The following is a 57,671-nucleotide window of genomic DNA, read 5'->3' as shown; positions in this document are numbered from 1 at the left end:
ATGTTACTTTAATATAATTGTTTTGAGGTGCAGAAATTGAAATACTAGAATTGGCTTCAAATTCTTCAATATTTAAGGTTTGATTGGTATAACGCAATATAAATCTATCGTCGAATACTCCAACTGAAGATGTAAATAGGTATGGAGCTATTCTTAAATCGTGAGTAATTCCATTATAGGTGTCTTCTAAATAAATATCTTGAGTCGTTGTTTCAAAAAGGCCATCAAGGGAATTAATAGCAATTGTGTATGTTGTGTATTGGGGAATTTCTACACCCAAAGAAACGGTGTCGTTTTCGTTAAAAGGGAGCTCTTTTCCTTGGATAGCCATTTTTTCTTCACTAATAAGTGAATAAAAACGGGTGTTTGTATCACTTAAATCATGCCCATCAAACAATCTGTCTTGTTCATTTGTAGCACCTTCCACATAGCCTACTAAAATAGAAGTAGCCAGGTTATTAGAGTCAATAAGGTCTAGCCAAATACGGTGGTGTTCAACATCTTCTACCGTTTTATAAAACTGATCGTTTCTATAGGTTTCATTCCTCATGGTGTTATTGAAGATAACAGATTCAGACGAAGACGATGTATTATGATCCATTAAAACAAAGAAGGATTGACCAGCTGCTATGTAGCCCGAAAAACCAGCAGGTGCAGAGCCTGTATGATTGTATTTAATATAATCGTTTGGATTGTAATTATAGCCAAAATCGCCATAAAAGGGATCTCCCACTGTATTACTTGGTGCAGATAAATGTCTCCATAAATATATGGTTCCAGCAATGGAAGCACTTGCATCATCTATAATATCTGATGCATTTACAGTTATAAATTCACGAGCTGATATGGATGAAGGATATGGATTGCCAATTAAATTCCAATTGTCGTCTAGAGCTGTAGCCATTGTAGAACCTGCTCCAGGATAGTTTACCCCAGAGTACATACCACGTTGGATTGGGACATTAATAATGCCATTATTTGGTGTTCCAGTAAATTCTGTCGTAGTTAAAGAAACAGGAGGTGTAGGAGTCGTGCCAGACAAGCCTCGAATAATATATCCTTTACCAATTTGCATCGTTTCGTTCGTAAATTGCCATTCGCCATAATTACCTATGCCATTTCCAGAAACTGTTGGAATCCATTTATAAATTAAATATGGATTCGAACCTGGTGAAATATTTGTTACATTAAATACTTCGACTGGAGAAGACCAATAAATATAATCAAGATTCGTAACACTAGCTACCGAACGTTGCATGTTTATTTTGCCTGTATTATTATTGCTAGCTACATCAGTCACTTGTATTAAATTGGCATTATTTCGAATAAGGCATGATGCTGTGTTATCTATATCTATCCAATCTGTAACTGTCATTGCGGTTCCTGATTCTAACTCTAACGTTGCATTTTCACCAATACTTAAGTTTTTAGCATACCCAGGAGTAGGAGGCGTTGGAGGACCTGGTAAAGTTAATTTGGGTTGATAGAGAGCGCTTCCAATATAAACACAATCAGTAGATCTTGGTTTTCCTAGAGGTTTCCAATTGTTGGGGTTGTTCCAATTCGAATCAACAGCACCTTCCCAGATCTTACCAATAGTGAATTCTGCTTTTATTCTAGGTGCTGTGCTGCCAGGGCAGTTTACCCAAAAGATATAATTACCTGGTGTGCTCGTATCAGGTAAATTAGAGCCGCTAAGGCCAACAGGGTTTAATGTAGCTCCTGTAGCGATAGGTGTACCACCAGTTTCATTCGAGTACCATTCTACTTCCCCGCTTGGTCCTAACACATTCCATCGGTAACGCCCAACGTGAGAGGTGTTCCCAAAGGCAAATTTTGTAGTAATAAGTGTGTATGGTACTCCTTCAGTTAGTATTGCAGTTATTTGTGGGTTTAATGATGAGCCAGAATCATCATCTCCGGCTATATATGTACCACTGCCACATGATCCAGGCACAAAATTGCCGTCATTGACTATAATATAGCCCATGGCATCAAAATATGGAGACGGATTGGACATGTTAAAAATATATCTTCCAGTTAAGGTCACAGTAAAATTAATTGATGAATAATTGGAAGTGTCACTTAAATCAAACTCACAAGGATCCGTACTAATAATTCGAATTACTGGCCTTCGAGCAACTGGATCTGAAGTTCTTAAAATTCCATTTAAAGTATTTCCTAAACTTGTTGTGCCACTGCAACTGAAAGTAGCAAATATAGATTCGCTAGGGTCACCAGGACATTCTAAATGAGCACTCACCGTTTCAGACGTAATTGGTGAGGTTGCACAAATTCCAAAAGTGCCATTGTTGTTGTTGCCTTCTTCCCAAAATCTAATATAAATGACATCTCCTTCTGATAGTCCTAAAACAGTTATTGACGGCATGAGCCCATTAGCACTATTGTTACTATCACAATCTAATAATGTTAAATTGTTACAATCAGTACCACTATAGACAGCCATGGCGCCATCATTCATATCAAGATTTTGTGTATCTATGGTAATCTCACCTGTTTCATCAGCAATTGCATAAAACCAAACATCTCCACCGGCATAATCTCCACAATTTGGGCTAGCAATTCCACTTGTTGTTGCGCCTGCATTTGTGTACGTTTCATAATTACAAATTGGTAACACAGGTATAAGAATTGCGTTCGCGCATAAATCATTAGTTGGTGGGTCTGGTATTGTATTAACGCAAATGTTAAAATTTACTTGTGCTGAATTTGGACTTGGATCAAAGCCGTAAACTCTTACATAATATGTATTCCCTACATTTAGACCATTTAAAGTCAGTACTTCAGCATTGATACTAGTTATTAAGTTGAGTGTTGAACAGTTGGTAGAGGGGCTGTTGTATACGCCAATACCTAAATTAGTGTTTGACCCTACTACAGGAATTACATTTAAAAGAGAGATTTGATGATTGATATTAGTTGCAACAAATGAAAACCAAACATCATTGTCTGGGTTTCCAACTACATTATCTGGTTGTGATGATGGAGTTGCAAATGCTGTTGATCCAAATGTAACGTTATTACAAGTTAGTGATGGATTGACAGTGAGGTTAATGGCACTGGAACATTCATCGTTGTTTGGCGGTGGTGGCGTTGGTGTGACGCAAATACCAAAAGAACCAAAAGCGTTATTTCCGTTTTCCCAAAACCTTATGTAAATAGTTTCACCAGGAGTTAAATTGGTTTGAACTATTTGTGGCATAGAACCATTGTTACTGGAATTGTCATCACAAGCAATAAGCGTTAAGCCATTACAACTGCCTCTATATATAGCCATGGCACCATCAGTCAAGTTGCCTATTTGAGTGTCTACTATAATTCCTCCGATAGCTGGAACTGTCGTTCTGAACCATACATCACCTCCTAAATAATTTCCACATCCAGGGTTGGGTACCGTAGTGGTTGGTCTAGCACCTATGGTTGTATAAGTACTGTAATTACAATTTAAATTTGAATTAATATTTATAGCATTACAGGGGTCGTTATTTGTTGGAGGTGGTGGTAGATCAGAAATTATAGATATATCATCAATTGCAGCTGGGGGATCATTAACTGTAGCATCATCGTTAACCCATTCAATTACAAATTTGAACGTTGTACCTGCATAGCTGGAGGGTATGGTAAGCGTTGGAGAGGCTGTCCATGTTCCGCTTTCACTGTAATCACTACCTAACCGAATTCTGTCTACTGCTGGTGTAATTTCGATACCATAAACTGGCGTATAGGTTGTAGGTACAATCCAAATTCGCATAAGGTCCTTGATGTTCTGTCCTTGAGCAGCCCAAATAAAATCAACAGAAATTTCAGTTTCAAATGCTGGTACCGTTATTGTTCTAAAAAGGTGAGTAGCTCTAGCAGGATTTTCAGTATATCTATGTGGAGGGATGGCAAGTGCAGTGTTATCTGTAATGTAAGCACAGTTTCGACTAGTAAAACCACGAATTGCTCCTCTATTGCTAACCCATTGGTTTCTATTGGGGTTGGTACTACTTGTTACTTCCCAGTTCATTTCAGCAAAATCATTACTATCATCAAAACCACCATCACCTAAAGGATCCAGTAATATGGTTTGGCTAAAGGAGCTTGTATAAGTTAAACCAAATATCAAGAGCATCCATACTTTTATAAAAAGCATAGATATGGTCTTTAATTTATTCGTGTTGAGGGTTTTGTTTAAAATGATTGCTATAGTTTTAATTTGTTCTTAATTTTAACTGAATTACTAAAAATATCATAAATTTATAAACTTTATAAGTATCTGTTTTTAAATTCGTTAAAATGATTGAAATTATAGACCAAAGCAATGTTTTTGTTGCAGAACATGTATATTTAAAACCTGATTATTTAAACCATCACTTCATTTCCGGAAATAAATACAGAAAACTTAAGTACAATCTTCTTGAAGCCGAACAGTTAAATAAAAACGTCTTACTGACATTTGGAGGCGCATTTTCTAATCATATTGCTGCTGTTGCAGCTGCAGGACATGAATTTGGTTTTAAGACCATTGGTATTATTCGAGGGGAAGAGTTAGCTAATAAAATTACAGACAATCCAACCTTAGCTTTTGCTAGAAAACAAGGTATGCACTTTCACTTTATTTCCAGAGAAGTTTATAGAGATAAAACCTCTGAAGATTTTATTGATAAATTAAAAGCAAAATATGGAGATTTTTATTTAATTCCTGAAGGTGGTACTAATAATTTAGCAGTAAAAGGATGTGAAGCCATTTTAACGGAAACAGATACAGCCTTCGATTTTATATGTTGCCCTGTTGGGACAGGAGGCACGATTAGTGGTCTAATAAATGCCAGTTTGCCTGAGCAGAAAATTCTAGGATTTCCTGCCTTAAAAGGTGATTTTTTAAAAGAAGAAATTAGTAAGTTTGCAAATAAATCTAATTGGGATTTAATTACAGATTATCATTTTGGAGGTTATGCCAAAATAAATACTGAATTAGTCAGTTTTATTAATAGGTTTAAAGCAACCAATCGGATTCCTTTAGATCCAATTTACACTGGAAAAATGATGTTTGGAATTTATGATTTAATGGGAAAAGGATTTTTTCCAAAAGATTCTAAAATTCTAGCAATCCATACTGGTGGATTACAAGGAATAGAAGGAATGAATGCAAAATTATTAAGTAAAAATTTACCAATAATTAATTGAAATTAATGAAAAAACTCATCTTACTTTTTGTTTTAAGTGTCTTTGTTTTTAGTTGTGGTTCTAGCAAAAAAACGAGTTCTAAACGTAATAAAAGTAAAGCAAAAACTGAAAGGGTTGTTATAGATCCTAGAACGAAACCAGCACCAACAAAAGAAGAAACAGTAGAAGTGATTGTTGTTGAAGAAGTTCCGGTAAAAGTTCCAAATTCAACCGAAGAATATATTGCTTTATTTAGTGGAATAGCCCAAGAAGAAATGCGTTTGTATCATATTCCTGCAAGTATTACTTTGGCTCAAGGGATTTTAGAATCGGCTTCAGGAAAAGGACGTTTAGCTGTTGAAGCTAATAATCATTTTGGAATTAAATGTCACGAATGGAATGGAGCTAAAATTTATCATGACGATGATGCTTCACAAGAATGTTTTAGAAAATACAATGATGCTAAATATTCTTATCGAGACCATTCATTATTTTTAACTGGTAGATCTCGTTATCAGAAACTATTTCAATTAGATATAGACGATTATCAATCTTGGGCAAAAGAGTTAAGAGCAGCAGGTTATGCAACTGATAAAAAATATCCGGAAAAATTAATTAGTCTGATAGAGCGATACCAACTTTATACATATGATGAAGCTGTTTTAGGTAATAAAAAGACTAGAAAAGCACCTGTTAAAGCTGAAGACACACATTTGATTGCTAAAGGTGATACGTTGTATTCTTTATCTAAAAGATACAACACGACTGTTGATGAATTAAAAAAAATGAATAATTTAACTTCAAACGATTTGACTATAGGAAATGTTCTGATAGTAAAATCTAATTAAATACTAGAAATTTTCATGTTACATCAAAGAAGTAGTGCTTTGTTTGCTGAAGCTGAAACCGTTATTCCTGGTGGCGTTAATTCGCCAGTAAGAGCATTTAAAGCTGTTGGAGGAACACCTGTTTTTATAAAAAAAGCTAAAGGAGCTTATTTAATAGATGAAGATAACAATCAATACATCGATTATATAAATTCTTGGGGACCCATGATACTTGGTCATGCATACAAACCAGTGGTTGATGCCATTATAGAAAAAACGAAACTAGGGACTTCTTTTGGAACGCCAACTGAAATTGAAACAAAAATTGCACAATTAGCAGTTTCTATGGTTCCAAATATAGATAAAATACGGTTTGTAAATTCTGGTACAGAAGCCTGTATGAGTGCTGTTAGACTAGCAAGAGGTTATACTGGAAAAGACAAGATCATCAAATTTGCTGGCTGTTATCATGGGCATAGCGATTCGTTTTTAATACAAGCAGGAAGTGGAGCCGTTACTTTTGGAAGTCCGAATAGTCCAGGAGTGACTAAAGGCACAGCACAAGATACCTTGTTAGCTAGATACAATGATATCTCGAATGTTCAAGACCTTATAGAAGCAAATAAGGGCGAGATTGCCTGTATTATTTTAGAGCCTGTAGCAGGAAATATGGGTTGTATTCCACCTAAAGATGATTTTCTGCAAAAGTTGAGAATTTTATGTGATGCTAATGATATATTATTAGTTTTCGATGAGGTTATGACAGGCTTTAGACTTGCCAAAGGAGGTGCACAAGAATTATATGGTGTTGAAGCAGACTTGGTTTGTTTTGGAAAAGTAATAGGAGGAGGTTTGCCAGTAGGAGCATTTGCTGGTCGCGCAGAAATAATGAACCATTTAGCTCCACTTGGACCAGTTTACCAAGCAGGCACTTTAAGTGGTAATCCGTTAGCTATGGCAGCAGGATTAGCAATGCTTACAGAATTAAATGAGGATAAAGATATCTATAAACGTTTGGCTGAAAAAACAGCTTATTTACATAAAGGAATGTCTGAAGTGTTAGAAAAATTAAAAATTGAACATACCATAAATCGTGTAGGTTCTATGATATCTGTTCATTTTTCTGAAACAGCAGTTAAAGATATTGAGACTGCAGCTACAGGAAATAACGATAGTTTTAAAGCCTTCTTTCATGGCATGTTAGATGAAGGCGTTTATATTGCTCCAAGTGCTTTTGAAACGTGGTTTATTTCGGATGCTTTAAGCTATGAAGATTTAGATAAAACCATTGCAGCTTGTTATAAAGTTTGCAGTTTGTTGTAAAAGAAAGTGGCTATTTAAAAAGATTTAATCTGTCGTTCCCTTTGCTTGAGAGAAACTGAAACAAGTTCAGGTTGAAGAACAGATGAAAACCTGAAATACTTGTCTGCCGATAAGGCAGGAATACAGAATGACGCTTATTCTCTTTTTAAACAGCCACTTTTAAAATAAATTATTTATTTTCAGAATGATGCATTTTCTTTTTTTGATGCATCTGAGCTTTTTGTTTTTCTCTTTTATCTTTAGTTATCTCTTCCCATTTTTTATACTGATCTTCATTTAAAATGTTTTTCATTTTTTTCTTCATTTCAATTTGACGATCAAGATGTTCGTTTTTCATTTTAAGTCGTTCATCTTTAGAAGGCTTTTCTTTATCTGAATTTTTAGAAGCTTTCTCTTTGGCTTCATATTTCGCTTTTCTTTCTTGAGCGTTTTTTAGATTTATTTGCTGAACTTGTTTTTGTTGCGTTTCAGTTAAATCTAAATCTAAGGTCATTTGTTTGGTTTGAACTTGAGCCATTTCTTCAGGAATGTAGTCCTGCATTTTATTTGCTCTTTCTTTTTTTTCTTGTGCATTCGCAATTAAGCAAAATGAAAAGAATAGGATTGCCATTACTTTTTTCATCTTTTAATTTTTTAAGAATTATATCTATAAGACCTATTAAAAGTAGAAAGGTTTAATCAAAAAAAAATCCTCAAGGCAAAAACCCAGAGGATTAATTTTTTTAACATTGTTAATTTTTTAAAGTGTGTCTAGATACTGACTTATTAAATCGTATCCTTCAGGATGCATCATGGTTGTTCCAATTAAAGGCATGCTTACGCCTTGGTAATAGAATGACATTCTGGTGTCAATGTTTAACCTGTCTTCAAAAATATAAGATTCAGACAATGGCGTGTTGTAAGATAGTCTTAAATAAGATTGGTCTCCACAGAAACCACCTTCAGAGTGGCAATGAGCGCAATTCATATCAAAATAGGCTCTGGCACGTTGTTCTAAAGAATAATTTACAGCATCTTCCCAATCTGGTAATACGGTTACTTGAGACGGATCTGATAAACCAGTTAAGCTATTATTCGAAATCCATTCTTCTAGTTGATTGTTTCCATTTAAAGCTCTTAATCTTGGTCCTATTGGTGAAATTACATTACTGCTATTATGGCAATCAATACATTGTTGAGCAGAAGGAATTTCATAATTTATACTTACCGTTGTTCCATTGATGTCTTCATAGCTAATTGGAACTGTGCTAGTCGTGTTGTCTAAAACAGCATCTGTTTGAGCTGCATTCCACTTATAGTTACCTAGTTCCCAGAGGCCATTTTTTTTAATTAAAAGTCTAGTTTCAATAAGTATTTTTCCTTCAGATTCGTCTCTTTCATTATTAAAATAGTAAAAGGTTTTTGCCATAACCGTATTATCTGGGAATATTGGAAAACCATCATCTACATACTCCATAGACGTGCCTTCTGGCAAAGCTAGAATACGTTGTTTATGTGCGTAATCTGTAAAAAGTGTTGTATTTAAATTATAAATAAAGGCTCGATCGCTAGGTATTAAATCGTTTAAGTTTTCTGTAAATAAATTAAGATCTGATAAGTTAGGCAAAAACTCAGGAATTACTAACGGAGAGGCTGTTGTAAAAGTTGTTACTTCTGTTTGCATACTTACATTGTCGAGACATACAGATTGTATATATACATCGTAACTTGTGTTAGCTTCTAAACCTATTAAAATTGCCGTGGTTTCTGAAGTTTCTAATATTTCACCAAAACCTAATTCAAAACCGGATAGGCCATATTCTAAAGCATAGGTAGCTGTGGTATTGTTATCTTCCCAAGTAATGGTAGCTGTTTCTGAATTAATCTCGCTAATTTGAATATTTGTTGGCGTTGTACATTGTTCAATTAATTTATCATCTGGATCCTCAGAACAAGAAATAAATAGCAAGCAAAGTGCAGCTACCGAATAGATTAAATTTTTCATTTTAAGATTTGATATTTGAAAAAGTGAAAGTAATAAAAATGTTTTATGATTGCTTAAAATTTCTATAAAAATCTGATTTTTACTTTAAAATCCACCACAAATTAATGTGATATTAGTTAATTTTCAATGCACAAAATGTTTCAATTAAAATTAAATAAAAGTCTATTTTTGCAATATGCAGCAAACCTTAAAACCATTTATTTCTGAAAAAGCTTTAACACAAGTAATGACACTTTTGCAACACGATTATTTAACTGTTAAAGTGAAACATGAACGGAAAACAAGACATGGTGATTATAAGCGATTGCCCAATGGAAAGCACCAAATAACCGTTAATTCAAACTTAAATACATATCGCTTTTTAATTACATTAATTCATGAAATTGCTCATTTTGAAGCTTATAATACTTTTGGTAAATTTATAAAACCACATGGAAAGGAATGGAAATTTACCTTTCAAAGATTGATGTTGCCTTTTTTAAATCCTGACATATTTCCAAGCGATTTATTACCACTTTTAGCAAAACATTTTAAAAACCCGAAAGCGAGTAGCGATACAGATGCTAAATTATCACTGGCTTTAAAACAATTTGATGCACCAAATAATAAAACTTTTGTTTTTGAAATTCCTTTAGGAACAAAATTTAAACTTTACAATGGAAAAATTTTTAAAAAAGGGAACACAAGGACAAAACGTATAGAATGTGTTGAAATAAGTACAGGAAAATTGTATCTTTTCAACCCAAACGCAGAAGTAGAGTTGTTGGAACATTAAAATGGAATCTGATTAAACAATATTCATTTTAATGGAACAGATTGCCACGACCTAAAGGTCTTGCAATGACAAATACAATAGATTGCCAGTGATGCACTTCGACCCTTCGACTACGCTCAGGGCAGGCTAAGTGTGACATCTAGCAATAACGGATAGGAATTTTAATAGATTTCCGTTTTCACGGAAACAAAACAAGTTTTGATGAACAAAAATTATTACGCTATTCTAATGGCTGGAGGTGTTGGCTCTAGATTTTGGCCTGTAAGTACACGAGATTTTCCAAAACAATTTCACGACATGCTTGGAACTGGAGAGACTTTAATTCAAAAAACATTTTATCGGTTAGCTAAACTAATTCCTAAAGAAAACATCTTTATTTTAACTAATGAGAGATATAACGATCTAGTATTCGAGCAATTACCAGAAGTTACAATGCGTCAAGTGGTTCTGGAACCTGCTATGCGAAATACGGCTCCATGTATTTTGTATGCGTCCTTAAAAATTCAGAAAGAAAACCCAGATGCTGTTATGATTGTTGCGCCTAGCGACCATTGGATTGAAGATGAACAGGCATTTACAGATAACGTGCAACAAGCTTTTGACTTTTGTTCAAAAAATGATGCTTTGATGACTTTGGGGATTAAACCAACATTTCCAAATACTGGTTATGGTTATATAGAATATAATCTCAGTTTTGAGAAAGACATCAAGCAGGTTATTCAATTTCGTGAAAAACCAAGTTATGAAACAGCCAATCAGTTTTTAGAGCAAGGGAATTTTTTGTGGAATGCAGGTATTTTTATGTGGCATGTAACACATGTAGTTGAAGCGTTTAAAAAGAATCAACAGAATTTATATCGACTTTTTGAAAAAGGCATTTCAGTTTATAATACTGAAGGAGAAAGCGATTTTATAAATGAATACTATGAAAAAGCAGAAAACATATCGGTAGATTATGCAATTATGGAAACTTCTAAAAATGTCTATGTTATTCCAGCAACTTTCGATTGGAACGATTTAGGTACTTGGGGAAGTTTATATGATAAATTAGAAAAAGACCCAAATCAAAATGCTGTGGTTCATGCTAGAACTTTATTAGAAGATGCTTCTGGTAATATGATTCGAACCAAAGCAGACAAAGTTGTTGTTATAGATGGTTTGAAAGATTATATTATAGTCGATAAAGATGAGGTATTGTTAATCTACCCAAAATCAAAAGAACAAGACATTAAAATAGTATTAAATAAAGTAAAAGACACCTATGGTGATGACTTAGGTTAAGAGATTAAATTATATTTTACAAGAAAAAATTACAATAAAATAATCAATCGTTTTTATTTATATATTCGCACGTTGATTTAAAAATAAATTACATGGAAGAAAGTAAATTCAATTTTTCTGAAGACGAGGCTAAGAAAAATCAAGCTGTAGAAGATTCGAAAAAAGCTGTATCTAAAGATGCCAAGGGCTTGTTTAAAAATATTAAAAAGTTTTTAAAAGAACTATTAGACTTTAGAGAAGATACAGATCGAGATGAAACTATTGAAGCCATAAAAAAAGATATTCCATTTAAAGGAGCTACAGCTTGGATTTTAGTTTGTTCTATTTTTGTAGCATCCATAGGATTGAATGCCAATTCTACTGCAGTTGTTATTGGAGCCATGTTAATTTCTCCTTTAATGGGTCCGATTTTAGGGATTGGACTATCGGTTGCTGTAAACGATATTGACACTATGAAAAAATCGTTAATAAACTTAGCAACCATGATTGTTTTAAGTTTGCTAACGGCTTATTTGTTTTTCTGGTTGTTTCCATTAAGTGAAGATACTTCAGAGCTTTTAGGAAGAACTAAACCAGATATTCGAGATGTTCTTATTGCCTTTTTTGGTGGTTCTGCCTTAATGATTGCTCGTACTAAAAAAGGAACCATAGCTTCGGTTATTTTTGGTGTAGCTATTGCTACAGCCTTAATGCCACCTTTGTGTACTGCAGGATATGGTTTGGCAAAAGCTAATTGGCCATACTTTTTTGGAGCTATGTATTTATTTGTTATAAATACCATATTTATTGCTTTAGCAACTTTTATAGTTTTAAAGGTATTGCGTTTTCCAATGCTTAAATATGCAAATTCTAAAAAACGGAAATTTATTGCTAGAATAGCATCGTTATTAGCCGTAGTTGTTATGATACCTGCTGTTTGGACCTTTGTTGAGGTGTTGAGAGAGAGTAACTTTTATGTGGATGCAAGAAGTTATGTGGAAAATGAATTAAATGGGTTAGAAGATTACGAGTACATTAAAAAGAACGTGATTTTTAAATATGATGCCAAAGGTTCTTCTATAGAATTTAATACCTATGGTCTTGGAGAAGTACCTCAGTCTACAATAGATTTGATAAAACACAGAAAAGATGCTTATCCTGCTCTAGTAAATACCGATATTATATTTAACCAGAGTAAAGTAGAACAATATGATAATATGAAATATATGGAACAATTGCGTTTTCGAGATTCCGTTGATTTAATGTCGCAGACCCAAAAGATTGCCTTTCTTGAAAATCGTTTAAGAACCTTGTCTGTTTTAGAAAAAAATACCATTCCATTTAATGATGTGCTTCAGGAGGTACAAATCAATTACGAAAACATAGAAACATTTAGTTATGCTAATCGTATTCATTCTAACTTTAAAACCTCAGATACCATTCCAGAATTTCTAGTTACTTGGAATAAAGAAAAAGTAAAGAAAGCAGATATTGATAAAGACCAAGCAAAATTAGAACGTTGGCTAAAAGTGAAACTTAAATTAGATACATTAGTTGTAAAAAGTGTTAATTAATGTAGGTCATTAGATGATAAAATTATTTCGTAAAATTCGTCATAAATTCTTGTTGGAGAACAGATTTAACAAATACCTATTGTATGCTATTGGCGAAATCATTTTAGTAGTTATAGGGATTTTAATAGCACTGCAAATAAATAACTGGAATAACGAAAGGCAACAACGAGACTTAGAGGTTAAGATTTTAAAAGAAATTCAATCAAATCTTTCTTTCGATTTAATAGAAATTAGAGAGGATATTTCTGTAATGGATAGCGTAAATATGGCATCAATTGAGGTTGTAGAATATTTAAAAAATCATGACGAGCCTTCTGAAAAATTTAACTACAATGTTGCTAAAGTTAAAGTAGCACCACATTTTAATCCTAACAAAAGTGGTTATGAATTATTGACTTCAAAAGGTGTGGAGTTAGTTGTTAATGATAGTTTACGTATAGCTATTTCAGATTTATATGAATCTACCTACCCATATTATAAACAGTATGAAATTGAAAGAATTTCTTTTAAAGAGAATTTTATTCAACCTATGCTTTTAAAATATTGTGAGTGGTTGAATGATGAGAATCGTTATTACTTAACGACATTCAATATAACCCAGGATGATTTTATTAAAATGAAGGCTGATGATGCATTTTTGAAGATGATACAGGCTGCAAAATTTGAAAATTACTTCGTTCGATTTCGTGCTAAACAGAAAATTGAATCAAAAATTCTAAGATTGCAAGAAATTATCGCTGAAGAATTAAATTCAAAACAATAATTTTAAAGTCTATTGCCTTTCCTCCAAATACATTTGGCGTACTTTTTTGAATAGCTCAGACGAGTAAACAAAATCGGTAACCACCTTGTTGTCTGTTTTAAAAATGGTTTCTTTGGAGCCTTCCCAAGCTTTTAAACCATCTTTTAGAAAGACAATTTTTTCACCTATCTCCATAACCGAATTCATGTCGTGAGAGTTTATAACCGTAGTTATGTTATACTCTTCAGTAATTTCTTGAATTAAATTATCTATAACAATAGCAGTTTTTGGGTCTAAACCAGAATTAGGTTCATCGCAAAATAAATATTTAGGTTTATTTACAATGGCACGAGCAATGGCCACACGTTTTTGCATACCTCCTGAAGCTTCGCTTGGCATTTTATAATGTGCATCGGCCAGATTTACACGTTTTAAAACAAAATCTGCACGATCTTCCATTTCGCTTTTATTTTGTTTTGTAAACATGCGTAATGGAAACATGACATTTTCTAGAATGGTCATAGAATCAAATAAAGCAGATCCTTGAAATACCATTCCCATTTCAGAACGTAAATCTCTTTTTTCATCGCTATTTAATTCAGAATAAATTTTGCCATCATAAGAGATGGTTCCTTCTTCAGGATAAAATAGACCTAATAAACATTTTAAAAAAACTGTTTTACCAGAGCCACTTTGTCCGATAACTAAGCTAGTTTTTCCATTTTCAAAAGAAGTAGAAATGCCTTTTAATACATGTGCATCACCAAAGGATTTGTTTAAGTTTTTAACTTCTATCATTAGCTTAGTAATAATTGAGTTAGTATATAGTTTAAAAGAATTATAACCACGCTTGTCCAAACAAAGGCAGTGGTACTAGCTTTTCCAACTTCCAGAGCACCACCTTTCATAAAATAACCATGAAACGATGGAATAGTTGCTAAACAAAAAGCAAAAACAAAGGTTTTTATAAAAGCATAGGTTACATGAAAGGGAATAAAATCCATTTGAATACCAGTAATATAATCGTCTAGTGTACTAAATCCGCCATAAATACAAGCAGCCATTCCACCAATAATTCCTAAAAACATAGCAATTGATATTACAAAAGGATACAGCATTAAAGCAATAAATTTTGGAAAAACTAAATAATTAATAGCATTTATCCCCATAACTTCAAGCGCATCAATTTGTTCGGTAACACGCATGGTTCCAATACTGGAAGTGATAAAAGAACCAACTTTTCCAGCCATAATAATGGAGATAAAAGTTGGTGCAAACTCTAAAATAACAGATTGTCTGGTTGCAAAACCAACTAAGTATTTTGGAATTAAAGGGCTGGTAATATTTAAAGCTGTTTGAATGGTAACAACGCCACCAACGAAAAAAGAGATAAAGGCTACAATTCCAAGCGAACCAATTATTAAATCGTCAATGTCTTTAAAGATAAGTGTTTTCATCACAGACCATTTGGTAGGTTTGCGAAACATATCTTTAATCATTATAAAATAAGCACCAATATTATGAAGGTATGTCATAAATTAATTTGTTCCTGCTAAAGTATAAAAAACTAAGACTTTTTTAACCTTAATTTTAAATTATGATGTTTTAAAATGCCTATTTTTGAACTTTAATTAGTTTCCCTAAAATGAAAAAAGTACTTCTTGTTCTTAGCCTTTTTATAATAAGTGTTTCTGGTAAGTCTCAAAACGAAACAGTTGTTTATACTCAAAATTCTTCCATTTCACAAAAAAACCCAAAACTTATTGTTGGCATTGTAGTGGACCAAATGCGTTATGATTATTTAACGAGATTTTATTCTAAATATGGTGAAGGTGGTTTTAAACGTATGATGCGTGAAGGATTTAACTGTAAAAACAATCATTTTAATTATATGCCTACAAAAACTGGTCCTGGACATGCTTCTATTTTTACAGGAACTACTCCTAAATATCATGGGATCATAGGAAATAGATGGTTTGATAAAAATCTAAATGCAGATGTGTCTTGTGTAGATGATGCCAGTTACCAAACTGTTGGAGCCGATAATGAGTCTGGACAAATGTCTCCACAACGAATGGTAGCAACTACATTTGCTGATGAAAACCGATTATTTACTCAGATGAGAGGAAAAACCATTGGAATTTCAATAAAAGACAGAGGGGCTGTTTTGCCTGCAGGACATACTGCTAATGCTGCTTTTTGGTTGGATTATGAAAATAATGGCACAGGAAATTGGGTAACAAGTACTTTTTATATGAAAGAGCTTCCTAAATGGGTAAAAGAGTTTAATGCATCTTCTATAACAGAATCTTATTTTAAAGAATGGAATACACTTTATCCTATTGAATCTTATACAGAAAGTGGGATTGATTTAAATTCTTTTGAAAGAATTCTTAATGGAAAAGAATCTGCTACATTTCCATATGATTTAGAAGGAATAAAAAGTTTAAATGGAAATTTTAAAATAATTGCTGAGTCGCCTTATGGAAATAATTTGACGACAGATTTTGCTCTTGCTGCGATTGATGGTGAGAAATTAGGGCAAGATGAAAATACAGATATACTAACTATTAGCTATTCTAGTACGGATAAAATTGGTCATGATTATGGAGTAAATGCAAAAGAAACTCAGGATACATATTTGCGTTTGGATTTAGACTTGGAAAGATTATTTAAAGCTTTAGATGAAAAAGTTGGCCTAGGACAATACACCGTTTTTTTAACTTCAGATCATGGAGCTCAAGATGTGCCTGCATATTTAACTTCTGAGAAAATTCCAGCAGGACTTTTTGATGAAAGTGCCATGTTTGATGATATAAATGAGCTTTTAGAAAAAAATTATGGAGTAGAAAATTTGGTGTTAAGTAGAGCTAATAATCAGTTGTTTTTTGATCATGCCTTAATCGAAAAAAAGAGTTTAGATCTTCAATCGATAAAAATAACTGCTGCAAATGCTTTACTAAAATACGATTTAATTGACAAAGTGTTTATTACTTCAGAGATAAATATATTAGAAAACTCTTATGGTTATGTAGAAAATATGTTGGCAAATGGACACAATCAAAAAAGATCTGGTGAGGTATTATTTATATACAAACCTGCTATCTTTAAAGATACACATTGGAATCGAACAGGAACAGATCATCATTCAGGTTTTAATTATGATACACACGTGCCTTTATTATTCTTCGGAAAAGGGATTGTACAGGGTTCTACTTTTAGAAGAACAGACATTGTAGATATTGCTCCAACCATTTCAGCTTTACTAGGAATTAGTTTTCCAAATGGATCTATTGGAATGCCACTTGAGTTTGTGTTGGATAAATAGAATTAAGTGCAAAATATTTGGAAAAAAGAAAAAGAGAAATTGTTTTGAATTAGTTATCAGAGGATTCAACTTCTATTTTTATACTTAAAGCACGATTAGTTTTACAAATGCCAAATGAGCATTGAACACTGCTACTGAATATTGAATCTACTTTCTATAAAGAAAGTAGTTGTTTACAAGATCTATATAGGTTTGTTTTGCTTCATCTTCGGAAATGTTTTGAATTTGAAACAGTGCATTTGTTTTAAATGCAGTAATTAGTGGTTTACTACTACTAGGTCTACTATAATCATTCGTGGCTTTTTTATAGTAAGCATATAAGCGTAATAATAAATCTGCTGGAAAAGGATCTGTATGATCGTTAATTCGATCTACTGCTTCTTTAAATGCGATATCTAATTCTTCTAAAGTCATTATTTTCCGGCAACGACAGTTTCGCCACCACGTACTTTTTGATTGAGTTCAACTTTAATATTTGTATCTAATGGTAGAAATAAATCTACCCTAGAACCAAATTTAATAAATCCAGAATCTTCACCTTGTAAAACCGTTTGATCTACTTTAGCGTAATTAACAATGCGTTTTGCTAATGCACCTGCAATCTGTCTATAAAGAACTTTTCCGTAAGTTTCATTTTCAACAACTACAGTTGTGCGTTCGTTTTCTTCGCTAGCTTTTGGGTGCCAAGCTACTAAGTATTTTCCTTTATGATATTTGCTAAAAACAACTTTTCCACCAATAGGATGTCTGGTTACGTGTACATTAATTGGAGACATGAATATACTTACTTGCAGTCGTTTTTCATTAAAAAATTCTTTTTCAAATACCTCTTCTATTACAACTACTTTTCCATCTACAGGAGAAACTACTGTGTCTGCATTTCTATGTGTAAAGCGTTTAGGATTTCTAAAGAATTGTAATATTAGAATTAAAAAAACTAAATAAACAATCATTAATAATGTACTTAACCAAGTAATAGTTACAAAACTATCTGTAAGTAGAAATAAAGCAACTACTATTATAAGTGTTACTAATATAATTTTATGGCCTTCTTTATGAAACATAATTTAAAATACGTAAAAACAAATAAATAAAAGGTGCAGCAAAAATAATACTGTCAAACCTATCTAACAATCCACCATGTCCTGGCATAATTATACCACTATCTTTAACATTGGCTTGGCGTTTGAATTTGGACTCTATTAAATCGCCTAGGGTTCCAAAAACACTAATTATGATACTTAATATTAACCAATTTGAAAAAGATAAATTAGTTTCTGTAAAGGTAGCAATAAAATAGCTTGCAATGGATGCAAAAAATAATCCTCCTAAAAATCCTTCTACAGTCTTTTTTGGAGATATACTTGGGAAAAGCTTCTGCTTTCCAAAATTCTTACCCACTAAATAAGCAAAAGTATCATTAGTCCAGACTAAAATAAAAGATCCTAATAATATTAAAGGACTAAATGTGTGGTTGTAATTGGCAATTAATACTAAAAATATAAACCCACTTGAAAGATAAAATGTGGTAATAATTATTTTTTTTGAAATAAAAAGTGGAATGTTTTTTTCGGTAAATAAATCTTTAATTAAAAATAATTGCACAAAAATGGTAATAACTTGAAGTATTTGTGTGGCTTCAGTTAACCCCTGTTTAGAATTCATAACAAATTGCCAATAACCAAAAATTAGATATAAAATGGTAAAGACAATAAAGGGAATGAAAGATTTGTATTGGATTAATTTCTTAAATTCGGCTAAACAGATTAAGCCAAAGGCAAAAAATAAAATAATGAACGCATGTTCATTAATTAGTGAAATTACAAGTAACGTCACGTACAATAAGCCAGAAAAGGATCTTACAAGAATTTCTTTCATTCTAAAGGTCTTCTAATAGTAGTAAATATAAGTTTTTTGAACTACTACCATATGTCATAAAGTCTTTCTCTTCTAAAGATTTAAAATGTTTTATAGTTGTAATGTTTGTAGGGATTTGTTTTTTGTTCTTAGATTTAATAACTCTAAGCCCTTCGCCAATATTTTCAACAATCTGGCTAGTAGTTGCAAAAACTATAAAATGATCTGGGAGTTCTTTTAATTTTTTTTCGGCTATTTGTCTAGATGAAATTAATAATGAACCATCATCTGCTATTAAATTTTCGCAGGTTGTAAGAAAAAAAGTAGCATTATTTATAGAATTAGATTTAGAAAGATTAAAGTTTTTAAATTTATCTTCCATGTTTTTGTCAAGGAAGAGCACCTTTTTTTCTTGCCAGCTATTCTCTTCGATTATATTATTTAGGGAATTATAAATTTCATCTAAATTTTCACAATACAAGAACTTTCCACCATTAGTTTTAAAGTTTATAGTAAACCTTTCATCTACTGGTAGTTTTATTTCTGGCATGTATTTGCCTCTCTCATTTGACTTTAATTCTTCTTCTGATTTTTCAGATTTGGAACTAAAAAGTTTTCTAAAAAGACTCATTTAAGTTATTGCTATTAATCTAAGTATAGTAGGCTTTTTTTCAAATATAAAAAATCTTAAACTAACCAATGGGTTAATTTAAGATTTTTACTAAACCTTAACAAATATAATTAAGGAATTTATTTGTCTTCAGATTTATCTGTATCAGATTTTACTTCTTCTATTTCGTCTTCTTTTACAAGTTTTTTGCTGTCTTCAACAAGCTCTTCTTTTTCAAAAGGTCTTTTTCCAAAAATTTTCTCTAAATTATCTTTAAAAATAACTTCTTTTTCAAGTAAAACTTCAGCCAATAGCGTTAATTTATCTCTATTTTCTTCAAGAAGTTTAACGGCTCTTTGGTATTGTTCTTCAATGATATCTGAAATTTCTTTATCAATTAATTCTGCTGTTTTTTCGCTATAAGGTTTCGTAAAACCATATTCGTTTTGTCCAGAAGAATCGTAATACGTTAAGTTGCCAACTTTGTCGCTTAGGCCATATATAGTTACCATAGCTCTAGCTTGTTTAGTTACTTTTTCTAAATCGCTTAAAGCACCTGTAGAAATCCTATTGAAAATAACTTTTTCAGCAGCACGACCACCTAGAGCAGAGCACATTTCGTCTAACATTTGTTCTGGATGCACAATCAATCTTTCTTCTGGTAAATACCATGCGGCACCTAATGAGCGACCACGAGGAACTATAGTTACTTTTACCAAAGGAGCTGCATGTTCTAACATCCAACTAACGGTAGCATGACCAGCTTCATGATAAGCAATGGCTTTCTTTTCGGCAACTGTCATGATTTTGTTTTTCTTTTCTAAACCACCAACAATTCTATCTACAGCATCTAAGAAATCTTGTTTATCTACTGCTTTTTTACCTTGTCTGGCTGCAATTAGCGCAGCTTCGTTACAAACATTAGCTATATCTGCACCGGAGAATCCTGGTGTTTGTCTTGCAAGAAAATCGATATCTAAATCTTTAGCTTTTTTAAGAGGTCTTAAATGAACTTCAAAAATTTCTTTACGTTCACGAACATCTGGAAGATCTACAAATATTTGTCTATCAAAACGTCCTGCACGCATAAGAGCTTTATCTAAAACATCTGCTCTGTTAGTAGCAGCTAGTACAATAACATTTGTATTTGTACCAAAACCATCCATTTCAGTTAAAAGCTGGTTAAGTGTGTTTTCTCTTTCATCGTTAGAGCCAGAAAAGTTGTTTTTGCCTCTAGCACGACCAATAGCATCTATCTCATCGATAAATATAATAGCTGGAGATTTTTCTTTTGCTTGTTTAAAAAGGTCTCTAACTCTAGAAGCACCAACACCAACAAACATTTCTACGAAATCTGATCCAGACAACGAGAAGAAAGGCACCTTGGCTTCTCCCGCTACTGCTTTTGCTAATAGGGTTTTTCCAGTTCCTGGAGATCCTACTAATAAAGCACCTTTTGGAATTTTACCACCTAAAGACGTGTATTTTTCTGGGTTTTTAAGGAAATCTACAATTTCTTGAACTTCTTCTTTTGCACCTTCTAATCCAGCTACGTCTTTAAAAGTTGTTTTAACTTCTGTGTTTTCGTCAAATAGTTTCGCTTTAGATTTACCAATATTAAATATTTGGCTTCCACCACCTCCAGCTCCACCACCAGACATTCGCCGCATAATAAATATCCAAACTCCAATTAATAAGATAAATGGTAATAAACCAATTAGGAAATCTCCCCAAAGGTTCTGTTCAGTTTTATATTCTACTTTTGGTTTTGGGTCTAGATTCTCTTCGCTAATTACTTTTGAAATTTCGTCTTCAAAATTTTGAAGATCTCCAAATTCGAATTTATAATTAGGCATTCTGGTTGCAGAAGGCAACAAAGATGTAGGTTTTGATTTTTTATGAATTTCTTTCTGCTCAGCTTCTGCCGTTAAATATACTTTAGCTTCACGTCTATTTACAATTTCTACTTTTTCAACATCGCCATCTTTTAAATAAGTCATGAATTGCGAAGGAGTAGTAGGACTTGAGTCTTGAAAACTACTACCACTAAACAATTGCATTGTTAAAAATACAGCTATAATAATTCCATAAATCCAGTAAGGACTGAATTTAGGTTTTTTAGGATTAATTTTTTTCTTATCTGCCATTAATTCTTTTAATAATTTGTTTCAACTATTGTTGTTTTTGCGTCTCCCCAAAGGCTTTCAATGTCGTAATATACTCTTATGTGTTTCTGAAATACATGTACCACAACATTAACATAATCCATTAAAACCCATTCGGCATTGTCTTCTCCTTCAATATGCCAAGGTTTATCTTTTAATTCTTTACTAACTTTTTTCTGAATGGAATTTACAATGGCATTAACTTGTGTGTTGGAAGTACCTTCGCAAATAATAAAGTAGTCGCAAACCGTATTTTCTATATCTCTTAAATCTAGAATATTGATGTCTTTTCCTTTTACATCTTCAATTCCACTTATTATAGTTGTTATTAGTTGGTCTGCGTTAGATTCTTTTTTCGCCATTAATGATTTTTAATTTGTGCAAAGTTATTATTTTTAAGTTCTTTATACTCTAAAATTTTCATAAGATTTTACAGTACGAATATAACTATTTATTATGCGTATAATCAAACTTAATGCCATCGACTCTACAAACAGCTATTTAAAGCAGTTAATTATGGAAGAGTTTATTGCAGATGATACCATAGTAGTGGCAAATTATCAAACTCAAGGTAGAGGTCAAATGGGAACAACTTGGCTTTCTGATAATGCAAAAAACCTGATGTTTAGTGTGTTTAAAGATGTTTCATTTCTTACAGTTGAGCAAAGTTTTTATATAAGTATGGTAACTTCTCTTTCAATAATTAAAGCTCTTGAACAGTTTTCTATTCCAAAATTAAGCATCAAATGGCCTAACGACATTTTGTCAGAAAACAAGAAGGTATGTGGTGTTTTAATTGAAAATGTCATAAAACAAAATCAATTAAAAGCAAGCATTATAGGTGTTGGCTTGAATGTTAACCAAAAAGATTTTAATAGTTTGCCTAATGCTTCATCCTTACATTTATTAACAGGTAAACTTTTTAGTTTGGAAGAAGTATTACTAGCTATTATAGAATATTTAACGAAATATATTAAGCTTTTAAAAGATGGAAACTACCAGCAAATAAAAGAAAGGTATGAGAGTTTATTGTTTAGAAAAGATAAACCTTCAACATTTAAAGATGCTGAAGGTACTTTGTTTTCTGGTTTTATAAAATCGGTTTCAAATTCTGGGAAATTGCAAGTCTTGCTTGAAGATAACATTATTAAAGAATTCGATTTAAAAGAAGTTACGCTTCTATATTAAATAGAAGTAGGAATATTGTTGGCTAAAGTTTCTATGAATTTAGAGATAGGCCCTTTTATCATCATTGCCATCATGGCATTAAATTCACCATCAAAAATTAATTGAACGTCACTTTTTTCAGATTCTAATTCTGAGATTATTCCAGTTAAAGAAAAATCTATTTTACCACCAGCAGCACCTAACACAATTTTATTTGGAGCAACTAATTCTTTTTTCTTAAGAATAATTTCTGGCATACCTTTTAAAGCAAATAAAAACTTATCGTTGTCTAAAACTTCAAATTTACTAATGTTTTCAGGCATTAATTTTTCAAAATTCTTTACATCAGATAAAAAGTTAAAGACGTTTTCTGGTGATTTGTTTACTGTTACAGTAGGAGATTCTAAATTCATGTTTTTTATGTTGTAATTATCAATTAGCGTTCCATTCACTTGGATTGGCATTCCAATTAGATAATGTTTCTAATTCTTTTTGTGAAATATAATTAGTTTCTAATGCTTGGTCTAATAAGCTTTGGTAATTGCTTAAAGTATTTAGTATGATGTTTTCTTTTTCAAAATTATTATCAGCTATTTCGAATCCATAAGAAAAAATGGCTATCATTCCTTTTACGTTAAGATTAGCATCTTTTAATGCCTTTACAGCATTTAAACTACTTTTTCCAGTGCTAATTAAATCCTCAACAACTACTACATTTTGACCACTTTCTATATGACCTTCTATTTGGTTTTTTCTACCATGCGATTTAGCTTCAGGTCTTACATAAATAAAAGGGACATTTAAATACTCGGCAACTAACATACCAATTCCAATTGCGCCTGTTGCAACACCAGCAATAACATCTGGTTTACCATACTGCTTCTCAATTTGTTTCGCCATTGTTTCGCGAACATAATTTCGAATAGTTGGATATGATAAGATAATTCTGTTGTCGCAATATATTGGCGACTTCCATCCTGATGCCCAAGTAAATGGTTCTTTTGGACTTAGTTTAATAGCATTTATTTGCAATAAAACTTCTGCAGTTTTTCTTGCTGTATGTTTGTTGAAAATCATAAGCGCAAAATTACACTTTTTTAATTAAAATTATAATTTGAAAATGTATTTATAATTAATAATGAAAACTATTGTTATGAATTAAATTTTGATATTTTTACAAAACAAAATTGCTTTAAAACATATCATGCATAAAGTTTTTGTTAACGATAAACCAATTATATTAACCACTAAGGTTGAAAAAGAAAAAGGGTTTAAAAATTATTTTCTAAGTTCTGTTAACTTAAATAAAGTTATTAGAGAGCTTAATTCAACATCGTTAAAAGAAGTTAGACTCATTCATAAAAACGAAAACAAGCTTTTAAAAAAATTTTTAAAAAAGTTGCCAAATGTTATTGCTGGTGGAGGAAAAGCATATAATGAAAAAGGAGAGATTTTATTTATTTATAGAAATGATAAATGGGATTTGCCTAAAGGAAAGGCAGAAAAAAGAGAGGCTATAGAAAAAACTGCTATTCGAGAAGTTGAAGAAGAAACTGGTGTTAAAGGATTACAAATAACAAAACCACTAGAAACAACCTATCATATATTTAGACGAAATGGTAGAAATAGAATCAAAATTACCTATTGGTTTGAAATGAGAACTACTTATGCAGGTAAACTAGAACCTCAAGAAGATGAAGGGATTACCAAAGTTGCATGGTTAGATAAAGAAAAAACACTTCAGGCACTAGAAAATTCTTATGCCAATATCAAAGCTTTAGTGTAAATAAGTTATCCTTCATAGTTTAAAGAAATACAACATTTAATATTCTTGTTTTTTTTATTTAATTAAAATAACAGCATCCCTTTATTAATACATAGCAAATCCTTAAATTTGCCACTTTAAAAATTACAAGATATATGTTTAATAATTTAAGCGAAAAATTAGATAAAGCGTTACACGTCTTAAAAGGTCACGGAAGTATAACCGAAGTCAATGTTGCTGAAACCTTAAAAGAAGTTAGAAGAGCGCTTTTAGATGCCGATGTTAACTTTAAAATTGCTAAAGAATTTACAGTTCGTGTAAAAGAAAAAGCACTTGGACAGAATGTATTAACAACCCTTCAGCCAGGACAGTTAATGGTTAAAATTGTAAAAGATGAATTAACTGAACTTATGGGAGGCGATGCAGAAGGGCTTAATTTATCTGCAAATCCTAGTATTATTTTAATGTCTGGATTACAAGGTTCGGGTAAAACTACCTTTTCTGGGAAACTGGCAAATTACCTTAAAAATAAAAAAACAAAAAAACCATTATTAGTAGCATGTGATGTTTATCGTCCTGCAGCTATAGACCAATTGCATGTAGTTGGAGACCAAATCAATGTCGAGGTTTTTAGCGATAAGGGCAATTCAGATCCAGTAGCAATAGCAAAGGCTGGTTTGGCTTATGCAAAAGCCAATGGATTTAATGTTGTAATTATAGATACTGCTGGTCGTTTAGCTGTAGATAAAGCCATGATGACCGAAATTTCTAACATTCATAAAGCTATCGAACCACAGGAAACCTTATTTGTTGTGGATTCTATGACAGGTCAAGATGCTGTTAATACTGCAAAAGCCTTTAACGATGTTTTGAATTTCGATGGTGTTATCTTAACAAAATTAGATGGTGATACTAGGGGTGGAGCAGCAATTTCTATTAAATCTGTAGTTAATAAACCCATTAAGTTTATTGGTACAGGTGAGAAAATGGAAGCTATTGATGTGTTTTATCCAGCACGTATGGCTGACAGAATTCTAGGAATGGGAGACGTTGTGTCCCTTGTTGAAAGAGCTCAGGAGCAATATGATGAAGAGGAAGCTAGAAAAATTCAAAAGAAAATTGCCAAGAATCAATTTGGGTTTGATGATTTCTTAAAACAGATTCAACAAATCAAGAAAATGGGGAATATGAAAGACCTTATTGGAATGATTCCTGGTGCTGGAAAAATGATGAAAGATATAGATATTGATGATGATGCCTTTAAAGGTATAGAAGCCATCATTCATTCTATGACTCCTTTGGAGAGAACCAATCCATCTGTTATAAATGCCAGTAGAAAAAAACGTATTGGTAAAGGATCTGGTACATCCGTTCAAGAAGTGAATCAGTTATTAAAACAATTTGACCAGATGAGCAAGATGATGAAGATGATGCAAGGTGGCAAAGGAAAAGCTATGATGCAGGCTATGAAAGGCATGAGGTAAAAGCACCTTTGTCCTTCGGACATTTCCCCAAAGGAGAAAGTTTATAGGAAAACATTAAAATATAATAAGCCTAAATAAAGAATAAATAGTTTTTCAACAATAAAATAACCCTCGTTCTACAACAAAAATATTCGTGTATTCGTGGCGATATAAGATAAAAATATGATTTTACTCGACGGAAAAAAAGTAAGCAATGACATTAAAAATGAAATTGCTGAAGAAGTTAGAAAAATGAAAGTTCAAGGGGAAAAAGTCCCTCATTTAGCAGCTATTATTGTTGGTAACGATGGAGCCAGTTTAACCTATGTAGCTAGTAAAGTAAAAGCTTGTGAACGTGTAGGTTTTGAGTCTACTATGGTTAGAATGTCTAATACAACCAGTGAAATTGAATTGTTAGATAAAATTGAAGAATTAAATCAAGATGATGATATCGATGGATTCATTATTCAATTACCACTTCCAAAACAAATAAATACTCAGAAAGTATTAATGGCTGTAGATCCAGATAAAGATGTTGACGGTTTTCATCCCATGAATTTTGGTAAAATGGCACTTGATATGTCCACGTTTATTCCAGCAACACCATTTGGGATTCTAGAATTATTGGACAGATATCATGTTGAAACTAAAGGGAAGCATACGGTTGTTATTGGTCGATCGCATATTGTTGGAAGACCAATGAGCATCTTAATGGGAAGAAAAGGGTTTCCAGGGAATTCAACTGTTACTATAACACACAGTCATACAAAAAACATCACACAAATAACTTCTCAAGCAGATATTATTATTTCTGCTTTAGGTGTTCCAAATTTTCTAAAAGCCGAAATGGTAAAAGACGATGTTGTTATAATTGATGTTGGAATTACTCGTGTAGTTGATGAGACTTCCCCTAAAGGTTATGTTATTACTGGCGACGTTGATTTTGAAAACGTCAGTAAAAAAGCCAGTTTTATCACTCCAGTTCCTGGAGGTGTGGGTCCTATGACTATTGCAATGTTATTAAAAAATACTTTGCTGGCAAGAGAATTGCGTCATTAAGGAGTTTTTAAGAAAAGCGAAGTTTTATTTTTGATATAAAATAACTACCTTTTCGAAAAATAACCAACCTTATGAATTCCTTTTCAAAATTTGTGCTACTCTTATCTGTTTTTGTCTTGTCTTGCCAACCAAAATCATCAGATCAAGCTTCTAAAATTAACATATCAGTTTCTTATTCAGACAGTCTGAATCTTGATCATCTGGATGGCAGAATACTACTTGTTTTTGCAGATAATAATAAAGATGAACCTCGTTTTCAAATTACTTACAATTTAAAAGCTCAGCCTGTATTTGGAAAAAATGTTGATGGATTAAAACCTAATGATCAAGTCGTATTTAATGAATCTGACTTTGGTTTTCCTTATGAATCTTTATTAGATTTAAAACCAGGAGAATATTATGTCCAAGCTGTTTTACATACTTATGAAACTTTTAATTTGTCTACTGGACAAACAGTAAAACTTCCTATGGATAATGGGGAAGGACAGCAGTGGAATAAATCTCCAGGAAATTTATTTAGTAAACCTATAAAAATCGAAATTTCTAATAATTCAGCTCCGAATTTCGATATCGTTATGGATCAAATAATCCCAGAAATTCCAGAACCAGAAGATACAGAGTGGGTTAAGCATGTTAAAATAAAATCTGAGTTATTGTCCAAATTTTGGGGAAGAGATATGTATTTAGGAGCTCACGTACTTTTACCAAAAGGCTTTAACGAGCATCCTGAATCCAAATATCCTCTAATGGTTTTTCATGGACATTTTCCAAGTGATTTTGGTGGTTTTAGAACCACGCCTCCAGACCCAAATTTAGAGCCAGAATATTCAGATCGCTTTGGAGTTGAGGGTTATAATATTATTGAACAAGAAGAAGCCTATAATTTTTACAAACGCTGGAATGAACCAGATTTCCCAAGATTTTTAATTATTGAAATTCAGCATCCAACGCCTTATTATGACGATTCGTATGCTGTAAATTCTGCTAGTCAAGGACCTTATGGTGATGCTATTACTTATGAGTTAATTCCACATATAGAAGCTCTGTTTAGAGGTCAAGGGGAAGGCTGGTCAAGATTTTTATATGGAGGTTCTACAGGTGGATGGGAGGCTCTTGCTGTTCAAGTAAAATATCCTGAAGAATACAATGGTTGTTTTGCAGCTTGTCCAGATCCCATCGATTTTAGAGCTTATTGTTTAAATAATATCTATGAAGATGACAATGCTTATTTCGCCAAATCGAATCATAATATTTTAGAAATTCCAGGTCATAGAGATTATTTGGGGAATGTGAATGCATCGGTTAAAGATTTTAATTATTTAGAATTAGCACTTGGTGATAAATCTAGATCTGGTGGACAATATGATATTTGGGAAGCAACATATTCACCTCAAGCGGCTGATGGATATCCAGAACCCATTTGGGATAAATATACTGGAGACATTAATCCTGAAGTAGCTGCCTATTGGAAAGAAAACTTCGATTTAAGGCATATTTTAGAACGCGATTGGGATAAATTAGGAGAAAATTTAAAAGGAAAAATTCATATTTATTGTGGCGATATGGATAATTATTATTTGAATAATGCAGTGTATTTGATGGAAGATTTTCTAGAAAGCACGACAGATCCTTATTACGATGGCGACGTAGATTATGGCGATAGAGCAGAGCATTGCTGGAATGGCGATCAAGAAAATCCGAACCATATATCCAGATTGCGATATAATAGTATGTATGTGCCAAAAATTATGAAACGTATTGTGGAATCAGCTCCAGAAGGTGCAGATTTAACTAGCTGGCGTTATAAATAGGTTATTTGGCAAACAACTGACTCATATCTTTAAAGGATTTGAACTCTAAGGCATTTCCGGCTGGATCCAAAAAAAACATGGTGGCTTGTTCTCCAACAAGGCCTTCAAATCGTATGTATGGTTCTATTATAAACTCGATGTCTTTTTGTTTCAAATCTTCAGCAAATCTTTGAAAGGTTTCCCAAGGTAAAACCACGCCATAATGTGGCACTGGAACATGTTTGCCATCCACTGTATTGGTGTGTAAATCTTCATCAGATTTGGGTTTAAAGTGAATAACCAATTGATGTCCGAAAAAATTAAAATCAACCCAATGTTCGCTACTTCTGCCTTCTTCACAGTTAAGAACATCTCTGTAAAATGTTCTACATTCATTTAAATTATGAACTGGAATGGCTATATGAAATGGAGATATTTTTGTCATACTCAAATATAAAACTAATTATCTTCTCTTGTACAATCAATCTTCCAAGTTGGAAAAACGACTGTTTCTGTTTTGTCCACCCATTCGCCAACCCATTTATAACCAGACTTACTTATATCGTAAAAGGTTAATCGGTAAAAGCCTTCAACTCCATTTGGAGCTGCTTGATCTTTGTATAAAACGATGTTGCCATTTTCTTTTTTGTTTCCTTCCCAAGTTGGAAAAGTGGTAGATGGTGTTTTAGAAGAATACCAATGTACATACCAACGGCTACTATCTGCAATAAATTGGCGAATACTACCAGAATGTGAACCATCAGATTTTAGGGTTTGATCTTGAACTGCCATGCCATTTAATATATATTTCCAAGTCCATGTCATAGATTCTGGTTCTGTCCAGGTACCATCTTGGTTTATTCTGGTTGAAGTACAGTTGCAGCTACCTATCATAGCTTCATAATCTGTTATTTGTTTGTGAGCTTCTGGATTTGGTTGGCCAAATGGAGATGCTTCTGATGGTTCGTAATTATACTGAGAGAATAGACTAAAGGAAACTAAAACTAAAAGGTTGGCTAATTGTTTCATAAGATAACTTTTGTTTTAAAGTTACCAAACCATATATAAACTTGAAGGTTCTTTAATATGAATTTAACAGAAGAAATATTTAGTCTTTCTTTCTGTTTGGCCTAGCATTGGCTTTAAAAGTCTTCGTTGAATCTTCTAATAGACTAGAGAGTTCTTTAAATTCAACAGCTGTTAATTCTCTGTATTTGCCAACAGGCATATCTAATTTGATATTCATAATACGAACCCGTTTTAATGTAAGAACATCATAATTTAAATACTCGCACATACGACGGATTTGTCTATTTAAACCTTGGGTTAGAATAATTTTAAATTCGTAAGTTCCTAATTTCTCAACCACACATTTTTTAGTGATTTTATCTAATATTGGAACTCCCTCAGACATGTGTTTTATAAACGTTTGAGAGATGGGTTTATCGACCTTTACAATATATTCTTTTTCGTGGTTGTTACTTGCTCTAAGTATTTTGTTTACAATATCACCATCGTCAGTTAAAAGAATGAGTCCTTCGCTTGGTTTATCTAATCTGCCGATAGGAAAAATGCGTTTTGGGTAATTTATAAAATCGATTATGTTGTCTTTTTCTACACGCGTATCAGTGGTACAAACAATTCCAACAGGTTTGTTAAAGGCTAAATAAACAAATTCTTCTTTGGTGTTTTTTATTAATTTGCCATCGACATGAACCACATCGTTTGGAGTTATTTTTGTTCCCATTTGAGGAACTTCTCCATTAATAGTTACACGTCCAGCATCTATAAGTTTGTCTGCTTCACGACGTGAGCAATAACCAACTTCACTTAAAAATTTATTTATTCGCTTTAAATTTTCTTCCATAGCGCAAAGATAACAACTTTAGTTGTCTATAAAATCAAAAATATAATTTGAAACTTCATCTGTTGCTAAGGAATGACCTATACCTTCAGTCGAAATTAATAAGCTGTTTTTATATTTAGCTTTAATTTGAAGTGCATCGTTATAAGGAATAACATTGTCTTTCTTATCGTGAATAATTAAGCCTTTAGCATTAATTAGTTCTGAATATTTTGCAGTTGAAAACTCTTCAGGAACATTACCAAAACGTTCTTTAATTATTTGATTTATTTGTTTTCTAACACGCTTGTTATAGCTAAGCATGTTGGCATAACGATTCAAAACTTCAGTAAATTCTGATGGAGCGCCAAGCAAAATCATTTTTTGTACATGCGCTTTTTGATATTTGTATTGAAAAATTGCTGAAGCCATGCCACCAACCGAATGACCAATTATGATATTTGGTTCAAAGCGTTCTGAAGCTACTTTAATAAATTCTGAATAGATAATTGCATTGAATCTATTGCTGCCTGAACGACCATGGGCAGGAGCATCTAAAGCCACAACACCAAAACCTCTTTGTTTTAAATTGGTAATTAAATTTTGCCATCTAGCCGAATTACTTTCCCAGCCATGAGCTAATAAAATCGTTTCTTTTTTCCCTAACCATCTGTATGTCATTATGGGTAGGTTATCGTGTTTTAATTCTTCTTTAAAGGCTGTATCTAAAAAATCTGATTGTTTTTCATTTGGTTTTCCTTTAAAGGGTTTAGTAAATAAAAATAAGGCTATTCTTCCTGCTATTCTTGGAGAAAAGAAACTTATTAAGTTTATAAAAAAACCAGTTATTTTGTGTAAAACAGTCATCATGAATTTTCTCTATTTACTAAATCCATAGAAAAGGCTGGTAAACAGATTGCAAGATATTCACATGGTTCTGTAAACGGATTGGAATATTGTACTCTTGTATTTTTCTCTATTTTAATAGATTGTCCAGCTTCTAAAATAATTTCTTCATCATCAATTATAAATTGCTTTTTTCCGTTAATTATAAATGTGTATTCGTCGAATTCAGGAGTTTGGAAGGGTTCGCTCCAGCCAGCTGGAGCAATCATATGCGCCACACTTATATTAGAAGTTTTATTTGTGGCATTTCCAAAATGCTCTTTTATTATTTTGCCATCTGTAGTAGGAACTACAAACGGATTGTTTTGAATAGTGTATTTTTTCATTGGCATTATTTTAGAGGCTTTTTCTTAATCATTCCTCCTTTTATATCTTTTACTAATCCCATGATTATAAAAGCATTTTTATCTATTTTGTCTATTTCTGTTTGAAGTTTTGCCAGCTCTAATCTGGTTACTACAGTGTAAATAATGTCTTTGTCGTAACTCTGTCCACTTTTGCCATAACCACCTCTTCCAGCATATATAGTACAGGCTCTTCTTAATTTTTCTATTAACATGATTCTTAATTCTTCGTGTTTTACAGAAATGATTGTAACTCCAACATATTCTTCTACACCATCTACTACAAAATCGACTGTTTTTGCTGCAGATAAATAAGTTAATATAGCATACAAGGCAATTTCAACAGAAAGGATGTAAGCTCCAAAAGAAAAGATGATGATATTGATTAATAATAAAACGTCTCCAATAGTAATAGATAGTTTTTTACTCAACCAGATGGCAAGTACTTCGGTTCCGTCAATAACACTACCACCTCTCATAGACATACCTATTCCTAATCCTAAAAAGAAACCTCCAAATACTGCAATTAATAGGTTATCGTCTGTTATGGTTGGATAATCAATAAAGTGTACTACAATTGCTAGGCATGCGATGGCTGCTATACTTTTTACTGCAAATCGAATACTAAACATTCTTATTCCTAATACAATAAAAGGAATGTTTACAACAATTAATAAGATGCCTAATTCTAAATTACTTATGTTTGTAATTAAAAGTGAAATTCCAGTAGCTCCACCATCTATAAAGCTATTGGGTAATAAAAAACCTTTTAATCCAAATCCAGCAGAAAAAACCCCTATAATAATGAAGAAAAATTCTTTTAGAGCATGATTTAGTTCTACTTGCATATTTCTTGCAAGTGGTATAATTTGCTCATTAGTTATTTTCTTTGAAGCGTTTTTAGATTCTAATCGCTTTCGAGCAATTTCAATTAATAATTTAGATATAAATGGATTCATAGTTTGTTTAATTCCAGCCAATCATGAAATATTTAATTTTAGCTTTTTCAGGTATTTGAATGGCCTCAATTTTTGCGTTCATATCGAATTGTAATTCGGCTGGTAATTCTTTTTTGTCAATTGTAATAAATGCATTTATGTCGTTTATAAAAACAACCACATTTTTTAAAGTGTTTTGAATGCTAGATATTTTATAGTTGTTATTAATGTCTCTAAAGGTACTTTTGGTATTTAGTCCTTTGTCAGTTTTAAATCTGGAATCTAAAACTTTTACAGTTTCAATAGTTGATGTAGAGTCCTTAACAGTTTTTGGGGTAAGGGTCAATAGTAATTTTCCGGTTTTATCAAAAATATCAATATCAGTTCTATTAAAAGTAAATTCATTATCGTGTAGCCTTACTACAACCGAATCGTTATCAAATACTGCTTTTAAATCTTTTACTTGCGTAGAGTCTGTTAACAAACCAATATGTTGTTTGCTTATTTGAAATGGGTCTTGTTCTTTATTGCAACTAATAAATAAGAGCGTTAAGATAGCTAAACTGAAAAGAGATTTTTTCATATAATTTTTTAGGTGTTTTTAATTTATTTAAATGTTTAAGTAGGGTTAATTATTTTTTCATGACTTTGGTTAGTATTCCAAAAACACTTCGAATAAAAGTAGCACTTGTTAGAACTTTTACTATTGGGTTCATTCTGGTGCTTTTTCTGGTTGAGGTGCTTCTGCCTTTAGTTTCTGCCTTTTCTATAGCTTCTTTTTCTTTACGAGCTTTTTCTTTTAACTCTTTGGCTTCAGCCTGCTCTATTTTTTCATTAAGCATTTCATAAGCAGATTCTCTATCTACTTCATCGTTGTATTTTTTAACAAGCTTAGAATCGTTTAATAAATTTTTTAATTCAGAGTCTGTTAAAATATCCATTCTACTCATTGGAGCACGCATCATGGTTGCAGCCAAAGGTGTTGGTCTTCCTTTTTCATTTAAGGCAGAAACCAGAGCTTCTCCAGTTCCTAAAGAAGTAAGAACGCTAGCAGTATCGTAATATTCTGTATCTGGATAATTTTGTGCTGTTAGTTTAATGGCTTTTCTGTCTTTTGCAGTAAAGGCTCTTAAAGCATGTTGTACTTTTAATCCTAATTGACTTAAAACAGCCTCAGGAACATCTGTTGGATTTTGAGTTACAAAATACAAGCCAACCCCTTTGCTTCTTATTAATTTTACAATGCTTTCAATTTGATTTAATAAGGCTTTAGAAGCTTCATTGAAAATTAAATGAGCTTCATCTATAAACATAATGAGCTCTGGTCTTCCCGTATCTCCTTGCTCTGGAAATGTAGAGTATATTTCAGCCAATAAACTCAACATAAATGTTGAGAATAATTTTGGTTTATCTTGAATATCTGTTAAACGAATGATGTTAATATAGCCTTTACCATTATCATCAATTCTTAATAAATCTTGAGGATCGAAAGATTTTTCACCAAAAAACAAATCACCTCCTTGTTGTTCAATTTCTACAATTTTTCTTAATATCGCTCCAGTTGAAGCTGTAGAAATACGTCCATAGGCTTCTTCAAATTCCTCTTTACCTTCATTTGTAGCATACTGAAGGATTTTTTTAAAGTCTTTTAAGTCAAGAAGAGGTAATTTATTATCATCGCAATATTTAAAAATGACAGAAATAATTCCAGCTTGCGTTTCGGTAACATCTAAAATTCTTGAGATTAAAACTGGTCCAAATTCGCTAATAGTTGCTCGAAGTCTGACGCCATTTTGAGCAGAAAGCGTTAAAATTTCAACAGGAAATGCTTTAGGTTCGAAAGCTAAGCCAATGGCATCATGACGTTCGTCAATTTTAATATGTCCAGGACTAGGTTGTGCTAAACCACTTAAATCGCCTTTAATATCCATAAGAATTACTGGAATTCCTTTTTCCGAAAGGTTTTCGGCAAGCACTTGTAAGGTTTTTGTTTTTCCCGTTCCAGTTGCTCCAGCTATAAGTCCATGTCTGTTCATGGTTTTTAAAGGAACATTAACAAAGGCATTTTTTACAGTACTTCCATCGAGCATAGCAGATCCTAAAGTAATGTATTCACCTTTGTTGGTGTTTCCTTCGGTTATATGATTAAAGAACGTTTCCTGTCTATTCATTTTCAAAAATTTTTATAAAAATACTAATCTTGAACCAATACCTATAGAAATCTTTTCAACAATTTTATAAGAAACTAAAATCTGTCAACTATCTTTGCAAGCTATGACTAGAAGTGAAAGACAAGAGCTAATAGATAAGGGGTTATTATTGCCTTTAATGGAAGAGTTTTATACCATCCAAGGTGAAGGTTTCCATAAAGGAACAGCTGCTTATTTTGTTCGAATTGGTGGTTGCGATGTAGGTTGCCATTGGTGTGATGTAAAAGAAAGTTGGTTGGCAGAATTACATCCGCCAACTGAAATAGAAAAGATTGTTGAAAATGCAGTTAAATTTAGTAACACGATTGTAGTTACAGGAGGTGAACCACTCACTTGGGATATGACAGCTTTAACAACCCAGTTAAAGGCTAAAGGTGTTCAAACACATATTGAAACTTCTGGGGCTTATAAATTAACTGGAGTTTGGGATTGGATTTGTTTATCGCCTAAAAAAATGAAACTTCCAACCGAAGAAATTTATCAAAAGGCACACGAGCTTAAAATGATAATTTACAATAAAAGTGATTTTAAATTTGCTGAAGAACAGGCTGCAAAAGTAAATAAGGATTGCATTCTATATTTACAACCAGAATGGAGCAAACGCGATAAAGTCATTCCTGAAATTGTAGATTATGTCATGTCAAATCCAAAATGGAAAGTGTCATTGCAAACACATAAATATTTGAATATTCCATAAAAAAAACACCTTGAATTTCAAGGTGTTTTTTTATAAATGTATTATTTCTAATTAACTGGTACAGCAATTCTAATAGTGTCCCAACCCATATACATGGTTCCGTCATCATCAAAAGCAATAGAGAAAGCTTCTAAAGATTCTTTACTTTCTGTTACTGGAACAGATACTCTGGCAACATCGTTTGCTTCATTATAAGAATAAGCTCCCCAAACATTAATATCTGAATTTAAAATAACAATCCATTCATTTTCACCTGGAATGGTAAAAAGCGAATAGGTTCCTGCTTTAACTTGTTCGTTTCCAAACGATTTATCTTTGTAAAACGTGATTTCTGCAGCTTCGTTTGCACCAGTTCTCCAAACTTTACCTTGTGGAGCTAAAGAGTTAACATCTCTGCCTTTTAATTGTGGTCTGCTATAAATAACTTTTACTTGTTTGTCTGATACTTTATAGCTGCTTGGAAAAGAAGCTGCATCCATTGGACTTTTGTCTAAACCACTAAAATCTTGAGCAGACATGTTTGTTGAAAATAACATGATAAGTGAAAATGCTAGTGTTGAAATAAATGATGATTTTTTCATAGGTTATTTTTTAAATGAAACTTGATTAATTGAAGTTTAAAAATAAATAATAGTCTTAATTATTGTCGAAACGTTTTGTTAAAATTTACATTTTATAGTTGATTACATATAAAATCTTAAATTATAATTTCATATAGTAATTAATTTATTGTTTTTAATTTTAAATTGTAAGCATAAATAGGTTATATATTTTGTAATTGTTATAAAACAATCATTTTTGCTTTATTATTTAAATAAATGATGATTTAAAACAAGTATTATGTGTGGTATTGTATGTGCATTCGATTTAAAACAGAAATCTGAAGATTTAAGACCTCAAATATTAGAAATGGCTAAAACCATTCGTCATCGAGGACCAGATTGGTCAGGTATTTATAGTGATGATAAAGTGATTATGGCTCATGAGCGTTTGGCCATTGTGGATCCAGCTTCTGGAAAGCAACCATTGTTGAGTGAAGATAAAAAACTCATCTTAGCAGCCAATGGCGAAATATATAATCATAGAGGCTTACGTAAACAATTAAAAAACACCTATGACTTTCAAACCGAAAGCGATTGCGAAGTTATTCTTGCATTATACAAAGAAAAAGGAGTTGATTTTGTAGATGATATGAATGGCATTTTCGGATTTGCAATTTACGATGTAGATAATGATTCATATTTTATAGCTCGAGATCATATGGGAATTATTCCTTTATACATTGGTTGGGACAAAAACGGAACATTTTACGTGGCTTCCGAACTAAAAGCTCTTGAAGGTATATGTGCTAAGATTGAACTTTTTCCTCCAGGACATTATATGTCTAGTGAAGACGGAAAATATGTAAAATGGTACAATAGAGAATGGACTGAATTTGATGCTGTTAAAGAAAACGAAACTAGTATAGCTAAAATAAAAGAAGCATTAGAAGCTGCAGTACACAGGCAATTAATGAGTGATGTACCTTATGGTGTTTTATTGTCAGGAGGATTAGATTCGTCGATTACTTCTGCCATTGCCAAAAAATATTCGCAAAAACGTATTGAAAGTGATGATACGTCTGAAGCTTGGTGGCCACAACTACATTCTTTTTCAGTAGGATTGGAAGGTTCGCCAGATTTAGCTGCAGCTAGAAAAGTGGCAGACCATATAGGAACTGTACATCATGAAATAAAATTTACCATTCAAGAAGGATTAGATGCTATTAGAGATGTGATTTATAACTTAGAAACCTATGATGTTACTACTGTTAGAGCCAGTACGCCTATGTATTTAATGGCACGAGTTATTAAATCTATGGGAATAAAAATGGTGTTGTCAGGTGAAGGAGCAGACGAGCTTTTTGGAGGCTATTTATACTTTCATAAAGCACCAAATTCCCAAGAGTTTCATGAAGAAACGGTTAGAAAATTAAGTAAACTACATCAATACGATTGTTTAAGAGCAAATAAAAGTTTAGCAGCTTGGGGAATTGAAGGTCGTGTGCCATTTTTAGATAAAGAGTTTATGGATGTGGCTATGCGTATCAATCCTCAAGACAAAATGATAAATGGAGAACGCATGGAAAAATGGGTCCTTAGAAAAGCTTTTGAAGATATGATTCCGGAAGCTATAGCTTGGAGACAAAAAGAACAATTTAGCGATGGCGTAGGATACAGTTGGATTGATACGTTAAAAGAAGTAGTTGCAAAACAAGTAACAGATGAACAATTAGCAAATGCTAAATACAAGTTTCCAATTCAAACACCAACAAGCAAGGAAGAGTTTTATTATCGTTCTATTTTTGCGGAACATTTTCCAAGTGATGCTGCAGCGTTAAGTGTGCCACAAGAAGCAAGTGTGGCTTGTAGCACCCAAATAGCTTTAGATTGGGACGAAGCTTTTAAAAACATGAATGACCCAAGTGGTAGAGCTGTTGCAAAAGTGCATGCAGATGCCTACTAGTAGATTACTTTAATAAATAATTGAAAACCAGCAAATAATGCTGGTTTTTTTATTTCAGAAATTGGTTATCTTTAGACATTAACTAACCAACCACATGATTAAATTTTTTAGACGTATTCGTCAAAACCTTCTCAATGAAGGTAAAACAACCAGATACTTTAAATACGCCATTGGCGAAATTGTACTCGTGGTTATTGGAATTCTTATTGCACTTCAGATTAATAATTGGAATGAGTTGCGAAAGACAAATATTGAAGAGAAAAGCGCATTAGATAATATACAGAGAGATTTTATTAAAAATAAGGAAATTTTAGAGGATGGAATAAACACTTCTCTATTGATAATAAATTCTGGAATGGAAATTCTTAATCATACAGGAAAGAAAAGTAAACCCCAAAACGAAAATATTTTAAATAAGTGGTTAAATGATTTGTTCAATAGCCAGCCTTACTATCCTCAAAACGGGTTTTTAGATGACCTGTTAAGTTCTGGGAAACTGGGAATATTCGAAAACGTAGAATTGCGAAACCTATTATCGTCATGGAAACCTAAAGTTGAAGTTTTAGCAGAAAAATTTGAATCACTTAATCTAAATGAAGATATTTTAAATACCTATATATTAGAACATGGTAGTTGGCTAAATGCCGACGCAGTTTCTGTAGAGGAAAGAGTCTTTAAATTTCCAGTTTCAGGATTTGATGTAGATAATAGAGATTTATTGGATGCACTTCTTTTTGAAAATTTAATTGAGAATCTAACCATAAGTGCAGATAATTATCATACTACACAAAAAGAAACCTTAAAATTATTGGATGAAATAATAATGGTGTTAGAACATGAAATAATAAATAGTAATGATTAAATTCTTTCGCAAAATACGCTACAACCTCATGGAACAGAATAAAACAAGAAAGTATTTCAAATACGCTATAGGAGAAATTATCCTAGTGGTTGTAGGGATTTTAATAGCGCTTCAAATTAATACATGGAATCAGGATATAATTAATACTTCTAATGAACAAAATTATTTAGTTGGCCTAAAAAATGATTTAGAAAAACAAATTAATGCATTTAATGGAAGTGTTGAATTCGGTAATATTATAATTGATATTGGCGAATCTACATTGGAAGACTTCAGTTTAACAGGTAACTTATTACAAATTGATAGTATTAACAGTAAGTTGAGTAAAATGATGTATTCTTTAAGTTATCCTAACATTGAAACCACGTTTAACGAGTTAAATACTACAGGACAATTAAATTTAATAAAAGAAAAATCACTACGCTCAAAAATTATAAAGTATTATCAAAATTCTGAATCTAATAAAGAGAGTGTAAATGGAAACCTGCAAAATGTCTTTTATAATCAAATATTCCCAACAATAAAATCATCAGTAATTATTCATCCTGAAAATTTTAGGTTTAATTCAAAGAAAATCAATAAGGCACTTATACGGGAAAAATTAAACGTTGAATTTGAAAGTAATTTAGTTAAACCTGACAAGGAATTTGAAATTGTAAATGCCATTAGTATGGTAATTATAGTAACTAATACTAATATAAAACATATTCAAAACTCTCTAGAAGAAGCTGAATTACTTTTAAAGGACATTAATAAAGAATTAAACAATGATTAAATTCTTTCGCAAAATACGTTACAACCTCATGGAACAAAATAAAACAGGTAAGTACTTAAAATACGCCTTTGGAGAAATTATTCTCGTGGTTATTGGAATTCTGATTGCACTACAAATTAATAGTTGGAATGAGCAACGTAAACAGAATATTGCCGAAAAAGAATTTTTGCAAGGTATAAAAAACGACCTAGTACAAGACAAGCAATTTATAGACATAGTTTTAAGTAGAATTACTCCTAAAATTAAAGCTTACAACATGCTTAATAAAGATTCTCTAATACTTTCTAGAGATAAACCTAAAATAGATTCTTTGCTTAAAATCTATCTCAATTTAGGTCAACGGACATTCTATCCAATTTCAGGGTCGTATCAAGCTGCCATTTCTGGGAATGAAATTAATAGATACACTAATAAACAACTAGTACAACCTATTATAAAGCTCTATAATTCTACTTACGAAAGACTTATTGATAACGGCAAAATATTAGATGAGCGTTGGAGTTATTTAAGTAAAATTTATATTCACGAAAGGCGAACAGGACAATATCATGTTGTGGATACTATTCAATTTTCAAAGCTTTTGGATGATTTCCATTTTCATTTTATACAAATGGAATGGTATAAAAATGTATTAGATAATGCCATAATTGAAATTGATGAGCTTTTAATAAAAATTGATATGTCTCATTAATAATTCAAGGTAAAACTAATAAACAAATGATCAAATTCTTTCGCAAAATACGCTACAACCTCATGGAACAGAATAAATCAGGTAAGTACTTTAAATACGCCATTGGAGAAATTATTCTTGTGGTTATTGGTATTTTAATAGCACTTCAAATTAATAATTGGAATGAGAAAAGGAAAGAACAAGAAAAAGGACAAGTATATCTTGAAAGACTAAAAGAAAATCTAATTTTAGATTTAGAACATTTAGAACTAAATATTAATTTTTATAAACAGGTTTTTGAATATGGAAACTTGGCACTTGCTTATTCAGATGGAGATACTATAGAATCTAAAAATAATTGGGAAATACTAGTTGCTTTTTTTCATGCTAGCCAAATATGGCCATTAATACTTACTTCATCAACTTATGAAGAATTAAAAAGTTCTGGTGAACTTTCACTTTTGCAGAGCGTTGATTTAAGAAATAGCTTGTCTTATTTTTATGGTGGAGGACTCGAAAGATATAATCATACTGTAGGTATTTATCCACCTTATCGAAAAATGGTTCGTGGACTTATTCCAACAAAAATTCAAAACTATATGTGGGATCATTGCCATGTTACAAGAAACGATGCACAAATACTTAAAGCATGTGACTCTTTTATAAGTGAAGAAGAATGCAAACACATACTTGACGGTTTAATAAATAATTCAATTTTAATAGAAGAACTTCGGTATTTTATGTCTGGAATTAAAGTTGGATTAGATACAATAACTGAGCAACTTAAATTGTGTCAGCTTATGTTAGATGAAATAAATACCATTCAGAACAACTAAAAATATATGATTAAATTCTTCCGAAAAATAAGATACGATCTTATGAAACAAAACAAGACTACAAAGTACTTCAAATACGCCATTGGAGAAATCATCCTAGTCGTTATTGGTATTCTCATTGCTTTAAGCATTAATAATTGGAATGAAAAAAGAAAACTAGAAAACAGTAAACAGCAATTAATGTTAGGTTTAAAAAGTGAATTATTAAAGAACAAAAATGAGTTGGAGAATTATAGTTTAGAATTAGAAAAATGCAATTCTAAATTCAATAAAGTGCTACTTTATTCGGTAGGAGAATACACAATTCCTAACGATAGTTTAAAGCACTATCTTACAACCATGATCTACGGAAGAATATTATCTTTATTAAACTCTGTTCAAGAAGAGGCTATAAATTCTGGCAAATTTGAAATGTTAAGTGATAGTTTAAAGCAAAGCCTTTCTGTATTAAAAGATTATACCAATTCAAGAAACAAAGTTCAAGACAGAAGTAACGATATATTTAATTTTCATAGTAACAATGAAGCTGATAAATTATTAGCAAAATTATATATGCTTCCTGTTGTTCCTGATGAATTTTTAATTCATACGTTAGTTCCAACGCATCCTGATTTTTTATTAAGCGATACTGATTTATCTATTTTACTAAAGGATCCTGAGACCTATTTAACTCTAAACAAAATATACCTAATAAATGCAACTGATGAAGTTTGGGTTAAATATGGCTTATTGAGGTTGACTAATGAAACTATAAACTTATTAGATAGAGAACTAAAAGACAATTAATTTATGATAAAATTCTTTCGTAAAATACGTCAAAACCTTCTCATGGAAAACAAAACATCTAAGTACTTCAAATACGCTATTGGAGAAATATTACTCGTGGTAATAGGGATTCTTATTGCATTACAGATTAATAATTGGAATGAAAAAAGAATCCAACAAGAGCAACTTGTTTCAGTGTATGAGCGCACATTATCAGATATCGATAACGATATTCAAGAGTTGACTGCTAACTTAGATTATTTCAGAGGCATAGAATATATTTTTAAAAAAGTGATTAACGATTCTATAACCCCAGATTTATTTGATGTTGGGTTATCTAGAATATTAACACAACAAGGTATGGGTACAAGCCTAAATATGACTGGAGTCAATCAATTAAAAGCATTGAATGCTAAAGATAGTTTGTCTCTAAAAATAATAGATATTTATGGGTATTTGGAACTTATAGCTGTTGACGGTTTCGAAAAAAGGATTAATCAAGAAAGTGTAGCGATAACAAATATATTTAGGGATAACTATAGTTGGTATCCTGAATATATGAGTAAAACCATCATGCAAGATAATAGTAGTAAAGAGCTTCAGGACTATTTTCTTTACAGTCCAGAATATAGACATCGAGTAATAAGTTGCTACCAATTATTTTATGTTAATTATGTAAGTATGCTAAGAGGTATCATTCCAGTACTCAAAGAAATCACCAAAGAATTAAAAATAAAAATAGAAGAGTCTTAAACAGATTAAAGTCTTCCTAAAAAACCTGTAAAATCTTCATTTCCTAAAATGCAATAAATCCCCTCACAACAACGATTGTAGTTTTTGCGTTTTAACATTTACAAAAAAAATGCCAAAATCAATTTTAAGGCGCTTTTTAAGCGATTTAAGACATTTTTAAGTAATTAACAAATGTTAATAATTTCAAGTTAAACTCACTAAAATGCTTTTTAAAAGCCTTTTAAATTTGTATCTTTGTAAGTATCCTAAAATGATGCGTAAGTGTCATTTTTTTTATGACATATAATAACATATTTAACCTATAGATTTATAATCTTATGAGTCAAGAAAAAGAAGAATTTAACAAGCACAATTATTCAGCAGATAGTATTCAGGCATTAGAAGGCATGGAGCATGTACGTATGCGTCCTTCCATGTATATTGGAGATGTTGGTACAAGAGGTCTTCACCATTTGGTGTACGAAGTTGTAGATAACTCGATCGATGAAGCTTTAGCAGGACACTGTAACAATATTACCGTTATTATTAACGAAGATAACTCGATTACAACAGAAGATGATGGTCGTGGTATTCCTGTAGACCTTCATAAAAAAGAAGGTGTTTCGGCTCTTGAAGTTGTAATGACAAAAATTGGTGCAGGTGGAAAATTCGATAAAGATTCTTATAAAGTATCTGGTGGATTGCATGGTGTTGGTGTAAGTTGTGTAAATGCCTTGTCTGAGCATTTAAGAGCTACCGTTTATAGAGATGGAAAAATTTACGAGCAAGAGTATGAAAGAGGAAAATCTTTATATCCAGTTAAACAAATTGGCGAAACTGATAAAAGAGGAACCACTGTAACTTTTAGGCCAGACTCTACCATTTTTACTCAAACACTAGAATATAGTTATGATACTTTGGCTAGTAGAATGCGTGAATTAGCTTATTTAAATAAAGGAATTACTATTCATTTAATTGATAAGCGTCGTGTAAAAGAAGATGGTTCGTTTGAAGGTGAAACATTTCATTCAGAAGAAGGTTTAAAAGAATTTATAAAATTCTTAGATGGAAACAGAGAGCCTTTAATGAAAGATGTTATTGCTTTTGAAGGTGATAAAAACGGTGTGCCAGTTGAAGTTGCCATGGTTTATAATACGTCTTATGCAGAAAACTTACATTCGTATGTAAACAATATTAACACACATGAAGGTGGAACACACTTATCTGGTTTCCGTCGTGGATTAACACATACACTTAAAAAGTATGCCGATGAGTCTGGGATGTTAGATAAGTTGAAATTTGATATTGCTGGCGACGATTTTCGTGAAGGACTAACAGCTATCATTTCAGTGAAAGTTGCTGAACCACAATTCGAGGGTCAAACAAAAACAAAATTAGGTAATCGAGAAGTTTCTGCATCTGTAAGTCAGGCAGTTTCTGAAATGTTAACAGATTATCTGGAAGAACATCCAGACGATGCTAAAATAATTGTACAGAAAGTTATTCTGGCAGCACAAGCGCGTCATGCAGCTCAAAAAGCTCGTGAAATGGTGCAACGTAAAACCGTTATGAGTATTGGTGGTTTACCAGGAAAATTATCAGACTGTTCAGAGCAAGATCCAGCAAAATGCGAAGTATTCTTAGTAGAGGGAGATTCTGCAGGTGGAACAGCAAAACAAGGCAGAGATAGAGCTTTTCAAGCTATTTTGCCTTTAAGAGGTAAAATTCTTAATGTTGAGAAAGCCATGACTCACAAAGTGTTCGAAAATGAAGAAATTAAAAACATCTTTACAGCACTCGGTGTTACCATAGGAACAGAAGAAGATAGTAAAGCTTTGAATTTGTCAAAATTACGTTATCATAAGGTAGTCATCATGTGTGATGCTGATATTGATGGGTCTCACATTGCAACATTAATTTTGACGTTCTTTTTTAGATATATGAAGGAACTGATTGAGAATGGTCATATTTATATTGCAACACCACCTTTATATTTAGTTAAAAAAGGTCAGAAAAAAGCCTATGCTTGGTCAGATAAAGAACGAGATGCACTAGCTGAAGAATTTGGAGGAAGCGTAAATATCCAACGTTATAAAGGTCTTGGAGAGATGAATGCAGAGCAGCTTTGGGATACCACAATGAATCCAGAATTTAGAACTATGCGTTTGGTTCAAATAGATAATGGTACTGAAGCAGATAGAATTTTCTCTATGCTTATGGGAGACGAAGTGCCACCACGTAGAGAATTTATTGAAAAGAATGCTATTTATGCGAATATAGATGCCTAATAGATTTAAATAATTACAGTTAAAGCAGAAGATAATACTTCTGCTTTTTCATTTGCACTATTATTATTTGTAATTTTGCAGTCTTAAAAATCAACACATTAAAAATATATAATTTTATGAAAGTAACAGTAGTTGGAGCAGGAGCAGTAGGTGCCAGTTGTGCAGAATACATAGCTATTAAAAATTTCGCTTCAGAAGTCGTTTTATTAGATATTAAAGATGGTTTTGCAGAAGGTAAAGCTATGGATTTAATGCAAACAGCTTCATTAAATGGATTTGATACAAAGATAACAGGAATAACTAATGATTATTCGGCAACAGCAAATAGCGATATTTGTGTGATTACATCTGGGATTCCTAGAAAACCAGGAATGACTCGTGAAGAGTTAATTGGTATCAATGCAGGCATTGTAAAAGCTGTTTCTTCTAGTTTGGTGCAACACTCTCCAAATACCATACTAATAGTTGTTAGTAATCCAATGGATACTATGGCTTACTTAGCTGCTAAAGCTACAGGATTACCAAAACATAGAATTATTGGCATGGGAGGTGCATTAGATTCTGCTCGTTTTAAATATAGATTAGCAGAAGCTTTAGGTGCTCCAATTAGTGATGTAGATGGCATGGTTTTAGGTGGACATAGTGATACTGGAATGATACCATTAACCAGATTAGCAACTAGAAATTCTGTTCCTGTATCTGCATTTTTATCAGCAGATCGTTTAGAGCAAGTTAAAGAAGACACGAAAGTTGGTGGTGCAACTCTTACTAAATTATTAGGTACTTCGGCTTGGTATGCTCCAGGAGCAGCTGTAAGTAGTTTGGTTCAAGCTATTGCTTGCGACCAGAAGAAACTATTCCCTTGTTCAGTATATTTAGAAGGAGAATATGGAATGAATGACATTTGTATAGGTGTTCCTGTAATCCTTGGAAAAAATGGTATTGAAAAAATCGTTGAAATGGATTTAAGCGATGCTGAAAAAGCAAACATGCTTGAAAGTGCTGAAGCTGTAAGAAAAACTAACGGATTATTAGAATTATAAAAATAAATCAAATGAAAAAAGTATTATTACTATTATTTGTTGCAATCACTACCATTAGTTTTTCGCAAGAAAGTATTACAGAAGGTGTTGTTTTTTCAAAACAAACTATGTCAACTGATAATGCTCAAATTCAAAGCCAATTAGCTATGATTGGAGATATACTAACTACCACTTATTTTAAAGGTAATAAGACACGTTCTGAAACATCTAATATGATGACAGGTTCTTCGTTTTCAATTATGGATAACGATAGTAAACAAATGTTAATTGCTATGAACAACCAGATAGGAAAGAAATATGCTGTTAATAGTATGGAACCTTCAGAAGAAGATTTAAAGAATATCACAATTGCAAAAGGTGATGAAACCAAAAATGTTCTTGGTTATGATTGTCAAGAGTATAATATTGAGGTAAATAAAGATGGTGTTATTGTGAAAATGGATGTTTATACAACAGATAAATTAAGTGCTATCTCACAGCAATCTACCATGCTAGGAGCAGAATTAAATGGATATCCATTATATATGACTATGGATATGAATCAATCGGGAATGAATTTAACTGTAACTCATGAAGTTACAGAAATTAAAAAAGAATCTGTTTCAGATGATAAGTTCGATATGACACCTCCAGAAGGATACGAAAAAACAGACAAGTTGCAAGGTATGTAAGCCTACAAATTTAATATAACAAAAAAAACAGCTTTTTTATAGCTGTTTTTTTTGTTATATATCTTAAACCTTTTGTTAAATAAGTATAGAAGATATATATTTGCTCGTTTTTAAAAATATCAACAAAGAACTAATTAATTTAATAAATAATGCAGAATAAAGGATTAGTAAAACTATTTGCAATTTTATTTGGTTTGGTAAGTATTTACCAATTGTCTTTTACATTTAAGGCAAACAGTATTGACGAAGAAGCAAAAGTTTATGCAAGTGGCGATGCTGAAAGAGAACGTCAGTATTTAGATTCAATCGCTAACGAAAATGTTTATAATTTAGGTATTGCAGAATATACGTATAACGAAGTTAAGGAAAATGCCATGAATCTTGGTTTAGACCTTAAAGGTGGTGTTAACGTTATTCTTCAGGTTTCTGTAAAGGATATCTTAAAAGGATTATCTAATTACAGTAAAGACCCAGTTTTTAATAAAGCTTTAGACGATGCTTCAGAGCTTCAGAAAAATAGTCAAAATACGTATTTAGAAGATTTCTTCGTTTCTTTTGATGCCATTAAAGGAGATACAAAATTAGCTTCACCAGATATTTTTGCTAATAGAACATTAAGCGAAGAGATTACTTTCGATATGTCTGATGATCAGGTAAGACCTATCATTGAAAGGAAAATCGATGAATCTATTGTTTCAGCTTTCGAAGTATTACGTAAACGTATTGATGAGTTTGGTGTAACATCTCCAAACATTCAACGTTTAGGTTCTTCTGGACGTATTCTTGTTGAATTACCTGGTGTTAAAGATGCAGAGCGTGCTACAAAATTATTACAAAGTACAGCTCAATTAGAATTCTGGGATGCTTACAAAGGAGAAACGTTTGTTGGTTTTTTAAGCCAAGCTAACGAGTTAATAAAAGAAATTGAAGCTGCAGAAGAAGAGGAAGTTTTATTAGAAGAAGTTGTTGAAGAATCAATTGAAACTGAAGACGATAAAATTGCAGATTTATTAGGTGATGATCCAGATTCTTTATCTGTTGAAAGTAATCCTATTGGAAAACTTATTAGAGGATTTGGTTATCAAGGGGGTCCAATTGTAGCTCAATTTGCTATAAAAGATAAAGATCAGGTACTTGAGTATTTAAACATGCCAGAAGTAAGAGCTTTAATTCCAGCAGAAATGCGTGATGTAAAATTTTTATTCGGGAAACCAGAAAAAGATAGTGAGATTATAGATTTATATGCTTTAGTTGGTAATAGAGATAATGTGCCACCATTAAGTGGAGCTGTTGTTACAGATGCTCGTCAGGATTTTGGTCCAACAAGTAAGCCTGTAGTTTCTATGCAAATGAATGCAAAAGGAGCTAAGATTTGGGAAGAAATGACTGGAAAAGCATTTACTCAAGGAAGTCAAATTGCTATTGTTCTTGATAATGTGGTGTATTCTGCACCAGGAGTTACAACAGGAGCTATTTCTGGAGGTAATTCTCAAATTTCTGGAGACTTTACTTTAAATGAAGCTACCGATTTAGCTAACGTATTACGTGCTGGTAAATTACCTGCTTCTGCAGATATTATTCAATCTGAAGTAGTTGGACCATCTTTAGGTCAAGAAGCTATTGATAGTGGTAAAATGTCTTTCATGATTGCACTTGTTTTAGTGTTATTATGGATGGTATTTTATTATGGTAAAGCTGGTTTATTTGCAGATGTTGCCATGGCATTAAACATCTTATTAATATTTGGTGTGCTTTCTGGTTTAGGAGCTGTATTAACACTTCCTGGTATTGCAGGTATCGTATTAACAATTGGTATGTCGGTCGATGCAAACGTGCTTATCTTTGAACGAATTCGAGAAGAGTTAACGAAAGGTAAAGGTCAAAAAGAATCTATTCAAGACGGATTTAGTAATGCCCTATCATCCATTTTAGATGCTAACATTACTACTGGTCTTACTGCATTAATTTTATTTATTTTTGGAACAGGACCAATTAAAGGGTTTGCAACTACTTTATTAATTGGTATTGCTACTTCTTTATTTACAGCTATTTTCATTACTAGATTAATTGTAGATTGGTATGTTGGAAGAGGAGGGAAATTAGATTTCTCTACAGGAATTACTAAAAACTTATTTAGAAACATCAATATCGATTTCTTAAAGAAACGTAAAGTTGCTTATATCTTTTCTGGAATTTTAATCGTTTTAAGTTTAGGTTCTTTATTTACAAACGGTTTAGATCAAGGTGTAGATTTTGTTGGAGGTAGAACCTATCAAGTACGTTTTGCACAAGACGTAAGTTCTTCTGAAATTACAAGTACACTTTCTGCTCCTGAAGTATTTGGATCTGCAGATGCTAAAACATTTGGAAGTTCTAATCAGTTAAAAATTACCACCAAGTTTAAAGTTGATGAAACTGGAGCTGAAGTTGATGAAGAAATAAGACAAACATTATTTACTGCATTATTACCACATTTAGAAGGTGTTACTTATGAAGATTTTATAAGTGATGACGATCATAAAACAGTAGGTTTAATGAAATACTACAAAGTAAGTCCAACCATTGCAGATGATATTAAAAAAGCATCTTTCTGGGCTATCTTAGGATCTTTAGTAGTGGTATTCCTTTATATCTTATTCCGTTTTAAAAGATGGCAATTCTCTCTTGGAGCAGTTGCAGCTGTTTTCCACGATGTACTTATTGTGTTAGGTGTTTTCTCTTTAACATATAAGTTTATGCCATTTACAATGGAAATAGACCAAGCCTTTATTGCAGCAATTTTAACTGTAATTGGTTACTCATTAAACGATACAGTGGTTGTATTTGATAGAATTCGTGAATTTTTTAATGAACACACAACTTGGCCATTCGATAAAGTAATTAATGCTTCTTTAAGCAGTACGTTAAGTAGAACGTTAAATACCTCTTTAACAACCTTGGTTGTGTTATTAGCAATATTCATTTTTGGTGGAGATTCTATTAGAGGATTTATGTTTGCATTAATAATAGGTGTTATAGTTGGTACTTATTCATCCTTATTTATTGCAACTCCTATCATGTACGATTCAGTTAAGAAAGGTGATGCTAAAGACTCATTAAAACATAAAATAAGTGAAGAAGTTGAAGAGGCGAAAGCTTAAAAAACATCTTTAATAAAACTAAAAAAGCCTATTTGATAAATATCAAATAGGCTTTTTTAGTTTTATTGTTTTGTTAATGAGAATTGATTTGTATCAAATCAAATAATAAGATGTTATTTAATATTCGATTCTATCTCCAATTTGAAGTTGCCATTTATTGACTAAGCCAGCATTTACTTCAAGAACATATTTAGCTGGAGTATTAGAAGGTAATGAACTTTCATTTAAAGGTTGTGCATTTTCCTGAAAACTAACAATGGTTTTATTCTCATCTAGATATATTAAATCTAAAGGGAATTTGGTGTTTTTCATATAAAATGATCGAGGTCTTTCATCTTGAAAGACAAATAACATGCCTTGATGTTTTTTCATCGAATTTCTGTACATCAAACCTGTTTGAGTATCATAATCGGTATCTGCAATTTCAATATCTATTTTAGAGATTATAGAATCTGATGTAGATTTATAGAGTGTTAATTCACCTTCTTTAGTGAAAGGAATTTCAACTTGTTTAATTACTTTTTTGTCTTCTTTACAAGATGTTGTTACACTAAAAGCAATCGTACTTATAGTAAAAACATAAGGTAAAGTATGTTTTATTTTTAAAGGCATGATTAAATTACTGGAGTTTTAGGCTTATAAACAAACATAAAATATAGCCCAATAATAATAAAAGGAATGCTCAACATTTGTCCAGTATTAAGTCCTAAGAAAGTAATGTATTCATCTCCCTGAGGTTCTTTTACAAATTCTACAAATAGTCTAATAGTCCATAATAGTACTAAAAACAATCCGAATAAAAATCCTGTCTGATTGCCTTTATTTGTTTTCGAATAAAAATACCATAAGATTAGAAATACAAAAACATAACAAAATGCTTCATATAATTGTGCTGGATGTCTATACGGAACTGCTTGTAATATCTCAGTAAATTGTGGATTTGTAGCAATAGCATCATAGGCTTCTTTAGGTGTTTTCATGCCAGTGAGCTGCATGGCTTCACCTTTACTATATTGATCTTGTATAAACCTTACTCCAAAATTCGAATCTGTAACTTTTCCAATAATTTCAGAATTAATAAAATTTCCAATTCTAATAAAGACAGCTCCAGAAGCAACAGGAATAACCACTCGGTCTAATATCCACAATAATGATTTGTATTTATATTTTCGTCTATATAAATACATACCAATTATAATGCCTATGGCAGCACCATGACTAGCTAAGCCTTGAAAGCCGGTAAACTCGAATTCTGGATAAAAACGTACTGGTAAAAAGATGCTAAAAAAATCTTGCGTAATTAATTCAGATTGGTAGAATAACACATGTCCTAATCTTGCACCAAGCATGGTGGCAAAAACCGTATATATAAACAATGGGTCTAAATATTCTAGTTTTATCTTGTCTTTTATAAAAATACGTTTCATAATATACCAGCCTAATAGGAAGGCTATAATCCACATCATGCTGTAAAAATGAAGTTTGAAATTTCCAATGATATCTATTCCGGTTATAGGATTCCAATCGAACTTAAGTAAAAACATAGATTTTATTTTATGCTTGTAAATATAGACAAATGAAAATGGATTAAAAAGGAAAGGGTTGTAAGGAAATGTTATTTTTTATCTAATTTTTCAGGAACAGGATCGTAACCAGAACGTCCCCAAGGCGATGGAGCGTTGAAGAAAATGTACAGTGTACATTTTTAGCGAACAGGCGCGTTGGCGCGTTGGCTAGTTTTTAGTTGTCATCCTTTTCCGGAACAGGATCGTAACCAGAACGTCCCCAAGGATGACAACTAAAAATCCTTGTAATAGCTAGCTTACCACCTTTTAAGAATCCATGTTTTTCTAATGCTTCTTTAGTGTAATAAGAACAGGTAGGTTGAAACCTACAGGTTGCAGGCGTAAATGGAGAAATAATAGTTTGATAAACTTTTATAAGGAATAAGAAAGGAGCAACTATTATTTTTTTCATAATTAATTAGTCGAAAACGAAGTTCCATCCTTTCCGTCTTTTAATTGAATACCAATGGCCTCCAACTCATCTCGAATTTGATCTGATAATGCAAAATCCTTATTCGCTCTTGCTTCCTGACGAAGTTTGATAAGTAACTCTACTGTTCCAGATAATTTGTCAGTTCCGTTAACATCAATAGATGCTGTATCTAAAAGCCCCATAATATCAAATACAAACCCATGAATGGCTTCTTTTAGAAGACTTAAATCTTCTTTAGTAATACTTCCTTTAGCATCATTAATTTGATTGATATTTTTTGCAGCTTCAAATAAATGTGCGATTAAAATAGGTGTATTAAAATCGTCGTTCATGGCATCGTAACATTTTTGTTTCCATTCTAAAACATGAAATGTAGATGTGGTTGAAGTTGGTAGGCCTTCTAATAAATGTATGGCTTCCATCAATCTATTAAAACCTTTTTCACTGGCTAAAAGGCCATCGTTTGTGAAGTCTAATACACTTCTATAATGTGCTTGAAGCATGAAAAAACGTGCTACTGCAGGTGAAAAACCTTTAGTGATGTGTGGATTGTCTCCAGAAAAAATTTCATTTGGAAGAATAAAATTCCCAGTCGATTTTGCCATCTTCTTACCATTCATAATAAGCATGTTGGCATGCATCCAATAATTAACAGGTGTTTGTCCTTTAGCAGCTTGGTTTTGTGCAATTTCACATTCGTGATGTGGAAATTTTAAGTCCATACCACCACCATGAATATCAAAATGTTCACCCAAATATTTCGTGCTCATAGCAGTACATTCCAAATGCCATCCTGGAAAACCATCGCTCCAAGGAGAAGGCCAACGCATAATATGCTGAGGTTCGGCTTTTTTCCAAAGGGCAAAATCCTGAGGGTTTTTCTTGTCACTTTGTCCATCAAGCTCGCGAGTGTTATGAATTAAATCTTCTACTTTACGCTTGCTTAAAATGCCATAATTATTTGTTTCGTTGTATTTTAAAACATCAAAATAAACAGAACCATTGACTTGGTAAGCAAAGCCGTTGTCAATAATGGTTTTTATCAATTCTATTTGTTCAATAATATGTCCAGTTGCTGTAGGCTCAATACTTGGAGGTAGAAAATTAAAGGCATTTAAAATATTATGAAAATCTACAGTGTATCTTTGTACAACTTCCATTGGTTCAATTTCTTCTAAACGTGCTTTTTTTGCAATTCTATCTTCTCCTACATCAGCATCGTTTTCTAAATGGCCAGCATCAGTTATGTTTCTTACATACCTAACTTTATAACCTAAATGTTTTAGATATCTGTAAATCATATCAAAAGACATAAAGGTTCTTACGTTTCCTAAATGTACATTACTATAAACAGTAGGTCCACAAACATACATACCAACATAGCCTTCATGAATAGGATTAAAAATGTCTTTTTCACCTGAAAGTGAATTGTATATTTTTATGTCTTGTTGTTTGTAAAGATGCATGATGTAATGTATGTTGTTTAGTTGTATATTGAAAAGTTATAAGCTAATAAAAGTCAATTAAGCGTTTACTTCATACCGAACATTAAAAAGAAGTATCTAATTTAATATAATCTAAAAATTCTCTTTTAGTTTCTTTGTCTTTAAATTTTCCACCAAATTCTGATGTAATCGTGCTGCTTTCAGTATCTCTAATGCCACGAGAATTAACGCATAAATGTTTAGCATCTATTACACATGCCACATCTTGAGTATTTAAAACCTCTTGTAATTCTTTAACTATTTGAATGGTTAATCTTTCTTGAACTTGAGGACGTTTCGCAAAATAATCTACTATTCTATTCATTTTAGATAAGCCAACAACGGTTCCGTTTGAAATATAAGCTACATGAGCTTTCCCTACAATTGGTAGTAAATGGTGCTCGCAAGTAGAATAAACAGTAATGTTTTTTTCTACTAACATTTCACCGTATTGATATTTATTTTCGAAAGTTGATGCGCTTGGTTTTTTGTCTGGATTAAGACCTCCAAAAAGCTCTTTTACAAACATTTTTGCAACTCTATTAGGTGTGCCTTTTAAACTATCGTCAGTAAGATCTAGTCCTAAGGTTTCCATGATATGTTGCACATCATCTTTAATAATGTCAATCTTCTCTTCGTTTGTTAGTTTAAAAGCATCTTGTCGCATGGGAGTGTTTGAAGATGTTCCAACATGGTTATCTCCTAAAGACTCAAATTCTTCTAACTTTTCGTCAAATTTCATCCGATAATTTAAATATATGTTTAATCTGCAAAGATATGAAAATACATAATTTATAAGAGTTTTATTAACACAGAATTAATTTCATTAGTATTTTAACGGACTATTTCATAAAATTTTCTTAATTTGAGCCATTATTTTTTAATAATTTGTCTATAATGTATTGACATCTATTGTGTTAAATTAATTAATTCGTGTTTTACATTTTCCCTTATGAAAAAAATTATTACTCTTTGTTTCTTTCTGTTTATAACTAATTCATTTGCTCAACTTATAGCAATTGATGATGTGCTTGTTGGAAGATCAGATTTCCCAGCTGTTTCAGTTTCTACTGGAGATCGCATATTTTTAAACGATTATTTTAATGGATCTCCTATCACATTTGGAAACTATTTAAATTTCACTTATACAGAAGTAATTCCAGATCCATCTGGATTTTTAACTTTCAATCCGTTTGGATTTGTAAATATTGCTGCTAATACACCTCAAGGAATTTACTATATAACATATCAGATTTGTGAAAATGCCAACCCGACCAATTGTGATACAGCAGTTATTGAAATCAGAATGTTTCCCTCGTTTAAAAGTTCTGGACAAGGTTCTTTTAACTTGTTGTTAGAAACAACAAATGGAACTGAGTCTTGTGGAAATAATGTATGTATTGCGAATGGTGGTTGTGTTGATTTAAATACAGGAACCATTGCACCATTAACTTTAACTGCACAATACACAGATGCAGGAGTAACTAACAGCTATGAAGTAAATACAATTCCATTTAATCCATCTTTTAGTTTTTCTGATATTTCTACTGGTGCTGCTCTAACAACAGATGATAATTGGAGTTCAATTATCAATTTTGCTTTCGATTTTGATTTTTATCAAAATAATTATACACAATGTGTGTTGTCAACAAATGGAGCAGTAAGTTTTGATTTGAGTAATGCAGGTAATGGGCATTTCTGGACTCCAGCTGCTGGAGCTTTAATTCCTAATAATACAGATGCTGCCTTAAGAGATGGGAACATTTTTGGTGCCATACATGATACAGACCCAAGTGCTTCAGGAACCTTAGGGACAGATTTTAATATTACGTACAGCGTAAAAGGAGATGCCCCTTTTAGGGTATTTATATTTGGCTTTCAAACTGTTGCTCAATTTGCATGTAATTCATTGAAAACTACTCAAATGATTATGTTTTATGAAACAACAAATGTTATTGAAACTTATATATTTGAAAAACCAGTTTGTGCAAGTTGGGCTGGAGGAAGAGCTGCAATAGGCATACAGAATAACGCAGGTAATCAAGGACTTTCTCCTCCTGGAAGAAATACAGGGGTTTGGGATATTCCTTTCTTATCACCAGAAGCGTATCAATTTATTCCAAATGGCACATCCATTACTACGTTTCAATGGTTAGATGAGGCTGGAACTGTTTTAGGTACAGATCCAAATGCCTTAGTGGTTACACCAAGTCAAACAACTACATACATAGCTGAAGTAACTTATACAGATGCTTTTACTGGAGTAGAATATGTTGCTACTAGACCCATAACCGTAGTTGTATCACCAACACCAGTAGTAACAGTTACTAGCAGTGCAGATTTATGTGATACAGGAGACGCTGTGTTTACCATTACTGGATCAGAAAATGATGTGGTAGAATTCAATATTAATGGAGGAGCAACACAATCTATAACAATAGATGCTTCCGGCACTTATGTCATTACCATTCCAGGAGTGACTAGCTCTCAAACGATTAATTTACTTTCAGCAAATAACTTGAATTCTGTTTGTGGTGGACCAATGTCTGTTTCTGAAACAGTTGATGTTATTGCTTCTCCAATTGCTGATGCTCCAGCAGATGTTACTGCATGTAATGATTATACGTTACCAGCTTTGACAGTTGGTGACTATTATACAGCAACTGGTGGCCCTGGAGGTACAGGAACCATGTTAAATGCAGGAGACATTATTACAACTACACAAACCATTTATGTCTATGCAGAAACAGGAACCACTCCAAATTGTTTCGATGAAAATAGCTTTGTTGTAACTATAAACCCTTGTACGTTGTCAGTATCTGCATCTGCTGATATGCCAACAATTTGCCATGATGCTGGAGTAGATGTTACGTTAACTGCAACGCCAAGTCCAGCCATAGCAGTTGGTGCTTATAGTTATAGTTGGAATGTTCAAGGAAATGCTACGGTTTTAGGCACGAATGCTACTTTGCTTTTATCGCCTCCACCTGCAGCAACTACAATTTACGAAGTTACATTAACCGATAGTGGTTTAACGCCACCAAATGATACAGCAACAATTACAGTAACAGTTACTGTTAATATAACACCAACAGTATCTGCGCCAGCAGATGTTACAGCATGTGATAGCTATATTTTACCAGCATTAGGAAGTGGAAATTACTACACTGGAGCTGGAGGAACAGGAACTACATTAAATACAGGAGATACTATCTCTAGCACACAAACCATATATGTTTATGAAGAAACTGGAACCACTCCAAACTGTTTTGATGAAAATAGTTTTGTGGTTACCATTAATCAAACACCAACAGTTGATGCGCCTACAGATGTTATTGCTTGTGATAGTTATGTGCTTCCATCTTTAACAGGTGGTCAATATTATAATGGTCCAGGAGGTACAGGAGGTCTAATAACAGCAGGAACATCTATTAATAGCTCACAAACCATATATGTTTATGAAGAAACTGGAACTACTCCAAATTGTTTTGCAGAAAACAGCTTTGTTGTAACTATTAATACTACTCCAATAGTCGATGCGCCAGCAGATGTTACAATATGTAATGAATATGCTTTACCGGCATTAACAAATGGAACATATTATACTGCAGCAGGAGGAACTGGAACAATGTTAAATGCAGGAGATTTAATAACAAGCACTCAAACTATTTATGTATATGAAGAAACAGGGACCACTCCTAACTGTTTTAATGAAAATAGTTTTATAGTCACTATTGATGTTTGTACTATATCTGTTACAGCGACAGCAGACATGCCATCCATTTGTCATGATGCAGGAGCCGATGTAACTTTAACAGCTAATCCTTCGCCAGCTGTAGCTATTGGAGCCTATAGTTATAGTTGGAATGTTCAAGGAAATGCTACGGTTATAGGCACGAATGCTACGTTGCTTTTATCGCCTCCACCTGCTGCAACTACAATTTATGAAGTCACATTAACAGATAGTGGTTTATCACCACCAAACGATACTGCAACCAATACAGTTACTGTAGTTGTAAATACAACACCAACAGTTGATGCACCTGTAGATGTTACTGTTTGTGATAGTTATGTGCTTCCAGTTTTAACAGGAGGTCAATATTATA

General features: G+C 32.3%; 53 protein-coding genes (1 of these 53 running past the window's edge). 26 read left to right on the top strand and 27 right to left on the bottom strand.

Going from position 1 to position 57,671, the window contains the following annotated elements:
- A protein-coding gene (locus FVF61_RS01230; protein ID WP_148452424.1) for a T9SS sorting signal type C domain-containing protein crosses the window boundary here: on the bottom strand, positions 1-4,156 show its 5' portion. It extends 188 nt beyond the left edge of the window; 4,156 of the gene's 4,344 nt are visible here — the first part of the coding sequence; it begins with the start codon at positions 4,154-4,156; its stop codon lies beyond the left edge, outside the window.
- A gap of 143 nt (positions 4,157-4,299) precedes the next feature.
- Between FVF61_RS01230 and FVF61_RS01225 the strand changes: the two genes are divergently transcribed.
- Genes FVF61_RS01225 through hemL form a run of 3 tightly spaced genes read left to right on the top strand, consistent with a single transcriptional unit; the run spans position 4,300 to position 7,319 of the window.
- Positions 4,300-5,190: a 1-aminocyclopropane-1-carboxylate deaminase/D-cysteine desulfhydrase gene (locus tag FVF61_RS01225; RefSeq protein WP_148452422.1), complete on the top strand. Its 891-nt coding sequence runs from the start codon at positions 4,300-4,302 to the stop codon at positions 5,188-5,190.
- Positions 5,191-5,195: 5 nt separating this feature from the next.
- Entirely contained in the window at positions 5,196-6,017 is an 822-nt protein-coding gene (locus tag FVF61_RS01220; protein ID WP_148452420.1) for a glucosaminidase domain-containing protein, read from the top strand.
- A gap of 15 nt (positions 6,018-6,032) precedes the next feature.
- Positions 6,033-7,319, top strand: coding sequence for a glutamate-1-semialdehyde 2,1-aminomutase (gene hemL / locus FVF61_RS01215; RefSeq protein WP_148452418.1), 1,287 nt, complete (start codon positions 6,033-6,035; stop codon positions 7,317-7,319).
- Positions 7,320-7,488: 169 nt separating this feature from the next.
- Here hemL and FVF61_RS01210 read toward each other — a convergent pair whose 3' ends face one another.
- Both FVF61_RS01210 and FVF61_RS01205 read right to left on the bottom strand, forming a co-directional pair.
- Positions 7,489-7,941 carry a hypothetical protein gene (locus FVF61_RS01210; protein ID WP_148452416.1) on the bottom strand — a complete coding sequence of 151 codons (453 nt, stop codon included), beginning with the start codon at positions 7,939-7,941 and terminating at the stop codon, positions 7,489-7,491.
- Positions 7,942-8,058: 117 nt separating this feature from the next.
- A complete protein-coding gene (locus FVF61_RS01205; RefSeq protein WP_233586637.1) occupies positions 8,059-9,303 on the bottom strand; it encodes a fibronectin type III domain-containing protein in 1,245 nt (414 codons plus the stop codon).
- A 175-nt stretch (positions 9,304-9,478) separates the two neighbouring features.
- Here FVF61_RS01205 and FVF61_RS01200 point away from each other — a divergent pair, with 175 nt between their 5' ends.
- The 4 genes from FVF61_RS01200 to FVF61_RS01185 all read left to right on the top strand — a co-directional run bounded on the left by FVF61_RS01200 (position 9,479) and on the right by FVF61_RS01185 (position 13,675).
- Complete coding sequence (locus tag FVF61_RS01200; protein WP_148452415.1) at positions 9,479-10,078, top strand: SprT-like domain-containing protein; 600 nt, start codon at positions 9,479-9,481, stop codon at positions 10,076-10,078.
- 201 nt (positions 10,079-10,279) lie between these two features.
- Complete coding sequence (locus FVF61_RS01195) at positions 10,280-11,359, top strand: mannose-1-phosphate guanylyltransferase (protein ID WP_148452413.1); 1,080 nt, start codon at positions 10,280-10,282, stop codon at positions 11,357-11,359.
- A 92-nt stretch (positions 11,360-11,451) separates the two neighbouring features.
- Positions 11,452-12,912 (top strand): DUF389 domain-containing protein, encoded by a 1,461-nt coding sequence (locus FVF61_RS01190; protein ID WP_148452411.1) that lies wholly within the window; start codon positions 11,452-11,454, stop codon positions 12,910-12,912.
- Positions 12,913-12,925: 13 nt separating this feature from the next.
- Positions 12,926-13,675 (top strand): DUF6090 family protein, encoded by a 750-nt coding sequence (locus FVF61_RS01185; protein WP_148452409.1) that lies wholly within the window; start codon positions 12,926-12,928, stop codon positions 13,673-13,675.
- 9 nt (positions 13,676-13,684) lie between these two features.
- Here the strand turns inward: FVF61_RS01185 and FVF61_RS01180 are convergent, their stop codons facing one another.
- Both FVF61_RS01180 and FVF61_RS01175 read right to left on the bottom strand, forming a co-directional pair.
- Positions 13,685-14,452 (bottom strand): ABC transporter ATP-binding protein, encoded by a 768-nt coding sequence (locus FVF61_RS01180; protein ID WP_148452408.1) that lies wholly within the window; start codon positions 14,450-14,452, stop codon positions 13,685-13,687.
- Complete coding sequence (locus FVF61_RS01175) at positions 14,452-15,189, bottom strand: MlaE family ABC transporter permease (protein ID WP_148452406.1); 738 nt, start codon at positions 15,187-15,189, stop codon at positions 14,452-14,454. Before FVF61_RS01175 ends, FVF61_RS01180 begins: the two co-directional genes overlap by 1 nt.
- 110 nt (positions 15,190-15,299) lie before the next feature.
- Between FVF61_RS01175 and pafA the strand changes: the two genes are divergently transcribed.
- The gene (gene pafA / locus FVF61_RS01170) at positions 15,300-16,982 is read left to right on the top strand and encodes an alkaline phosphatase PafA (protein ID WP_148452405.1); all 1,683 of its coding nucleotides are present in this window, start codon (positions 15,300-15,302) and stop codon (positions 16,980-16,982) included.
- 147 nt (positions 16,983-17,129) lie between these two features.
- Here the strand turns inward: pafA and FVF61_RS01165 are convergent, their stop codons facing one another.
- From FVF61_RS01165 to rsfS, 6 genes are all read right to left on the bottom strand, one after another.
- Positions 17,130-17,396, bottom strand: a complete 267-nt coding sequence (locus FVF61_RS01165; protein WP_148452404.1) for an acyl-CoA-binding protein — start codon at positions 17,394-17,396, stop codon at positions 17,130-17,132.
- Positions 17,396-18,046 carry a phosphatidylserine decarboxylase family protein gene (locus FVF61_RS01160; protein WP_148452403.1) on the bottom strand — a complete coding sequence of 217 codons (651 nt, stop codon included), beginning with the start codon at positions 18,044-18,046 and terminating at the stop codon, positions 17,396-17,398. Before FVF61_RS01160 ends, FVF61_RS01165 begins: the two co-directional genes overlap by 1 nt.
- The gene (locus FVF61_RS01155; RefSeq protein ID WP_148452402.1) at positions 18,036-18,860 is read right to left on the bottom strand and encodes a phosphatidate cytidylyltransferase; all 825 of its coding nucleotides are present in this window, start codon (positions 18,858-18,860) and stop codon (positions 18,036-18,038) included. Before FVF61_RS01155 ends, FVF61_RS01160 begins: the two co-directional genes overlap by 11 nt.
- A gap of 1 nt (position 18,861) precedes the next feature.
- Positions 18,862-19,470 carry an LUD domain-containing protein gene (locus FVF61_RS01150; RefSeq protein ID WP_148452400.1) on the bottom strand — a complete coding sequence of 203 codons (609 nt, stop codon included), beginning with the start codon at positions 19,468-19,470 and terminating at the stop codon, positions 18,862-18,864.
- Positions 19,471-19,589: 119 nt separating this feature from the next.
- Positions 19,590-21,596 carry an ATP-dependent zinc metalloprotease FtsH gene (gene ftsH / locus FVF61_RS01145; protein WP_148452398.1) on the bottom strand — a complete coding sequence of 669 codons (2,007 nt, stop codon included), beginning with the start codon at positions 21,594-21,596 and terminating at the stop codon, positions 19,590-19,592.
- 8 nt (positions 21,597-21,604) lie between these two features.
- Positions 21,605-21,976 carry a ribosome silencing factor gene (gene rsfS, locus FVF61_RS01140; protein WP_148452397.1) on the bottom strand — a complete coding sequence of 124 codons (372 nt, stop codon included), beginning with the start codon at positions 21,974-21,976 and terminating at the stop codon, positions 21,605-21,607.
- A gap of 94 nt (positions 21,977-22,070) precedes the next feature.
- Here rsfS and FVF61_RS01135 point away from each other — a divergent pair, with 94 nt between their 5' ends.
- On the top strand, positions 22,071-22,802 hold the full coding sequence (locus tag FVF61_RS01135; RefSeq protein ID WP_148452395.1) for a biotin--[acetyl-CoA-carboxylase] ligase: 732 nt from the start codon (positions 22,071-22,073) through the stop codon (positions 22,800-22,802).
- On the opposite strand, the gene FVF61_RS01130 is transcribed toward FVF61_RS01135, so the two are convergent.
- A complete protein-coding gene (locus FVF61_RS01130; RefSeq protein WP_148452393.1) occupies positions 22,799-23,194 on the bottom strand; it encodes an SRPBCC family protein in 396 nt (131 codons plus the stop codon). The two genes, FVF61_RS01135 and FVF61_RS01130, sit on opposite strands and share 4 nt — an antisense overlap.
- 19 nt (positions 23,195-23,213) lie before the next feature.
- Entirely contained in the window at positions 23,214-23,858 is a 645-nt protein-coding gene (gene pyrE, locus FVF61_RS01125) for an orotate phosphoribosyltransferase (protein ID WP_148452391.1), read from the bottom strand.
- Positions 23,859-23,985: 127 nt separating this feature from the next.
- On the opposite strand from pyrE, the gene FVF61_RS01120 reads away from it, so the two are divergent.
- The 4 genes from FVF61_RS01120 (at position 23,986) to FVF61_RS01105 (ending at position 28,879) form a co-directional block, all read left to right on the top strand.
- Positions 23,986-24,567: an NUDIX hydrolase gene (locus tag FVF61_RS01120; protein WP_148452389.1), complete on the top strand. Its 582-nt coding sequence runs from the start codon at positions 23,986-23,988 to the stop codon at positions 24,565-24,567.
- A 134-nt stretch (positions 24,568-24,701) separates the two neighbouring features.
- The gene (gene ffh / locus FVF61_RS01115; protein WP_148452387.1) at positions 24,702-26,030 is read left to right on the top strand and encodes a signal recognition particle protein; all 1,329 of its coding nucleotides are present in this window, start codon (positions 24,702-24,704) and stop codon (positions 26,028-26,030) included.
- Positions 26,031-26,192: 162 nt separating this feature from the next.
- Positions 26,193-27,068, top strand: a complete 876-nt coding sequence (locus FVF61_RS01110) for a bifunctional 5,10-methylenetetrahydrofolate dehydrogenase/5,10-methenyltetrahydrofolate cyclohydrolase (RefSeq protein WP_148452385.1) — start codon at positions 26,193-26,195, stop codon at positions 27,066-27,068.
- Positions 27,069-27,139: 71 nt separating this feature from the next.
- Positions 27,140-28,879 (top strand): alpha/beta hydrolase-fold protein, encoded by a 1,740-nt coding sequence (locus FVF61_RS01105; RefSeq protein ID WP_148452383.1) that lies wholly within the window; start codon positions 27,140-27,142, stop codon positions 28,877-28,879.
- Position 28,880: 1 nt separating this feature from the next.
- On the opposite strand, the gene FVF61_RS01100 is transcribed toward FVF61_RS01105, so the two are convergent.
- The 8 genes from FVF61_RS01100 to FVF61_RS01065 form a co-directional block, all read right to left on the bottom strand.
- Positions 28,881-29,303 (bottom strand): VOC family protein, encoded by a 423-nt coding sequence (locus FVF61_RS01100; RefSeq protein ID WP_148452381.1) that lies wholly within the window; start codon positions 29,301-29,303, stop codon positions 28,881-28,883.
- 14 nt (positions 29,304-29,317) lie between these two features.
- Entirely contained in the window at positions 29,318-29,887 is a 570-nt protein-coding gene (locus tag FVF61_RS01095; RefSeq protein ID WP_148452379.1) for a hypothetical protein, read from the bottom strand.
- Between the two features lie 79 nt (positions 29,888-29,966).
- Positions 29,967-30,725 (bottom strand): 23S rRNA pseudouridine(2604) synthase RluF, encoded by a 759-nt coding sequence (gene rluF, locus FVF61_RS01090; RefSeq protein WP_148452377.1) that lies wholly within the window; start codon positions 30,723-30,725, stop codon positions 29,967-29,969.
- Positions 30,726-30,743: 18 nt separating this feature from the next.
- Positions 30,744-31,571, bottom strand: coding sequence for an alpha/beta hydrolase (locus FVF61_RS01085; protein ID WP_148452375.1), 828 nt, complete (start codon positions 31,569-31,571; stop codon positions 30,744-30,746).
- Positions 31,568-31,933, bottom strand: a complete 366-nt coding sequence (locus FVF61_RS01080; RefSeq protein WP_199757245.1) for a cupin domain-containing protein — start codon at positions 31,931-31,933, stop codon at positions 31,568-31,570. The genes FVF61_RS01085 and FVF61_RS01080 overlap by 4 nt, the downstream gene beginning before the upstream one ends.
- 5 nt (positions 31,934-31,938) lie before the next feature.
- Positions 31,939-32,910, bottom strand: a complete 972-nt coding sequence (locus FVF61_RS01075; protein WP_148452372.1) for a YitT family protein — start codon at positions 32,908-32,910, stop codon at positions 31,939-31,941.
- A 7-nt stretch (positions 32,911-32,917) separates the two neighbouring features.
- A complete protein-coding gene (locus FVF61_RS01070; RefSeq protein WP_148452370.1) occupies positions 32,918-33,472 on the bottom strand; it encodes a hypothetical protein in 555 nt (184 codons plus the stop codon).
- A gap of 49 nt (positions 33,473-33,521) precedes the next feature.
- Positions 33,522-35,060 (bottom strand): helicase HerA-like domain-containing protein, encoded by a 1,539-nt coding sequence (locus FVF61_RS01065; protein WP_148452368.1) that lies wholly within the window; start codon positions 35,058-35,060, stop codon positions 33,522-33,524.
- Between the two features lie 103 nt (positions 35,061-35,163).
- Between FVF61_RS01065 and FVF61_RS01060 the strand changes: the two genes are divergently transcribed.
- Positions 35,164-35,796, top strand: coding sequence for a 7-carboxy-7-deazaguanine synthase QueE (locus FVF61_RS01060; RefSeq protein ID WP_148452366.1), 633 nt, complete (start codon positions 35,164-35,166; stop codon positions 35,794-35,796).
- A gap of 47 nt (positions 35,797-35,843) precedes the next feature.
- On the opposite strand, the gene FVF61_RS01055 is transcribed toward FVF61_RS01060, so the two are convergent.
- Positions 35,844-36,377 (bottom strand): DUF2911 domain-containing protein, encoded by a 534-nt coding sequence (locus tag FVF61_RS01055; protein ID WP_148452364.1) that lies wholly within the window; start codon positions 36,375-36,377, stop codon positions 35,844-35,846.
- Positions 36,378-36,636: 259 nt separating this feature from the next.
- Here FVF61_RS01055 and asnB point away from each other — a divergent pair, with 259 nt between their 5' ends.
- The 11 genes from asnB (at position 36,637) to secDF (ending at position 50,083) form a co-directional block, all read left to right on the top strand.
- Entirely contained in the window at positions 36,637-38,301 is a 1,665-nt protein-coding gene (gene asnB, locus FVF61_RS01050; protein ID WP_148452363.1) for an asparagine synthase B, read from the top strand.
- Positions 38,302-38,395: 94 nt separating this feature from the next.
- On the top strand, positions 38,396-39,163 hold the full coding sequence (locus FVF61_RS01045; protein ID WP_148452361.1) for a DUF6090 family protein: 768 nt from the start codon (positions 38,396-38,398) through the stop codon (positions 39,161-39,163).
- Complete coding sequence (locus tag FVF61_RS01040; protein ID WP_148452359.1) at positions 39,156-39,938, top strand: hypothetical protein; 783 nt, start codon at positions 39,156-39,158, stop codon at positions 39,936-39,938. The genes FVF61_RS01045 and FVF61_RS01040 overlap by 8 nt, the downstream gene beginning before the upstream one ends.
- The gene (locus FVF61_RS01035; protein ID WP_148452357.1) at positions 39,931-40,629 is read left to right on the top strand and encodes a DUF6090 family protein; all 699 of its coding nucleotides are present in this window, start codon (positions 39,931-39,933) and stop codon (positions 40,627-40,629) included. Before FVF61_RS01040 ends, FVF61_RS01035 begins: the two co-directional genes overlap by 8 nt.
- 62 nt (positions 40,630-40,691) lie before the next feature.
- Positions 40,692-41,444, top strand: a complete 753-nt coding sequence (locus tag FVF61_RS01030) for a DUF6090 family protein (protein ID WP_199757244.1) — start codon at positions 40,692-40,694, stop codon at positions 41,442-41,444.
- A gap of 42 nt (positions 41,445-41,486) precedes the next feature.
- Entirely contained in the window at positions 41,487-42,230 is a 744-nt protein-coding gene (locus FVF61_RS01025) for a DUF6090 family protein (RefSeq protein WP_148452353.1), read from the top strand.
- A 3-nt stretch (positions 42,231-42,233) separates the two neighbouring features.
- Positions 42,234-42,962 carry a DUF6090 family protein gene (locus FVF61_RS01020; protein ID WP_148452351.1) on the top strand — a complete coding sequence of 243 codons (729 nt, stop codon included), beginning with the start codon at positions 42,234-42,236 and terminating at the stop codon, positions 42,960-42,962.
- Between the two features lie 317 nt (positions 42,963-43,279).
- Positions 43,280-45,229 (top strand): DNA topoisomerase (ATP-hydrolyzing) subunit B, encoded by a 1,950-nt coding sequence (gyrB, locus tag FVF61_RS01015; RefSeq protein WP_148452349.1) that lies wholly within the window; start codon positions 43,280-43,282, stop codon positions 45,227-45,229.
- 116 nt (positions 45,230-45,345) lie between these two features.
- The gene (mdh, locus tag FVF61_RS01010) at positions 45,346-46,272 is read left to right on the top strand and encodes a malate dehydrogenase (RefSeq protein ID WP_148452347.1); all 927 of its coding nucleotides are present in this window, start codon (positions 45,346-45,348) and stop codon (positions 46,270-46,272) included.
- 11 nt (positions 46,273-46,283) lie between these two features.
- A complete protein-coding gene (locus FVF61_RS01005) occupies positions 46,284-46,943 on the top strand; it encodes a hypothetical protein (protein WP_148452345.1) in 660 nt (219 codons plus the stop codon).
- A gap of 149 nt (positions 46,944-47,092) precedes the next feature.
- Positions 47,093-50,083, top strand: coding sequence for a protein translocase subunit SecDF (secDF, locus tag FVF61_RS01000; RefSeq protein ID WP_148452343.1), 2,991 nt, complete (start codon positions 47,093-47,095; stop codon positions 50,081-50,083).
- Positions 50,084-50,200: 117 nt separating this feature from the next.
- Here the strand turns inward: secDF and FVF61_RS00995 are convergent, their stop codons facing one another.
- The 5 genes from FVF61_RS00995 to folE all read right to left on the bottom strand — a co-directional run bounded on the left by FVF61_RS00995 (position 50,201) and on the right by folE (position 54,307).
- Positions 50,201-50,695 (bottom strand): DUF192 domain-containing protein, encoded by a 495-nt coding sequence (locus FVF61_RS00995; protein WP_148452341.1) that lies wholly within the window; start codon positions 50,693-50,695, stop codon positions 50,201-50,203.
- Between the two features lie 2 nt (positions 50,696-50,697).
- Positions 50,698-51,627 (bottom strand): prolipoprotein diacylglyceryl transferase, encoded by a 930-nt coding sequence (lgt, locus tag FVF61_RS00990; RefSeq protein WP_148452339.1) that lies wholly within the window; start codon positions 51,625-51,627, stop codon positions 50,698-50,700.
- 196 nt (positions 51,628-51,823) lie between these two features.
- The gene (gene yidD, locus FVF61_RS00985) at positions 51,824-52,060 is read right to left on the bottom strand and encodes a membrane protein insertion efficiency factor YidD (RefSeq protein ID WP_148452337.1); all 237 of its coding nucleotides are present in this window, start codon (positions 52,058-52,060) and stop codon (positions 51,824-51,826) included.
- 2 nt (positions 52,061-52,062) lie between these two features.
- Positions 52,063-53,547, bottom strand: coding sequence for a cysteine--tRNA ligase (gene cysS, locus FVF61_RS00980; protein WP_148452335.1), 1,485 nt, complete (start codon positions 53,545-53,547; stop codon positions 52,063-52,065).
- 82 nt (positions 53,548-53,629) lie between these two features.
- Positions 53,630-54,307, bottom strand: coding sequence for a GTP cyclohydrolase I FolE (gene folE, locus FVF61_RS00975; protein WP_148452333.1), 678 nt, complete (start codon positions 54,305-54,307; stop codon positions 53,630-53,632).
- A 210-nt stretch (positions 54,308-54,517) separates the two neighbouring features.
- Here folE and FVF61_RS00970 point away from each other — a divergent pair.
- On the top strand, positions 54,518-57,671 hold a 3,154-nt coding region (locus tag FVF61_RS00970), incomplete at its 3' end, for a hypothetical protein (RefSeq protein WP_148452331.1).

The sequence above is a fragment of the Xanthomarina maritima genome, from assembly GCF_008084905.1.
GTDB lineage: Bacteria > Bacteroidota > Bacteroidia > Flavobacteriales > Flavobacteriaceae > Xanthomarina > Xanthomarina maritima.
The sequence above is the reverse complement of the archived record's forward strand: the minus strand, read 5'-3'. Positions and strand labels throughout refer to the sequence as shown.

Coding starts and splice junctions, on each gene's coding strand:
- FVF61_RS01225 (WP_148452422.1), top strand. CDS start 4,300: ATGATTGAAATTATAGACCAAAGCAATGTTTTTGTTGCAGAACATGTA.
- FVF61_RS01220 (WP_148452420.1), top strand. CDS start 5,196: ATGAAAAAACTCATCTTACTTTTTGTTTTAAGTGTCTTTGTTTTTAGT.
- hemL (WP_148452418.1), top strand. CDS start 6,033: ATGTTACATCAAAGAAGTAGTGCTTTGTTTGCTGAAGCTGAAACCGTT.
- FVF61_RS01210 (WP_148452416.1), bottom strand. CDS start 7,941: ATGAAAAAAGTAATGGCAATCCTATTCTTTTCATTTTGCTTAATTGCG.
- FVF61_RS01205 (WP_233586637.1), bottom strand. CDS start 9,303: ATGAAAAATTTAATCTATTCGGTAGCTGCACTTTGCTTGCTATTTATT.
- FVF61_RS01200 (WP_148452415.1), top strand. CDS start 9,479: ATGCAGCAAACCTTAAAACCATTTATTTCTGAAAAAGCTTTAACACAA.
- FVF61_RS01195 (WP_148452413.1), top strand. CDS start 10,280: ATGAACAAAAATTATTACGCTATTCTAATGGCTGGAGGTGTTGGCTCT.
- FVF61_RS01190 (WP_148452411.1), top strand. CDS start 11,452: ATGGAAGAAAGTAAATTCAATTTTTCTGAAGACGAGGCTAAGAAAAAT.
- FVF61_RS01185 (WP_148452409.1), top strand. CDS start 12,926: ATGATAAAATTATTTCGTAAAATTCGTCATAAATTCTTGTTGGAGAAC.
- FVF61_RS01180 (WP_148452408.1), bottom strand. CDS start 14,452: ATGATAGAAGTTAAAAACTTAAACAAATCCTTTGGTGATGCACATGTA.
- FVF61_RS01175 (WP_148452406.1), bottom strand. CDS start 15,189: ATGACATACCTTCATAATATTGGTGCTTATTTTATAATGATTAAAGAT.
- pafA (WP_148452405.1), top strand. CDS start 15,300: ATGAAAAAAGTACTTCTTGTTCTTAGCCTTTTTATAATAAGTGTTTCT.
- FVF61_RS01165 (WP_148452404.1), bottom strand. CDS start 17,396: ATGACTTTAGAAGAATTAGATATCGCATTTAAAGAAGCAGTAGATCGA.
- FVF61_RS01160 (WP_148452403.1), bottom strand. CDS start 18,046: ATGTTTCATAAAGAAGGCCATAAAATTATATTAGTAACACTTATAATA.
- FVF61_RS01155 (WP_148452402.1), bottom strand. CDS start 18,860: ATGAAAGAAATTCTTGTAAGATCCTTTTCTGGCTTATTGTACGTGACG.
- FVF61_RS01150 (WP_148452400.1), bottom strand. CDS start 19,470: ATGAGTCTTTTTAGAAAACTTTTTAGTTCCAAATCTGAAAAATCAGAA.
- ftsH (WP_148452398.1), bottom strand. CDS start 21,596: ATGGCAGATAAGAAAAAAATTAATCCTAAAAAACCTAAATTCAGTCCT.
- rsfS (WP_148452397.1), bottom strand. CDS start 21,976: ATGGCGAAAAAAGAATCTAACGCAGACCAACTAATAACAACTATAATA.
- FVF61_RS01135 (WP_148452395.1), top strand. CDS start 22,071: ATGCGTATAATCAAACTTAATGCCATCGACTCTACAAACAGCTATTTA.
- FVF61_RS01130 (WP_148452393.1), bottom strand. CDS start 23,194: ATGAATTTAGAATCTCCTACTGTAACAGTAAACAAATCACCAGAAAAC.
- pyrE (WP_148452391.1), bottom strand. CDS start 23,858: ATGATTTTCAACAAACATACAGCAAGAAAAACTGCAGAAGTTTTATTG.
- FVF61_RS01120 (WP_148452389.1), top strand. CDS start 23,986: ATGCATAAAGTTTTTGTTAACGATAAACCAATTATATTAACCACTAAG.
- ffh (WP_148452387.1), top strand. CDS start 24,702: ATGTTTAATAATTTAAGCGAAAAATTAGATAAAGCGTTACACGTCTTA.
- FVF61_RS01110 (WP_148452385.1), top strand. CDS start 26,193: ATGATTTTACTCGACGGAAAAAAAGTAAGCAATGACATTAAAAATGAA.
- FVF61_RS01105 (WP_148452383.1), top strand. CDS start 27,140: ATGAATTCCTTTTCAAAATTTGTGCTACTCTTATCTGTTTTTGTCTTG.
- FVF61_RS01100 (WP_148452381.1), bottom strand. CDS start 29,303: ATGACAAAAATATCTCCATTTCATATAGCCATTCCAGTTCATAATTTA.
- FVF61_RS01095 (WP_148452379.1), bottom strand. CDS start 29,887: ATGAAACAATTAGCCAACCTTTTAGTTTTAGTTTCCTTTAGTCTATTC.
- rluF (WP_148452377.1), bottom strand. CDS start 30,725: ATGGAAGAAAATTTAAAGCGAATAAATAAATTTTTAAGTGAAGTTGGT.
- FVF61_RS01085 (WP_148452375.1), bottom strand. CDS start 31,571: ATGATGACTGTTTTACACAAAATAACTGGTTTTTTTATAAACTTAATA.
- FVF61_RS01080 (WP_199757245.1), bottom strand. CDS start 31,933: ATGAAAAAATACACTATTCAAAACAATCCGTTTGTAGTTCCTACTACA.
- FVF61_RS01075 (WP_148452372.1), bottom strand. CDS start 32,910: ATGAATCCATTTATATCTAAATTATTAATTGAAATTGCTCGAAAGCGA.
- FVF61_RS01070 (WP_148452370.1), bottom strand. CDS start 33,472: ATGAAAAAATCTCTTTTCAGTTTAGCTATCTTAACGCTCTTATTTATT.
- FVF61_RS01065 (WP_148452368.1), bottom strand. CDS start 35,060: ATGAATAGACAGGAAACGTTCTTTAATCATATAACCGAAGGAAACACC.
- FVF61_RS01060 (WP_148452366.1), top strand. CDS start 35,164: ATGACTAGAAGTGAAAGACAAGAGCTAATAGATAAGGGGTTATTATTG.
- FVF61_RS01055 (WP_148452364.1), bottom strand. CDS start 36,377: ATGAAAAAATCATCATTTATTTCAACACTAGCATTTTCACTTATCATG.
- asnB (WP_148452363.1), top strand. CDS start 36,637: ATGTGTGGTATTGTATGTGCATTCGATTTAAAACAGAAATCTGAAGAT.
- FVF61_RS01045 (WP_148452361.1), top strand. CDS start 38,396: ATGATTAAATTTTTTAGACGTATTCGTCAAAACCTTCTCAATGAAGGT.
- FVF61_RS01040 (WP_148452359.1), top strand. CDS start 39,156: ATGATTAAATTCTTTCGCAAAATACGCTACAACCTCATGGAACAGAAT.
- FVF61_RS01035 (WP_148452357.1), top strand. CDS start 39,931: ATGATTAAATTCTTTCGCAAAATACGTTACAACCTCATGGAACAAAAT.
- FVF61_RS01030 (WP_199757244.1), top strand. CDS start 40,692: ATGGAACAGAATAAATCAGGTAAGTACTTTAAATACGCCATTGGAGAA.
- FVF61_RS01025 (WP_148452353.1), top strand. CDS start 41,487: ATGAAACAAAACAAGACTACAAAGTACTTCAAATACGCCATTGGAGAA.
- FVF61_RS01020 (WP_148452351.1), top strand. CDS start 42,234: ATGATAAAATTCTTTCGTAAAATACGTCAAAACCTTCTCATGGAAAAC.
- gyrB (WP_148452349.1), top strand. CDS start 43,280: ATGAGTCAAGAAAAAGAAGAATTTAACAAGCACAATTATTCAGCAGAT.
- mdh (WP_148452347.1), top strand. CDS start 45,346: ATGAAAGTAACAGTAGTTGGAGCAGGAGCAGTAGGTGCCAGTTGTGCA.
- FVF61_RS01005 (WP_148452345.1), top strand. CDS start 46,284: ATGAAAAAAGTATTATTACTATTATTTGTTGCAATCACTACCATTAGT.
- secDF (WP_148452343.1), top strand. CDS start 47,093: ATGCAGAATAAAGGATTAGTAAAACTATTTGCAATTTTATTTGGTTTG.
- FVF61_RS00995 (WP_148452341.1), bottom strand. CDS start 50,695: ATGCCTTTAAAAATAAAACATACTTTACCTTATGTTTTTACTATAAGT.
- lgt (WP_148452339.1), bottom strand. CDS start 51,627: ATGTTTTTACTTAAGTTCGATTGGAATCCTATAACCGGAATAGATATC.
- yidD (WP_148452337.1), bottom strand. CDS start 52,060: ATGAAAAAAATAATAGTTGCTCCTTTCTTATTCCTTATAAAAGTTTAT.
- cysS (WP_148452335.1), bottom strand. CDS start 53,547: ATGCATCTTTACAAACAACAAGACATAAAAATATACAATTCACTTTCA.
- folE (WP_148452333.1), bottom strand. CDS start 54,307: ATGAAATTTGACGAAAAGTTAGAAGAATTTGAGTCTTTAGGAGATAAC.